Genomic DNA, 56,683 nt, shown 5'->3' with positions numbered 1-56,683 from the left:
ATTGGAGGCCACCTTGGGCTTTTTCGGCCTGGGCGCGCAGCCTCCCGTCCCAAGCTGGGGCGGCATGATGTCGGCGGGCTCGGCGCTGATCTTCAAGGCGCCCTGGATCATCATATTCCCCGGCCTGATGGTCGCCGTCACGGTGGTGGCGATCAACTTGGCCGGAGATGCCCTGGTGGCCAGCCTGGACATCAAGGCCAAGCTGAGGGGCCCCATATGAGCCTGTTGCAGCTTGCCGACGTCAGCGTCTCGATCGGCCAGGTGGCTTTGCTGGACCGGATTTCCCTGTCGGTCGGCAAGGGAGAGATCTTGGGCCTGGTGGGCGAAAGCGGCTCGGGCAAGTCGCTGACCGCGCTGGCCGCCATGGGGCTTTTGCCGCTGATCGGCGGGCGGATCACCGGGGGCGCGGTCGCTTTCGACGGTCAGGACATGGCCGCGATGACCGAGGTGCAGCGGCGGTCCCTGCGCGGGCGCCGCATCGGTTTCGTCTCGCAAAACCCGATGACGGCGCTGGACCCGGTGACACGGATCGGCGCGCAAATCGACGTGGTGTCCCGGTTGCATCTTGGCCTGACCCGGGCGCAGGCGCGGGCGCGGACCGTAGACCTGCTGACGCAACTGCGCATCCCCGAGGCCGCCACGGTGGCCGAGGCCTGGCCGCATCAGCTTTCGGGCGGCATGAAACAGCGCATCGTCATCGCCATGGCCTTGGCGGGCGACCCCGACCTGATCATCGCCGACGAGCCCACGACCGCGCTGGATGTGACGGTCCAGGCGCAGATCATCCAGATCCTTGGGGCGCTGGTGCGCGAACGCGGCCTGGCGCTTTTGCTGATCACGCATGACATGGGCGTCGTGGCGCAGCTGTGTGACCGGGTCGCGGTGCTTTACGCCGGTCGCCTGGCAGAGGAAGGCCCGACCGCGCCGATCTTCGCCGCCCCGGGCCATCCCTATACGCGGGCGCTGATCGGCTGCATCCCGACCGAGGGGATGGCAAAGGGCGCGCTGCAGGGCATCCCGGGCACCGTGCCCGGCGCGCTGGCCTTCCCGTCGGGGTGCCGGTTTCACCCGCGCTGCCCGCAGGCGCAGGCGCTTTGCAGGGCCGAGGCGCCGCAGGGCAACCCGGCCTGCCACTTTCCGGGGGGCGCCGATGTCTGACCTGTTGTCCGTCACCGGCCTGACCAAACGCTTTCAATCCGGCGGAGGCCTGTTCCAACGCCCCCGCGCCATGATGGCCGTCCGCGAGGTCTCTTTCACCCTGGCCCGGGGCGAGGTCCTGGGGGTGGTGGGCGAAAGCGGCTGCGGCAAGTCTACTCTGGCGCGGTTGGTCCTGCGGCTGATCGAGCCGACCGGCGGAGAGCTACGCTTCGACGGCACCGACCTGCGCGCCCTGTCGCCTGCCGCCCTGCGCAAGATGCGGCAGCGCATGGCCATGGTGTTTCAGGACCCCTATTCCAGCTTGGACCCGCGCTTTACCCTGGCGCAAATCCTGGCCGAGCCCTTTGCCGTCCAGGGCCAGACCCCGCCCGACCCCGGCGCCATGCTGGAGACGGTGGGCCTGCCTGCGACGATGGCGCAAAGCCACCCGCATCAGCTGTCAGGTGGGCAGCGGCAAAGGGTGGGCATCGCGCGGGCCCTGGCGCTGTCGCCGGACCTTGTGGTGCTGGACGAGCCCACGGCGTCCTTGGATGTGTCGATCCAGGCGCAGATCGTGGCGCTGTTGACCCGGTTGCGGCAGGACCGCGGGCTGACCTATCTGTTCATCAGTCACGACCTTGGCCTGGTGCGCTATTTCTGTGACCGGGTGCTGGTGATGTATCTGGGCGCGGTGGTCGAGGTTCTGCCCCGCGCCGATGCCCCGCCCCGCCATCCCTATACGGCGGCCCTGCAGGCCTCGGCCTTTGTGCCCGACCCTGCGCAGCGCCGCACGCTGGCAGCCCTGACCGGCGAAATCCCCAGCCCCTTTGACCTGCCGCCGGGCTGCGCCTTTGCCGGGCGTTGCCCGCGGGCCAGCGACCTTTGCCGCACAAGGCGCCCCGCGCTGGATCAAGGCCCCCACCCCGTCGCCTGTTTTCACCCCCTGAAGGATTGATCCGATGTTCCACGTCCTGACCGGCGTTTTCGTCCACGAAAGCAACACCTTCAAGAAGGGCGAGACGCGGTTGCAGGACTTTCGCGACGATGTCCTGGACCTGGGGCAAGTTGCCGTCGACCGCTTTCGCGGCGTGAACGAAGAGCTGGCGGGGTTTCTGGATGTGGCGGACCTGTCGGGGTGGCGGCTGACCCATACCGTCTCTGCCCATGCGACCCCCGGGGCCCGGGTGGCGCAAGAGGCTTTTGACCATATCGCCGGCCTGATCTGTGACGGCGCGCGGGCGCACAAGGCCACGCTGGACGGCGTGCTTTTGTCGCTGCACGGGTCGATGGTGCCAGTGTTCTGCGAGGATGGCGAGGGCGAGATGCTGCGCCGTCTGCGTGCCATCGTGGGGCCGGACCTGCCGATTGCGGTGACGCTGGACCTGCACGCCATGGTGACGGAGGCCATGGTGGAACAGGCGCAAATCCTTGTCAGCTACAAGACTTATCCCCATGTCGACATGCGCGAAACCGGGCGTCATGCGGCGCGGCTGCTGGATCGGACGATGAAGGGCGACATCGCGCCCCGGACCCTGCGCCGCCATATCCCCATGCTGGACGAGGCCAATGCAGGCCGCACCGATGTGCCCCAGACGGCCGCGCTTTACACCCGCGCCACCGCGCATGAGGCCGAGCCGGGCATCCTGGCGGTGTCGGTCAATGCGGGCTTCTCCGAGGCGGATATCGCGGAAATGGGGCCGACGGTTCTGGTGACACATGACCGCAACGCCGCTCGCGCCACAGAGATCGCCGAGGCGCTGGCGCAGACGATCTGGGATCAGCGCGGATCGGTGTCAAATGACTTTCTGACGCCTGAGGCCGCGGCGGCGCTGGCCTTGGCCCATCCCGCGGCCCCGCCCTTGGTCATCGCGGATTATGCCGACAACCCGGGCGCCGGGGCTTATGGCGATGCGACCGCATTGCTGGCGGCGCTGTTGCAAGTGGGCGTCACAGGGGGCGCCTTTGCCCCGATGATCGACCCCGAGGCGGCGGCTTTCCTGCACCGCCACAGGGTCGGCGACACCGTGACGCTGGACCTTGGCGGCAAATGTGACCCGGCGTTCGGCGGCGGGCCCCTGACCGTGACCGGCGAAATCCGGCACCTGTCAGAGGGCACCTATACCGGAGACGGTCCGATCCTGGGCGGCATCACCCATTCCTGGGGGAAGACGGCGGTCTTTCGGGTGCAGGGGATCGACGTGCTGGTCGTCACCCTGTCTGGCCAGATGCTTGACCTGCAGCAACTGCGCGCCTTTGACATCGCGCCCGAGGCCCTGCGCTTTCTGGTCGTCAAGTCGATGCAGCATTTCCGCGCGGCCTTTCAGCCCATCGCCGCAAGGGTCGTGGTCTGTGACACCGGCGCGCTGGCCACACCGCAAGCGCATCTGCGGCCCTATACCCGCGTGCGCCGCCCGGTCTGGCCTTTGGACCGCTAGGCCTGCACCAACACAAAGGGCGCGTTTTCCGGCACGCGGTTGACCGGGATGGCGCAGTCATAGACCCGGGTCAGCAGCGTATCGGTCAGCACCTGTGACGGCGCGCCGTCCGCCACGATCCGCCCCTCTTGCAGCACCAAAAGCCGGTCCACCCCGCGCACGGCCAGGTTCAGGTCATGCAGCACGACCAAAGCGCCGCCCCGCGCGGCATGGGCCCGCGCCCGGTCGATCACTGCGATCTGATGGGCCAGGTCCAGGCTGGAGACCGGCTCGTCCAGCATGAGCCACCCTGTGCCGCCCGCCGTTTCCGCCTGCAAAAGCGCGCGGGCCAGTTGCATCCGCTGGGCCTCGCCGCCCGACAGCGCCATGGCGTCGCGGGGACCGAAACCGGCCAAGCCCAGTTCGGCCAAAAGCGCCGGGATGCGGGCGCCGGGCGCGGTCAGGGCGCCCATCGCGACCACCTCGGCCACGGAGAAGGGCAGGCTTAGCGTCGTCTGTTGCGCCATCACGGCGCGCAGGCCCGCCAGCGTCGCGGGGCTGGCGGTTGCGACCTCGTGACCCGCGATCTGCACGGACCCGCGATAGGGCAGGGCGCCCGACAGCGCCGCCAGCAGCGTCGACTTGCCCGATCCATTGGGACCGATCAGCCCTGTGACCTCGCCTTGCCGCAGGGTCAGGGTCAGGTCGTGCAGGATGGTGCGCTTGGCCCGCATGACGGTCAGGCCCTGAGTGGTGATCATGCGACACCCCTTCGTTTCAACAGGATATGCAGGAAGACCGGCGCGCCGATCAGCGCGGTCAGGATGCCGATGGGCAGTTCGGCGGGCGCGGTCAGGCTGCGGGCAAAGACATCGGCCAGCACCAGAAGCGCCCCCCCCATCAGCGCGGACAGGGGCAGGATGGCGCGGTGATCGGGGCCCAAAGCCTGACGCAGCACATGGGGCACGACGATGCCGATGAATCCGATCCCTCCCGCCAGCGCCACCGCCCCCCCGGTGCCAAGCGCGGTCAAAAGGATGGCGTGACGCTTCAGCCGCTCGACCCGCAAGCCCATGTGAAAGGCCGCGACCTCTCCCAGCGCCAGGGCGTTCAGCCCCCGCGCCAGACGCGGCGCCAACAGCAGGACCGGCCCGATGACCAAGGCCCCCAGCGCGACCTTGTCCCGCGTGGCCCCCGCCAAAGAGCCCATCGACCAATAGGACAGGTCGCGCAATTGCGTGTCATCGGCCAGCGTCACAAGGATGCCCGTCACCGCCCCCGCCAGGGCCGAAAGCGCGATCCCCGCCAACAGCAGAAGGCTGATATCGGTCCGCCCCGCGCTTTGCGCCACCCGGGTCAGGACCATGACCGCCACCCAGCCGCCGCCAAAGGCCGCAAGCATCACCAGCACTGGGCCGCCTCCGCCCAGAACGATGGCCAGAACCGCGCCCAGGGCCGCCCCCGGACCGACGCCGACCACGCCCGGATCGGCCAGAGGGTTGCGAAACAGCGCCTGCATCAGCACGCCGGACACCGCCAGACCTGCGCCCACCAAAAGCCCCAACAGGAGCCTTGGCAGGCGGATATCCCAAAAGACCACGCTTTCCTGCAAGGACAGCCCGCCTTGCAGCAGCCGCAAGGGCGACAGCCCCGTGGCCCCGGTCCCCAAGGCGGCCAGCACAACGCCAGCCATCATCAGCGGCAAAGTGACCCGAAGCGCGGTCATCCCGCGTCTCCGTATAGCGCCTGATGCAGGGCCGCCGCAGCCTGGCCGGTGCGCGGGCCAAAGCCCAAAAGAAGCATCCCGTCCATGGCGACGATCCGCCCTTCCGTCGCCGCCGTGGTGCGCCCAAGTGCTGGATGGGCCGCGATCATCTCGGGCGTGATCGAGAGTTCCCCCTCGCGGTCCATGACCAGGATGGCTTGCGGATCGGCGGCGAGGACCGCTTCGTCGGTCATGGGTTTGAAGCCGTCAAAGCCAAGGCCGACATTGACCCCGCCGGCCATGTGGATGATGCCCTCGGCCGAAGAGCCCTCACCGCCCGCCATGACCGCGCCGCCCTGCAGCGACAGGACGAACAGCACGCGCAGGGGGGTCGGGGCGGGCAGGGCCTGGGCCGTCGCGATTTCGGCTGCGACTTGGGCTGCGAGTGCGGCGCCCTGTTCGGGCAGGCCAAGGGCTGCGGCGGTGGCCTCGATCTTGGCCACCACGCCGGCGGCTGTGGGCGCGCCGGGGATGGTGACGAACTGGGTGCCCGCCGCGCGCAGGACCTCGATCACCGGGGGCGGGCCTGCGTCGGGCTCTGCCAGGATCAGGTCGGGGGTCAGCGACAACACGCCTTCGGGCGACAGCGCGCGGACATAGCCGACGTCAGGCAGGGCCAGCAGGCTTGGCGGAAAGGTCGAGGTCGTGTCGCGGCCGACCAATTCGCCCTCGGCCCCCAGGGCCGCGACGATCTCGGCCAGCGAGCCACCGAGGACCACGATGCGGCGGTTTGCGGCGAAGGCGGGGGTGGCCAGCAAGGGCAGGGCCAGGAACAAGCGGCGGGTGATCATGCGAAGGCCTCTTCCAGATGCGGCAGGGCGTCCACCAGGGCGTTCCAGGCATCGCCGGGCCGGTCCTTGCGATAGGCAAAGATCTGCAGGATCAGTTCTCCCTCGGCATCAAAGGCCTCGATGGACACCGCAGGCCCGGTGGCGGTGGGCTTGACCACATGCCAGACCTCGGCAATCCGGTCGGCGCGCAGATGCAAGTTGAAACGCGGGTCCATGATGTTCAACCACGGCCCCATCATCACCGTCTTGCCCACCAGACCCGAGTGGATCTGGATGCAGCCGGCGTTGCCGACAAAGATCATGACCGGGATTTCGGAAAACGCCGCAAGCTCCAGTGCCGCCGCCACCGCACCCACAGCCAAAGGCCGCGCATGGGGCGCGCCCGCGATGCGGTTGGCGCCCAGGCGGTTCATGCCGTGATCCTTCACCAGGCCCAGGAATTGATGGCTATCGGTCATGGCGGACCAACCCTGACGCAGCGCCTCACGCTGGGAAGGATCGCCCTTGGCCGGTTCGACGACGGCGCGGGGGGCAAAGGTGGGCATCTGGGCCTCGATCGCCAGCGCCGTCACCAGCCGGTCAAAGGCCCCGACATCGGACGCCGCGGTCAGGTGGATCTTGTGGACCGCATCGCCCGCCGCATCAAAGACCTGGATCGACCTTTTGTCGCCCTCGACCACCGCATAGGCATGGACCCAGTGACGCGCAAACAGCCGCAAGTCGATGTCCGAGGACAGGATCATCTGAGCCCAAGACCCGGAATGATAGGTCTTGTAGACCCCCTTGCGCTCGTGGACGCAGTTGCGGTTGCGCGTCAGGGCCATGACATCGCCCAACTCTCCGGCCAGGGGCATCAGCTGATCGGGATGGGGCTGCAATGCGGTCACGCCGTGGCCCAGATGGGCGGCGACCAGGGCCGCTTCGGGCAGGTTGTGGGCCTCGGCCAGATCGCGGGCACGTGTCTTCGGGTTCTCGGCGCGCAGGGCGCGGATATCGGCGGGGGTCATTTGGACTCCAGAGCTTTGGGGGATGCGCGTCTGGCGAAAGCTGGTGCGCGAGAATACTTGACAGTTTCTGTCGGCTTCTTTAATCGCCGATTCCTGACAAATCAAGTCAGAATTTCTGCGTGCCAGCGACAGGCGTCACCGCCGGGCCAGCCCCCTGCAGACCACCAAGGGAAAGCCCATGAACCGCCTTTTGACCACCTCTGTCGCGCTTTTGGCTTTGTGCCAGCCCGCCCATGCCGATGGGTTTCAATACCTTGGCCGCCTGATCTTTGGCGCCGGCAGCGCAAAACCGGCCGTCGAAACCCCACAATCCGTGACTGCGCTGGAACAATCGGACTTCGACGCCCGCCAGCCTGTCACCCTGTCCGACCTGTTCCGCGGCGTGCCGGGGATCACGATTGCCGGCGCCTCGGCCCGGGTGCTGGGGCAAAGCTTCAACATCCGTGGTGTGGGCAATGCCGAACAGGCGGCCTCGGAGGAACGCATCAAGGTGTCGGTCGACGGCGCGCCGAAGTTCTTTGAACAATACCGGATGGGGTCGTTCTTTGGCGATCTGGACCTGTATAAGAGGGTCGAGGTCCTGCGCGGGCCTGCCGCCGCGACCTTGAACGGGTCGGGCGCGATTGGCGGGGCGGTGAATTTCACCACCAAGGACGCCGCCGACTTTCTGGCCGAAGGGCAGACGCGGGCCCTGCGCCCGACGCTGTCCTATGGGTCGAATGGCGACAGCCAGCGCGTTGGCGTCATCTGGGCCGAGCGGCGCGGCACTGTCGACTACCTGGGCGCGCTGAACCGCTCCAGCGGCGGGACCGTGGTTGATGGCCTGGGCAATACGATTGCCGGCACGGCGCATGACAGCACCTCGGCACTGATCAAGGCCAAGGTGAACCTGGAAAACGGCCAGAGCGTGACCCTGTCCTATGCGCAGACCGACACCGACCTGGACGATGCGCTGGTGGCGCAGACCGGGGGCGCCGCCGCCTCGGGCTTTGGCACCGCCGACATCGCCTCACGCGATACGACGGCCACGCTGACCTGGGCGCGCGGCGATACGACGGTGACGCTGTCGCATACCGATACCGATGTGACCAAGGACAACTTCTCGATGGGGGCGATGTGCGCCACGGGGACGCTGCAGGTTCTGTGCGCCGGGGAATTCGCCTATGCGACCACGGCTTTGAAGGCGGAACACAAGCTGTCCTTCGGGGGCGGCTCTTGGGCCAATACGGTGATCCTGGGCACGCAACTGTCGCGGCAAGAGCGTTCGGCGACCTCGTCTTTGGGCGCCATGGGCTTTCACCCCGAGGGCACCGATGACAAGGCCGGGCTCTATGCGCAGGGCGAGTTCGTTTACGCCGACCGCCTGACGCTGATCCCCGGGGTGCGCGTCGATTTCGGCACCCGCACGCCTTCGGATGCGGCGGCGTTGCGCGGCGCATCGGAGGACAGCGATCAGGCGGTTTCGGCCAAGCTGCAGGCGATGTATGCGGTCAACGACGCCTGGGGGGTTTTCGGCACCGTGGCGCAAACCGAGCGGATGCCGACGCTGGACGAGCTTTATTCCTATGGCACCTCGCGCGGGGGGGCTGTGCTGCTGCCATCGCTGGGGCTGGAGAAGGAGACCGCCGAAACGGTCGAACTGGGCTTCACCTTCCAGCGTGAGGGGCTTTTGTCCGAGGGTGACAGCCTGCAGGTCAAGACGACGCTGTTTCACAACGATTTCAACAACCTGATCGTGGCCAATTCCTCGGGCACCACGGGGTCGGCCAATTACGTCAACCTGAACAAGGCCGAGACCTGGGGCGCCGAGGTCGAGGCCGCCTATGACGCCGAAGGCTGGTTCGCCAACCTGGGCTATTCCAAGGTCGAAAGCCGCAACCGCACCGCGGGGACGGCCTATGACACGGTCCTGACCGATACGCCGGCCGAAACCGTCTCGCTGACGCTGGGGGCCAAGCTGTTGGATCAGGCGCTGAATGTTGGGTGGCGCGGGAATTGGGTGGACCAGATCACCACGGCTTCGGCCACGACCTCGGCTGACAGCTATACGACGCATGACCTGTTTGTGACCTATACCCCGCAAGCGGGCGTGCTGCAGGGGGTCGATATCTCTTTGGCCGTCGAGAATGTCTTTGACGTCCAGTATCGCAACAACCTGGCCCTGGACAATGCAGCGGGGCTGAACGCCAAGCTGACCCTGGGCAAGACCTTTACCTGGTAACGGAGCCCGCCATGCGCCTGACTGTCCTGTCGGTTCTTTTGTGTCTTGCCGCACCCTTGGCCGCACCCTTGGCCGCGCAAGAGGCGCCCGCTCTGGGCGGTCAGGCGCCCCTGGCCCTGCCATCTGCCCCCCTGGCCGCCGCGCCGGACCAGGGGGCGGTTGCTGCCCCGCCCCTGCCTCTTCCCTCGGCAGTTTCACCGCAAACCTTTGCGGCGGGCGGGGCAAGTGAAGGGGCGGATGCCCCAACGGATCTTTACAACATCCTGCGCCACGCCCATCCGGTCGTGCAATCGGTCATGGCGGCTCTGGCGGCCATGGCTTTCGCGGTGCTGACCGTGCTGGCCTACAAGACGGTGGAACTGACCCGCGCTTCGCATCGCCTGGCCCGCAGCTTTGCGCTTGTGGCGGGGGCCAATGGCCTGGGCACCCTGGGGCCGCGCCTGCCCGCGCCCGAGGCGGGGTCGGCCATGGTGCGGCTGATCGAACAGGAACTCGCCGCCCTGCCGCAAGCCCTGGGGGCCATCGAGGCCGAGGGCCTGCGCGAACGTGTCCGCATCGGCCTGTCACGGATCGACGCCGCCGCCCTGCAGTCGCTGCGCGCCGGTGTGGGGATGCTGGCGCAGATCGCCGCCACCGCGCCCTTCATCGGCCTGTTCGGCACGGTCTTTGGCATCATGAACGCCTTTCTGGCCATCGCCGAGACCAAGACCACCAGCCTGACCGTCGTGGCCCCCGGCATCGCCGAGGCGCTTTTGGCCACCGCCGTGGGCCTGGGCGCGGCCATCCCGGCGGTGATCGTCTATAACGCGCTGAACCGTCGCATCGCGGGGTTCCGCCACCGCCTTGCCGATGTGGCGGCCGTTTGCGAACGCCATCTTAGCCGCGAGATCGTCCGCCGGCGCTTGGGCGCGGAGGCCTGAATGACCCCCCTGAACGAGGACCCCGACGAGCTGGCCGATATCAACGTCACGCCCTTTATCGACGTGATGCTGGTGCTGCTGATCGTTTTCATGGTGGCGGCGCCTTTGTCCACCGTGGATGTTCCGGTGAACCTGCCTGCGTCGAAGGCCACGGCGACCCAGCGCCCGCAAGACCCGGTCTGGGTGACGCTGACCGAGACGGGCTATATGCTGAACGACACCGCTGTGACCGCTGAGGCCCTTGCCGCCGCGCTGGACACAAGCACCGGGGCCAAGCGCGACACGGCGCTTTACCTGCGCGCCGACCGCGACCTGACCTATGCGCGGCTGATGCAGGGCCTGGATGGGCTGCGCGCGGCCGGATACCTGAACGTCGCCCTTGTGGGGCTGGAGGCCGCGCCGTGAAAAACCTGCCAGCTGCGACCTGTCCCGTCATGGGCGCTACGGGGCCCTGTCCCTGGCTTGACCTGCAACAGCGCCGCCAACGGTTGCGCGGTTGGCTGGCTTCGGGGTTGGCGGTGGCGCTGACCCTGTCGGGCGCGACGCTTCTGGCCGTTCGCGCCGCCCCCGCGCCAGAGCCCTTTGTGCTGGCCTTGGCCCCCGCGCCGATGCCTGCGCTGATGGCCATGCCCTTGCCGGTGGCTGAACCCGTGATCCAGCCCGAGATGGTCGAAAGCCCGGATGTGCCGACCCCCAGCGATGCGCCCGACCTTGCGTCTCCTGACCTGACCCCGGACGTGACGCCCCCCGATCTTGCGCCGGAGCCTCCTGCGCCTGACCTTGCGGCTCCTACGCCCGAAGCCGCGCCCGAGGTTCTGGCCAAGGCCCCGCCGCCGCCCAAACCCAAACCCAAGCCCCAAAAGGTCGCCAAGGCCGAACCCAAACCGGAAAAGAAAGCCGTGAAGACATCCCAGCCTCAGGCGGCATCCCAGGCCAGCGCGCCGGCGGCTGCGGCCACGTCCAATGCCAGTCCAAAGGCCTGGGCGGCCTCGGTCGCCAAGCAGATCCGCAAGACGAAAAAGCAAAAGGCGGGTGGAAGCGGCACGGTGCAGGTGGGCTTTACCGTGGGCGCCGATGGCAGTTTGCAGGGCGTGCGGGTGCTGCAATCCTCGGGCGATGCGGCGGTCGATGCCTTGGGGTTGGACCATATCCGCCGCGCCGCGCCCTTTGCGCCGCCGCCCGAAGGCGCCGCGCGTCAGATGGCCTTTGCCTTCGAGGTGCGCTGATCAGAACCGGCGATTGACCGGCCGCGCCCCGACCGAGTCGCGCAAGATCAGGTCGGGCATCAACAGCGTCTCGGCCTGCTCTGGCGCCTCACCTTCGACCAGGCCCAACAGGATCGCCATGGCCGCCTGACCAATCGCCGTGCGCGGCTGGCGGGCGGTGGTCAGCGCCGGCGACAGGAACCCCGCCTGAGGGATGTCGTCGAACCCCGTGACCGAGAAATCCTCGGGGATGCGGTAGCCCCGCGCGGTCAGGGACAGGATCACCCCCGCCGCCGTCTGGTCGTTGACGCAGGCGAAAGCCGTGGGCAGATCGTCGCGCAGAAAGAGGCGCTCCACCGCCGCGCGGCCGCCCTCCAGCGTGCCGTCGGAGTCCAGCACCTGCTGGCCATCGCGCAGACCCGCCGCCGCCAGCCCTTCGTCAAAGCCGATGCGGCGGCGGTGATGCGAGAGCCTTTCGCGACTGTCACCGATGAAGGCGATGCGGCGGTGGCCCTGGGCAATCAGCAGCTCCACCATCTTGCGCGCCCCGCCCCGGTCATCGGTGCCGACAAAGGGGATGCCGCCTTGGGCCAAGGGCTCTCCCACCGCGACCATCGGTGGCAGGCGGGTTTGGCTGGCGGGGTCCAGGGGGACATAGCCGGTGAACAGGATCATCCCCGCCGCCTGATTGGAATTCAGGAATTTCAGGTATTCGACGCCGCGCAAAGGGTCGCCCTGGGTGTGCCCGATCAAAAGCCCATAGCCGCCCGCCCGCGCCTCGTTCTCTAGCCCGATCAGGATGGGCGCGAAGTTCGGATCACCGATATCGGGCGCAATCGCCAGGATCATGTTGGACCGCCCCAGCCGCAGACTGCGCGCCATGGCATTGGCGGTATAGCCCGTCACCGCAATCGCACGGTCAACCTTTTGCCTGGTCGAGACCGCGACCTTCTCGGGCATATGGATGGCGCGGCTGACGGTGGCAATCGAGACCTCGGCCAGGCGGGCGACGTCTTCGATAGTGGCGGGGGTGGGTTTTTTCATCCCCTGACGTTAGCGGTGGGGCCGCCGTCTGCCAAGGGGGGCGCGCTGCCCCGGATCGCTGCATCGCGGCGGATGTAAACCTTGACATGATCAATGTAAAGGTTTTCACTGGCCTCAAGTGGGGGGAGACCATGACCGAAATCGTTCTGGCGGCTGACCGGGTCAGCAAGGCCTTTGCTGGCGTGCAGGTGCTGTTCAGCGTGGATTTCCAGCTGCGGCGCGGCGAGGTCCATGCCTTGATGGGCGAAAACGGCGCGGGGAAATCCACGCTGGTCAAGATATTATCTGGCTTTGAACAGCCCTCTTCGGGGCAGGTGATGCTGGACGGCCAACCCGTGCGCCTGCCGCCCGATGGGCGGGCCGAGGCGCTTGGCATCGCCATCATCCACCAGGAATTCAACCTGGCCGAAGACCTGACCGTCACCGAAAGCATGTTTCTGGGCCGTGAGATCACGCGGCTGGGCATCTTGGACCGCCGCGCCATGCGGGCGGCGACCCGCGCCGCGCTGGACCAACTGGGCGCCCATATCGACGAGGACGCGACGATCCGCAGCCTGCCCGTGGCCGCCCGCCAGATGGTGGAAATCGCCAAGGCCATCAGCCGCCGCGCCCGTGTCGTCATCATGGACGAGCCCACCGCTGTCCTGACCCGGGCCGAAACCGATATCCTTTTCGCGCAAATCCGGCGACTGAAATCCGAGGGGACCTCTTTCGTCTTTGTCAGCCACAAGCTGGACGAGGTCATGGCGCTGTCGGACCGCATCACCATCCTGCGCGACGGCCAGTGGATCAAGACTGCGGACGCAAGCGACATGACCGGAGAGCGCATCGCTCAGGCCATGGTCGGGCGTGAGCTGTCGACCCTGTTCCCGCCCAAGCGCGAACCCGATGTCGACGAGGCCCTGGCGCTGGAGGTGCGCGGCCTGACCACCGGTTACGTGCAAAACGCCAGCTTCAAGCTGCGGCGGGGCGAGGTCATGGGCTTTGCCGGCCTGATCGGAAGCGGTCGGACGGAGCTGATGGAGGCCATTGTGGGCCTGCGTCCCCGCGAGGGTGTGGTGCTGGTGGATGGGGTGACGCTGACCGCGGACCTTGGCCGCGCGATGGAAGCGGGGCTGGCGTATCTGACCAAGGACCGCAAGGGGCGCGGCCTGCTGCTGGGGCAGGGGATGGGTGTCAATCTGACGCTGCAAAGCCTGGCCGCCCATGCTCGCTGGGGCTGGCTGAACCGGGGGTCAGAGGCCATGGCGCTGGAACGCGCCCGGCGCAGGTTTGACATCCGCGTGCGCGATCCGAAAGTGGTGGCGGGGCGCATGTCGGGCGGCAATCAGCAAAAGTTGCTGCTGGCCAAGGTGATGGAGCGCGCGCCCAAGGTCATCCTGATCGACGAGCCCACACGTGGCATCGACGTCGGCACCAAGCAACAGATCTACAACTTCATCGCAGGACTTGCGGCCGAAGGGGCGGCGATCATCGTCGTGTCCTCTGAAATGCCCGAGGTCATCGGGCTTTGCACCAAGGTGGCCGTCATGCGCGAGGGGCGGATCGTCGGCCAACTGGAGGGTGAGGCGATCAACGAAACGGAAATCATGCGCTATGCGGCGGGGTTGAAGGCAGCTTAATGGACAAGAAAATCGACCTGCGGCTGATGGCGCCCTTTGCGGCCTTGGGATTGCTGTTGATCCTGGGGGCCCTGGTGAACCCGAATTTCATCAGCCTGGCGAACCTGGAAAACGTGGCGACGCGCAGCGCCTTCATCGCCATCATCGCGATTGGCGCGACCTATGTGATCTCTGCCGGGGACCTTGACCTGTCGGTGGGGTCGATGGTGGCCTTTGTCGCCTCGATCATGATCATGGTCTTGAACGCCGCACCGATTGCCGACCCGCTGACGCTGTTGATCCTGGGCGCGCTGATGACCTTGGTGATCGGCATGGTCTGCGGCTTGGTCAATGGGTTGATCACCACGCTGGGCCGGATCGAGCCGTTTATCGCGACGCTGGGGACGATGGGGATTTACCGCGGGTTGACCACCTGGCTGGCCCAAGGTGGCGCCATCACGCTGGAAAGCCGCGAGCTGCAGGACCTGTATCACCCGGTCTATTTCGGGTCCGTTCTGGGCGTGCCGATGCCGATTCTGGCCATCGGGGTCGTGGCGGCGCTGGCGGCCTTTGTGCTGTATCGCACCTCATACGGACGCCATGTCGTCGCGGTGGGGTCAAACCGTGAGGTGGCGCGCTATTCGGGCCTGAAGGTCGACCGCATCCGCATCTGGGCCTTTGTTGTCCAGGGGCTTTGCGTGGCCATCGCGGTGCTTTTGTATGTGCCGCGGCTTGGGTCGACCTCGACCACGACCGGCACCCTGTGGGAGCTGCAGGCCATCACCGCCGTCGTCGTGGGCGGCACGGCGCTGAAGGGCGGATCGGGGCGCATCTGGGGCACGGTCTGCGGCGCGCTGATCCTGGAATTGGTGGGCAATATCATGCTTTTGTCCAATTTCATCTCGGAATACCTGATCTCGACCCTGCAGGGCGCGATCATCATCATTGCCATGCTGGTCCAAAGGTCTTTGGCCCGCAGGTAAGGGGGCGCGGGCCCCCGATCAGGCCCGCAACTTGGGAGGATACAATGCTGAAATCTTTGACAGCGGCGGCCGTTCTGGCCACCGCACTTGGAACGACTGCCTTTGCCGAGGGCAAGACCATCGGCGTTTCGATCCCGGCCGCCGACCATGGCTGGACGGGCGGCGTGGTCTATCACGCCGAACGCGTGGCGGCTGCGATCATGGCCGAACATCCGGACGCCAAGGTCATCGTCAAGACCTCGCCCGATGCCGCAAGCCAGGCCAATGCGATCCAGGATCTTGCGGTTCAGGGTCTGGATGCGCTGGTCATTCTGCCGACCGATCCCGACCCCCTGGTCAACGCCATCCGTCAGGTCAAAGAGGCGGGGACCTTTGTCGCCATCGTCGACCGCGCGCCTTCGGTCAACGATGACACCGTGCGCGACCTCTATGTCGCGGGCAACAACTTTGCCCTGGGTGAGGTCGCGGGCAAATACATCGCGGCGCAGTCGCCCGAAGCTCAGGTCGTCGTGATCCGCGGGATGCCGATTCCGATTGATGAAGAGCGTCAGGCGGGCTTTGACAAGGGGATCGAGGGCTCGAAAGTCACCGTGCTGGACCGTCAGTTCGGCAACTGGAACCGCGACGATGCCTTCAAGGTCATGCAGGATTACCTGACCAAGTTCCCAAAGATCGACGTGGTCTGGTGCCAGGATGACGACATGGCGGTCGGCGTGCTGCAGGCGATCGAGCAATCGGGCCGCACCGATATCCAGTTCGTTGTGGGCGGTGCGGGGTCCAAGGACATGATCAAGCGGGTCATGGATGGCGACAAGATGATCCCGGTCGATGTGCTTTATCCGCCTGCCATGGTCGGCACCGCGATGGAGCTGACGGCGGCGGCGATCTTTGACCAGGTTCCGGTGCGCGGCACCTATGTTCTGGACGCCACCCTGGTGACGCCCGAGAACGCAGCGCAGTTCTACTTCCCCGACAGCCCTTTCTAAACGGGGCCCTTCTAAATCGGGCCGTTCTAAACGGGGCCCTTCTAAATCGGGCCGTTCTAAATTGGGGCCTTTCTGAACGGGGCCTTCCAAGATCAAAGGCGGCCGGTCATCCCGGCCGCCTTTCGCTTACCAAAGCTGATGCACATGGGGTGCGATGCGGTGCGTATAGATCTCGCGCAGCGCCGCCATGGTCTCGGCAGGCAGGGCCGCCAGATCAGAGGCCGCCGCATTGCCCCGCGCCTGCTCCGCATTGCGCGCGCCCGGAATGACGACCGAAACCGCCGCCTCCATCAAGATCCAGCGCAGGGCGAATTGCGCCATGGGCGCATCACCCAGCAGGGCGCGAATCTCCTCGACCGCCTGTAGTGCCAGATCATAGGGCACGCCCGAAAAGGTCTCACCCTTGTCGAAGGCCTGACCCTCGCGGTTGAAGGCGCGGTGGTCGTCGGCGGCAAAGGTCGTCGCCGCCGACATCTTGCCGGTCAGCAGACCCGAGGCCAGCGGCACCCGCACGATCACCGCAACATGGCGCGCCTGTGCCTCGCGCAGGAAAAGCGCCGCCGGACGCTGGCGAAAGATGTTGTAGATGATCTGAACCGAGGTCAGGCCGGGATATTCCAGCGCCTTCAGCCCCTCTTCGACCTTTTCGACCGACACGCCCCAGGCCTTGATCCGGCCCAGATCGACCAGCTTTTGCAGGGCGTCAAAGGTTTGCGGGCGATAGAAAACCTCGGTCGGCGGACAGTGCAACTGCACCAGGTCCAGGCAATCCATGTCCAGATTGGCGCGTGAGCGGTCGACGAAAGCCGCAAGGTTATCAAAGTCATAGCCCGCGGCGACATGCGGGTTCAGCCGCCGCCCGGCCTTGGTCGCCACATAGGGGCGCGGGCCCTGATGGGTCTTCAGCACCTCGGCGATCAGTCGCTCAGACCGGCCATCGCCATAGACATCGGCCGTGTCGATAAAGCTGGTGCCCGCCGCCAAGGCCGCCTCAAGCGCCGCGCGGGCGTCCTGGTCGCTGACCTCGCCCCAAGAGCCGCCGATGGCCCAGGCGCCAAAGCCCACTTCAGAGACCGCAACGCCCGTCTTGCCGAAAACCCTGTTCTTCATGCCATTCTCCCTTGCGGCCTCTCAGCTAGGCCCCGCGGGTCCCGGCAAAAGGCCATTCCTAAAGTTTATTTCACTTTGCCCCTCGCTTTTGTGGCGAGAGGCGCTTATGTGACCATTGCGACGTTTCGTTCTCGACCCTGTTCCTTTCGGCTCAGCTTCGACACTCAGCTGCGCCGGGCCGTCACGCCTGTGTGGACGGCATATATACAAGGAATATCACGATGGCCAATGGCACCGTGAAATGGTTCAACTCCACCAAGGGCTTCGGCTTTATCGCTCCGGCTGGCGGCGCCAAGGACGTTTTCGTCCACGCCACCGCTCTGGAACGTGCCGGCATCCATGGCCTGAACGACGGCCAAGCCGTGACCTTTGACATCGAGCGCGACCGCACCGGCCGCGAATCGGCGATCAACCTGGCGCTGGCATAAGAATTCCGAAGGGGGGCGACACCGCCCCCTTTCCCCCTTCCGGGTCTGGCCGCCAATCTGGCGTGTTGCCGACCCTTCCTCCCTTGAAAATTGTCATGATTGAAATCAACTGGGGTGCGCCCCTGTCTCTTGTCGTTTCGCCCGAAGGCGATGTGCAGAACTTCACCACCATCGAACAGGCAGCCTGGTGGCTGCGCCGCAAATGGCCCGTCCGGGACGAGGCGCGCCACCGCGCCCAGGCCCAGGTTCAGGCCGCGATGGATTGCCTTGTGCCCGTGGGCGCCGCCCGCATCGCCTTTTTGCAGGCCGCGCAATCGGCGGGCTTTACCCCCCGGGTGGCCTAACCCGCCTGAGGGACCCCGCCTTAAGGACCCGGCGGTCGATCTGGTCCGGTGCCTTGGTTCCAAATGGCCCTTGGCGTGACCGTCGTCCTTTCCCTCAACGCGCGCAACCCGTTTCAGGTTACATAACTGCGCTTACCGGTGTTAACCTGCCCTTGCCCCGCGTGGCAGACCTGTCATCCTGCCCCCAAACCGGAGGCTTTCGTGACCTGGACCGCCTATCTTGACGCGCATCAGTCGCGCTTCATTGCCGAGCTGATGGACTTCATCGCCATCCCCTCGGTTTCGGCCGACCCTGCCCATGGCGCCGACATGGTGCGGGCGGCGGAGTGGGTGGCCGGGCGCCTGACCGCGGCCGGTCTGGACCACGCGCGGGTCATCGCGACCAAGGGCCATCCGGTCGTGGTCGCCGATTGGCTTCATGCCGGGCCGGACAGGCCCACGGTCCTGATCTATGGCCATTTCGACGTCCAGCCGCCCGAGCCGCTGGAGGCCTGGACCTCGCCGCCCTTCGTCCCTGAAATCCGCGACGGAAGGGTCTATGGCCGCGGTGCCTCGGATGACAAGGGCGGGCTGATGACGCCGATCCTGGCTTGCGAGGCCCTGCTTGCCCAGGGCGCATTGCCGGTCAACGTGAAATTCTTCGTCGAGGGCGAGGAAGAGATCGGCTCGCCTTCGATCCCGGATGCGGTGCGGGCCTTGGCGCATGAACTGGCCGCCGACATGGTCTTTTCCGCCGATGGGCTGCAATGGACCCCCGATCAACCGCAGATCCTTGAGGCGCTGAAGGGCATCGTCAAGCTGGAGCTGGTGGTAAAGGGGCCGCGGGCGGATCAACATTCTGGGCTTTACGGCGCGGGGATCGCCAATCCGGCCATGGCGCTGGCGCAGATCCTGGCCAGTTTGAAATCCACCGATGGCACGATCACCGTCGCGGGGTTTTACGACGATGTCATCGACCTGACCCCCGAGGACCGCGCGGCCATCGCAGCCATCCCCCATGACGAGACCGCCTGGCTGGCCGAGACTGGCGCCCCTGCGGCGGTCGGCGAGCCGTTCTATACGACCCGCGAAAGGCTTTGGGCGCGGCCCACGATCGACATCAACGGTCTGACCTCGGGTTGGCAGGGGGCGGGGTCAAAGACCGTGCTGCCCGCCGAGGCGCGGGCCAAGATCACCTGCCGGCTTGTCCCGGTCCAGACCCCAGAGGGCGTCCACCGCCGCATCGCCGACCATGTCGCAGCCCATTGCCCGCCCGGCGTGACGGTCGAAACCCGGTTGATCCCCGGCGGCGCCGACCCCCTGATCCTGCCGCGCGGCCACAATGCGGGGGCCGTGGCCGAATCCGTCCTGACCGAGGTCTATGGCCGCGCGCCCTATCGCGCCCGTGTCGGCGGCTCGATCCCGATCCTGTCGACCTTTCGCGATGTGCTGGGCCTGCATGCCGTGGTTCTGGGCTTCAGCCATGATGATGAAAACCTGCACGCCCCGGACGAGTTCTTTCGGCTAAAGGCCTTTCGCCGCGGGCAAGAGGTCTATGCCCGGCTGCTGGAACGACTGGGCGCCTGACGCTGCGAGATCAGCGAGCACAGGACCAGTTGCATCAGATGATAGATCATCAGCGGCAGGACGATCAGCGACAGGTCCCCATCGGCAAAGATCAGCCCGGCCATGGGCAGGCCGGTCGCAAGGCTCTTGGTTGATCCGCAATAGACCAGCGCCAGCACATCGCCGCGCGGCAGGCCCGCCGCGCGTCCACTCCAGACCGTCACCGCCAAAACGACGCCGAACAGCGCCAGGCACAGGGCCAGCGTGATCCCCAGGGCGCCCGGCGTCATCCGCTGCCAGATGCCGCCCACCATCCCGGCCGAAAAAGCGGAATAGACGATCATCAGGATGGACCCGCGATCCAGCACCATGACCGGCCCCTTGTGCCGCGCCAGCGTCGCGGACAACCAGGGCCGCGCCAGCTGCCCCGCCGCAAAGGGCAACAGAATCTGCTGGCTGATGGCCCAGACCGTTTGCAGATCGACCCCATGGCCCGAACTTTGCGGAATGGTCAGCGCCAAAAGCGCCGGCGTCAGCCCCACCGCCAGAAGGTTGGAAATCGAGGCCGCGCAGATCGCCCCGGCCACATTGCCCCCCGAAACCGAGGTGAAGGCGATCGAGCTTTGCACCGTCGAGGGCAGGCAGCCGATGTAAAGGAACCCCAGCCCCATGGCAGGTGGCAGCATCGTCGCGGCCAGCGGACCAAGCGCCAGGCCCAAGAGCGGGAACAGCCCGAAGGTGCAGGCCAATATCCCCAGTTGCAGCCGCCAATTGGTCAGGCCCTGCAGGATATCCCGCGTCGGCAGCTTGGCGCCATAAAGGAAAAACAGCAGCACGATGGCCCAGAAGATCACCCGCTTCAGTCCAAGGGCCGCATCTCCCGACACCGGCAGGACCAGGCCCGCCGTCACCGTCAGGATCAACAGCATCATATAGCGGTCAACGCCGATCCGGCGCAAAGCGGTCTCCAATCCGGTCAGCATCTGGCCCTCATCCTGCGGTTGGCCCCTTTTAGCCCGCAGCGCCGCCAAGAGCCACAGCCAAGCGGCGCCGCAACGGGATGCCACTTGCCGCCAGTGGCCGCGCGAACTAAGGTCTGAAAACTTGACGCCGGACCATCCCGGCCGCTTTCACCGGAGCCTCGTTTTGACCATTTCCCGCAACTACGATGCCGAACTTCAGGACACGGCGGATCACCGCTATGCCTATGATTTCGACTTCGACGTCATGCACAAATACATGGTGCGGGCCTTTCAGCCCCTTTTGCGGCCTGGCTCGATGCTGGAACTTGGCAGTTTCAAGGGCGCCTTCACCAAGCGGCTCTTGCCGCTGTTCGACGATATCTCTTGTGTCGAGGCCTCGGGCGAGGCGATTGCCGAGGCGAAACAGGCGCTTCCCGCCCGCGTGACCTTTCACGAAGGCATGTTCGAGACGATCCAGCTGCCGCGCCGTTATGACAATATCGTCCTGACCCATGTGCTAGAGCATCTGGACGACCCGGTCGGCGTGCTGACCCGCATCCGCCAAGAGTGGCTGACCGATACCGGGCGGCTGTTTCTGGTCTGCCCCAACGCCAATGCGCCCTCGCGCCAGATTGCGGTCAAGATGGGGCTGATCACCCATAACGCCGCCATCACCCCGGCAGAGGCCGCCCATGGCCACCGCATCACCTATAGCCTGGACACGCTGGAGCGCGACATCCGCGCCGCCGGGATGCCCATTGTCCACCGCTCGGGCATCTTCTTCAAGGCGCTGGCGAATTTCCAATGGGATCGGCTGATGCAGACCGACATCATCTCGGACGCCTATCTGGATGGCTGTTACATGCTGGGTCAGCACTACCCGGACCTGTGTTCCAGCATCTATTTCGTCTGCGAAAGCGGCAGGTAAGGGGCACCATGGTCGGGCAACCAGCGCCAGCGGAAAGCCGCTAGACCATGGCCCCGGCGCTTCGGGATCGCAGCTTTGCCGACGAGCCCGTCAAGGTCTCGATCTGCTGCATCGCCTATAATCACGGCGCCTATATCGCGCGGACGCTGCAGGGCTTTCTGGATCAGCGCTGCGATTTCCGGGTCGAAGTGGTGATCTATGACGATGCCTCGACCGATGACACGGCCGCGGTGATTGCGGATCATGCCGCCCGCCACCCGACGATCTTTCGCACCATGCTGCAGGGCGAGAACCTGTTTTCCAAGGGCGTGAACCCCTATTTCGCTCATGTCTTCCCGGCGGCGCGCGGCGACTTCATCGCGATTTGCGACGGGGATGATTATTGGGACGACCCCGACAAGCTGGCCCTGCAGGTCGCGGCGCTGGAATCCGATCCGGCCCTGGTGCTGACCTATGGCGCGGTGCAGGGTGTCGATGATGCGGGGGCGCCCCTGGCCTATGTCGGCGGCGTCGAACAGAACCTGACCGGGACCGAGCTGAAACGCGCGCCGTCAATCAACACGCTGACCGCCTGTTTTCGCAACATATTCCGCGGCAAACCGGTGCCCCTGTATATCCGCACCGCGACGATCGGCGACCTGATGGTCTGGGGGATGCTGGGTCATCACGGTGGCGGGCGCTTTCTGCGGTCGTTGAAACCCGCGCATTACCGGTTGCGGGCTGGGGGGCTGATCTCGATGCAGGGGCGCGAACAGCAGATCATGTTGACCGCCGTGGCGCAGATGCATCTTGCGGCCTGGCATGCCGATCAGGGCGACCGCGCCGCATCGCAAGATTGCCTGCGCGCCATGGCTTTCCTGTTCAACGCCACCGGGCGCGGGCGGCTGGACTATACCGGCCCCGATGGCGCCCCGCCTCCGCCGCGCCGCAAACGTGGCTATTGGGAGGTCCGCTGGCTGTCGCTGCGGCGCAAGCTCTTTGGCACCTGAACTGGCCAAAGCCCGCGAAGGGCGCTAGATAGGGCGAAATGCGAGGGCGACCGATGACCAAAGACATTTTCGTGACCAAACCTTCCTTGCCGCCCCTGTCGGACTTCATCCCCTATCTGGAGAAGATCTGGGCCAATGGCATCCTGACCAATGGCGGCCCCTTTCATACCGAGCTGGAACGGCGGCTGTGCGACTATCTGGGCGTGCCCTTCATCTCGTTGTTCAACAACGGCACGATTGCGCTTGTGACCGCCCTTCAGGCGCTTGCGGGCGACGGAGAGGTCATCACCACGCCGTTTTCCTTTGTCGCCACGGCGCATGCGGTGCTGTGGAACGGCCAGACCCCGGTTTTCGTCGATGTGGAACCCGACAGCCTGAACCTGGACCCCGCCAAGGTCGAGGCCGCCATCACCCCCCGCACCACCGCCATCCTGCCGGTGCATTGCTATGGCAACCCGGCCCGCGTGCAGGAGCTGGCCGCGATTGCGCGCCGTCACGGGCTGAAGCTGATCTATGACGCCAGCCATGCTTTCGGGGTGAATGACGCCACGGGCAGCGTGTTGAATCACGGCGATCTGTCGACGCTTAGCCTGCACGCGACCAAGGTGTTCAACACCTTCGAGGGCGGGGCGATCATCAGCCACTCGGCCGAGATGAAGGACCGCATCGACAAGCTGAAGAACTTTGGCCATGACGGCGAGGTCTCGGTGGTCGCCACCGGCATCAACGGCAAGATGAGCGAACTGAACTCGGCCGTGGGCCTGGCGCAGCTGGGCCATATTGACGGGTATCTGGCGCGGCGGGCCGAGATTGCGACGCTTTATCGTGCCGGGATCGACGGGATCGCGGGCCTGGATTACCTGTCGCCCGCTTTGGGGGGGACGCGGCCGAACCATGCCTATTTCCCGATCCTGGTGCAGCCCGACTATCCGATCAGCCGCGACGAGCTGTTTCGCAAGATGAAGGCGCAGGGCGTCCATCCGCGGCGCTATTTCTATCCGCTGATCACCGAATTCGAGATGTATCGCCGGCTGCCCTCGGCTTCGGCGGTCAATCTGCCGGTGGCGCGGGTCATGGCCGACCGGGTCCTGTGCCTGCCTATCTATCCCGACCTGACCGATGGCGATGTGGCCCGCGTGCTGGACCTTTTGCGGGCGGGCTGATGATGACGCCCCCGATGAAGATGGCGATCAAAACGGCGGTGATGCAGCCCTATTTCCTGCCTTATCTGGGGTATTTCCAGCTGATCGCGGCGGTGGATCGTTTCGTCATCTATGACCGGATCAAGTATACGAAAAAGGGCTGGATCAACCGCAACCAGATGCTGTTGAACGGGCGTGCGGCGATGTTCACCCTGCCGCTGGCCAAGGGGTCCGATGATCTGGACATCTGCGACCGCGCCTTGGCTGGCGATTTCGACCCGGCCAAGCTGGCGGCCCAAATCGCGGGCGCCTATCGCCGCGCGCCAGAGTTCGCGCCCACCATGGCGCTGATTGAAGCCATCTTGCACCGCCCCTCGGTGAACCTGTTCGACTTCATCGCCCATTCGATCCGTGCGGTTTGTGGGCATCTGGGGATCACGACGCCGATCCTGGTGGCCTCGGAGGTCGAGGGGGCAAGCAGCCTGACCCATGTCGACCGCGTCATCGACCTGTGCCTGAAGACCGGGGCCGAAGTTTACGTGAACCCTCCGGGCGGGCGGGTGCTTTACAACGCCGACCAGTTCCGCCCCCATGGCCTGACGCTGAAATTTCTGGACCCCCGCCTTGACCCCTATCCGCAATTCGGCGCGCCTTTTGTGCCTTATCTCTCGATCCTGGATATCTTGATGTTCAACCCGCAGGACCAAGTCCGCATGATGTTGGGGGCCTATGACCTTGCCGACTGACCCTTTCCGCTGGCAGAAACTGGGGCTGGTCTTCAACGCCCGGGCCTACCCTGACCGCCCCTGGCTGCGCGAGTTCGCCCAGGCGCCGGCCAGTTTGATCCTGAACGACGCGGTCCGCATCTATTTCTCCTGCCGCCCGCCCGCCGACGCCAATGGCCAATATGTCAGCCGTTCGGCCTGGGTGGATCTGGACCGCGGCGACCTGACACGCATCCTGCGGGTGGCCGATGAACCCATCCTGTCGCTGGGCGATCCCGGCTGTTTCGACGAATTCGGCACCTATCCGGTGTCCGTGATCCCGGTGGGCGACCGCCTGCGCGCCTATTTCGCCGGTTGGACGCGCTGCGTCTCGGTGCCCTTCAACGTCGCCATCGGCGTGGCCGAAAGCACCGATGGCGGGGCGACTTTCACCCGCCTCGGCCCCGGCCCCGTGATCCCCTATTCGCTGGACGAGCCCTTTGTGATGTCCGGCCCCAAGATCCGGTTTTTCAACGGGCTGTATCACCTGTTTTACATCGCCGGATCGAAGTGGAAGATGGTCGCAGGCCGCCCCGAGCCCGTCTACCGCATCCGCATGGCGAGTTCGGTCGATGGGCTGACTTGGGTGAAACACGGACGCAACCTGATCGACACCGCGGTCGAGGACGATGAGGCTCAGGCCTCGCCGGATGTGATCTATGCCGGTGGGCGCTACCACATGTTCTTTTGCTATCGTTACTCCGAGGGCTACCGGGGACATGCCAAGGGCTATCGCATCGGCTATGCCCATTCGACCGACCTGCAGACCTGGACCCGCGACGATGCCCGCGCGGGACTGCTGCCCTCGCCCGAGGGGTTCGATGCCGAGATGGTGGCCTATCCCCATGTCTTCACCGTCGATGGGGCGACCTATATGGCCTATCTGGGCAATGGCGTCGGCCGTGAGGGCTTTGGCCTTGCCCGGCTGGAAGGGAGCCTGTCATGATCGCGCAAAGATTAGGTCGCATCTTTGACCCCTTGGCCCATACCCTGCCCTGCGGCGCCAAGGAATTCGCCCAAAGCCCCCAGGCGCTGGAGTTTCCCGACTTTACCCGCGTCTATTTCTGCGCCCGATCGGTGGACGATCAAGGCTTCCGCGCCCAGGTGGCCTTTGCCGATATGACCAAGGATTTCGCGCGCGTGCTGCGGGTGTCATCCGCGCCGGTCTTGCCTTTGGGCGACCTTGGCACCTTTGACGAACACGGCATCTTTCCGTTCAGCCCGATCCGCAAGGACGGCCAGGTTTGGGCCTATACCTGCGGCTGGAACCGCCGCGCCTCGGTCTCGGTCGATACCGCCGTGGGTCTGGCTGTCAGCGACGACGGAGAGAGCTTCCGCCGCCTCGGCCCCGGCCCGATCCTGGGGCCGTCCTTGAAGGAGCCCTTCCTGGTCGGCGACGCCTTTGTCATCCAGGCGCAGGGCCGCTTCCACATGTGGTATATGTTCGGCCAACGCTGGAAGCGCGAAACGCCCGAGGCCGCGCCCGACCGCGTTTACAAGATCGGCCATGCGGTGTCGGATAACGGTGTGGACTGGGTCAAAGAGGACGGCATCCAGATCCTGCCCGACCGGCTTGGCCCCGATGAATGTCAGGCCCTGCCCAGCGTGCTGCACTATGGTGGGCGCTATCACATGGTGTTTTGCTTCCGTGAGGTCCATGGCTTTCGCACCGATCCGACCAAGGGCTATCGGATCGGCTATGCTTGGTCCGCCGACCTTGTCACCTGGACCCGCGACGATGCGGCCCTGGGGTTGACCGGGACCCCGGGCGATTGGGACAGCGACATGCAATGCTATCCCAACCTCTGCCTGTCGGACGGGGAGCCTTACCTGCTTTACAACGGCAATGCCTTTGGCCGCTTCGGCTTTGGCGCGGTGCGGTTGTCGTTGTGAGCCGGGCAGCGAAGATGGGGGCGGCGGATATCCTGCGCCACCTGCAGGCCTGCGACACAGGCTTTTCCCCGCGGCTTTCCACAAGGGTTGACCTGACCGCCTATGCCGAGAAACTGGCGGCCCAAGCCCTGTGCTTTGCCCATGGGGAGGGCGCTTTGGTGGGTCTGGTCGCCGTCTATGCCAACCAGCCCCCCCGCGCTTTCATCAGCAATGTCAGCGTCTTGCCCGCGTATCAGGGGCAAGGCATCGCCCAGGCGCTGATGACACAGGCGCTGGACCATCTGCGGGGCATGGGGTTCACCGACGTCGCACTAGAGGTCGCGGAAGACGCCCTGCCCGCCCGCAAGCTTTACACGCGGCTGGGGTTTCGCGGGTCAGATGTCATGGTCCTGAACCTGGGCCAGGATGCGCCCCTTGTAAGCGATCCCCGCCTCTAGGCAGCGCTCTTCGGCCATCGTGTCGGCGTTCTGGCCTGCGCCGGCGATCAGGCTCCAGATCTCGGCGGCGGGGGGCGCGATCCGGGGTTCGGACACCGCGCGGGCGGCATGCAGCCACAGCGTCAGCCCATCCGAGACCTCATAATCCCGCGCCTTGCGCAGCGCGGCAATCCTTGTCAGCGTCGTGGTGATGAAACGTTTCAGATCGACCGGCTTCCAGGTGGCCATCGTCGTCAGGTCGCGCCCCTCGGACAGGGAAAACGCCGCCCAATACCAACCCGCCGCGGCCTGAGCCTCCAGCTGATGCGGCTTGGCGCTGGACAGGCGGTCGGCCCAATCCTGCGCCTCGTCGACCAGGGCCTGCACCGTCTTTTCCGCTTTCCAATCGGCAAACATCCGGCGGTCTCCCTGATCTACAACCCTGCTTTACAAGGCGATCTCTACCGCGCCCAAGGGCCGTGAACAACAGGCGAGGATCTGCCCGGCCGCGATCTCGTCATCGGAAATCCCGCCGTTGTGGACCATCGTGACCTCTCCGGCCGTCTTTTGCACCTTGCAGGTGCCGCACAGGCCGAAGTTGCAAGAGGACGGGATGTTCAGCCCGGCCTTTTTCGCCAAGGCCAGCACGGTTTCGGTGCCGTCGCTGGCCATGACCTTGCCCGAGGGCGCGAATGTGACCTCTGCGGCGGCGGGGGCGGGCGCGGTGACGGGGACGGCCTCCAGCGTGGGGGCCTGAAAGCTTTCCTCGTGATAGCGCGCCATGTCATAGCCCAAGGAGGCCAGCATCTGCCGCACCGACCGCATGAAGGGCTCGGGTCCGCAGCAGAAAACCTCACGCTCCAGATAATCGGGCGCCATCAGGCCCAGCATGATCTGGCTAAGCCGCCCGCGAAAGCCCGACCAGACCTCGAAAGGATCGACCTCTTCGACGGTGAACCGCAGTTGCAGCCCGGGGGTGCGGGAGGCGAATTGCTCCAGGCGGCTTCGAAAGATGATGTCGGCGGGTTTCCTTGCCGCATGAACAAAGGCGATGTCGGGCTGTTCGCCCGAATCCCAGGCCCAGGTCGCCATCGACATCATCGGCGTGATCCCCGATCCGGCCGAGATGAACAGATACTTCGCCGCCCGGTGCCGGTGCAGGGTGAACAGCCCCGCCGGGCCATGGGCCTTCAGCCGCATCCCGGGTTTCAGGTCGGACACAAGCCAGCGTGACCCCACCGAATCCTTCTGCGCCTTGACCGTGATCGAAATCGACAAGGGCCGCGAGGGGCTGGAGGAGATCGTATAGGTCCGGCTGACCCCCACCGGCAGGTCAAAGGTCAGGAACTGCCCCGGTTGATAGTCGAACCAGGCCCCCGAGGGCGCGCGGAAGGCAATCGTCGCCGTATCCGCGGTCTCGGGAATGACCATGGTGCATTCCAGCTCTTCGCTGTCATTCCAGGGGGCGGCGGTCCAGTTCTGACGCTGTCCCATCGCTTACTCCGCTGCCAAGGTCAGGGGCGCGGTCGCCTTGCGCATCGTCGCCAGATACCAGTCGATGAACTGGATCACGCCGGACTCTTGGCGCGCCGAATAGGGGCCGGGCTCATAGGCCGGAGAGTTGATGCCGAACTGGTTTTCCTCGACCACGCGGCGGTCTTCGTCGTTGGTATTCTCCCAGACCTCTGTCAGGCGGGTCAGGTCATAGTCGCGGCCCTCGACGGCGTCTTTGTGGACGAGCCAGGTGGTCACGACCTCGGTTTCCGTCGGGCTGATCGGCAGAACACGGAAGTTCAGCACATGGTCGGACAGAAAATGGTTCCAGGTGTTCGGATAGTGGAAGAAGAGCAGCGATCCGGCATTGGCAAAGGGCATCCCCGGCAGTTTCGGCGCGGCCGCCTTGCCGTCCATCGTATAGCTGACCGCATCGCCGACAAAGGGGATGCGCACCAGACGCCATTGGTCGTCCGCATCGATCACATAGCGTGAGGGCAGGCCGGCCGCCTCGCAGCGGTTCACATGGGCGGCACCAGCGGGGGACGACAGGCTGTCATCGGCCCCGACCAGATCGGGGTTGTCGTCGAAGGTGCGGCACAAGGACGGGTGAGAGCCCGCACAGTGATAGCACTCGCGGTTGTTCTCCAGCACCAGCTTCCAATTGCCGTTCTCGACGATCTTGGACTGGAAGGCGACCTTCAAGTCTTTGATGCCATGGGGGGCGGTATAGCGGTTGGCCTCGGCCTTGACAGGGGTGAAATCGGGGGCCACCTCGGCCAGGCAGACAAAGACCATCCCGGCGGCGGTGTCGCAATGCAGCTGTTTCAGCCCGTGTTTGCTGGCGTCAAACTCCGGCCCCATGTCGCGGGCCCACAGTAGGCGGCCGTCGGTCTCATAGGTCCATTGGTGATAGGGGCAGACCAGCTTGACCGAGGTCCCCGAGGGCTTGGCGCACAGCCGCTGGCCGCGGTGGCGGCAGACGTTGTGGAAAGCGCGGATCGCCCCATCGGCGCCCTTTACGATGACCACCGGATAGGCGCCCAGCTGCAGCGTCACATAGGCGCCGGGCTTGGCGAACTCTGCCTCTGGGGCGGCAAAGATCCATTCCTGATACCAGATATGGGTCAGATCGGCGTCAAAGATCGCGCGGTCGGTGTAAAACGGACGCTCCAGCGCATAGCCGGAACGCTGGGCAGCAAGGAGGGGGGCAATCTGGGTCATGTCAGGTCCGCGGGTTGACGATTTGGCACCTATGCTGGGCCGCAAGGGGGCGGGGTTCAAGGGCAGAAAGACTCGACAAAAGGATTAGCTGGACTTATGTCTTGGGCAGTGTTCCCCGCCGGAGTCCGCCCATGACCTCGTTGCGCCGAAACCTGTCATCGCTGAACCTGCTGTCGACCTTTGAATCGGCGGCGCGCTTGGGCAGCTTTACCCTGGCCGCCGCCGAATTGCGGGTGACGCAAGCCGCCGTTAGCCAACAAATCAAGACGTTAGAGCGTGAGATGAACACCGCGCTGTTCCTGCGCGCCCATCGCAGGGTGACGCTGACCGCGGCGGGTCAGGCGCTTGCGGGGGTGGTCGGCGCCGCGTTCCAAGCCATGTCCGAGGTGATCGAGACCATCCGCCGCCCCGAAAGCCCCGATATGGTCGCCGTGGGCGTGACCCTGGCCTTCAATCAGTTCTGGCTTATGCCAAGACTGCCTGATTTCCGGGCAAGGCACCCAAAAATCAAGCTTCGGCTGGTCGCTGATGACACGGCGATGGATCTGCGCCCCGCCAGGCTTGACATCGCGATCCGCTATGGAAAGCCGCCGTTCGAGGACGCGATCTCTCACGCCTCACGGGGAGAGGAGGCCTTTCCGGTCTGCGCCCCCGCTTTGCTGACACGGCTGGGACTGGCGCCCGATACAAGCCTGGACCAATTGCCGCTGATCGCCTGCGACATGGTCAACCCGGCCTGGATGCCCTGGCGGTCCTGGGCGCGGGCCTTGTCGCTTGGGCCGGGGCTGGAACGCCGGGCCGAGGAAAGCCCGCTGCGGTTCAACCACTATTCCGACACGGTGCAGGCGGCCTTGAACGGCGAGGGGGTGACGATGGGCTGGGGGGTTCTGTTGTCCGAACATCTGGCGGCGGGGCGGCTGGTGCGGGTGGGCCGCGACCTTGTCACGCCCGAGGCGCGCTATCACCTGGTGACGCCGCGCGGGCAGGTGCTGTCGCCCGCGACCCAAGCCGTGCTGGACTGGCTAGTTCAGGGCTTGGCGGGGGGCGAAAAGCCGCTCGGCCTCGAAGTCGAAGAAGTGCTGGGCGGCCAGCGCCGCCGCCCCGCGTGACCAGGAATCCGCCTGCCAGTCAAAGATGACCGGCGGCCGGGCATCGTAGCACAGCGCATGGGCTGCGGCCTGGAGCCCTGCGCGGAAGCGTTCGCCAAAGCGGACGCCCTCGCCACCCAGGATCACGACATCGGGATCGGTGACGGCCAGGACCGGCGCAAGCAGACGGCCAAGCCCCGCGGCGGCCTCGTCGATCAGCGCCTCGGCCCCCGGGTCGCAAGCCGCCAGCGCCGCGGTCAGGTCGCCCGGGAAACGGGCGGTGATCGCGGGTTCGGACCAATAGACCTGCGCGCACCCCCGCCGCCCACATTCACACAAGGGGCCCATGGGGTCGATGGTGATATGCCCGATCTCTCCGGCCCCGCCCCGCGCACCGCGATGCACCGCGCCTTCGGTCAGAAAGGCCGCGCCCAATCCTGCCCCCACCGCCACGGCCAGAAGGTTGCCATGGCTTTGCCCCGCCCCGAACAGGTGTTGCGCCAGGGCAAAGGCATTGACGTCGTTGTCCACCCAGACCGGCACATCGACCGCCGCGGCCAGCATCTGACCCAGGGGCACGTCCTGCCAGCCAAACCGCGCCAGCCGCAGGCAATGGCCCCGCCCATGGTCGTAACTGCCCGGAAGCGCCAGGCCCACGCCGACCAACCGCGCGGCCCGGGTCGCGGCTTCGGGGACCAGCGCGCGCACCACCCGGGCCACATGGGCCACCACGGTTTCGGGCCGCGTGTCCGGGATCGGATGGAAGATCCGCTGCAAGGGCGCGGTCGACAGATCGGCCAAAACCGCCTCCAGCCCCCCCGCCGTCAGCTTCATCCCGATCGTCAGCCGCGCGGCGTAATTCACCGACACCGGGATCGGCCGCCTTCCACCAGTTCCCGGGCCACCCGCACCCCTGACCGCTTCGCCCTCTGTCACCAGACCCTCGGCCAAAAGGTCCGCCATGACAAACGTCACCGCCGCAGGCGACAGCCCCGAGCGCTGCGCCAGTTCCGCCCGACTAAGAGCCCCCGCCCGGCGCAGAAGGTTCAGCATCAACCGCCGGTTCATCGCCCGCGCCGTCTGTTGGTCGCCCTTGATCCGCATCGCGCCCTCATTCTTTACTAACTGAATTAACCCTTGACGCCCCGCCCGTGCAAGCCCTATCCCCTTGGGCCAAAGGAGAATCCCATGGCCCGCAATCCCCTGTCCGTCTGGCGCCCGCTGTCTTTGGACCGCTTTCTTCTGGGCGCGCCGCATTACCCCGAACATGTCGACGAAAGCTATTGGGTCCGCGACGCGGAACGCATGGCAAAGGCCGGGGTCAACACGGTGCGGATGGGGGAATTCGCCTGGCATCTCTGGGAGCCGCGCGAGGGCTTGTTTGATTTCGACCTGTTCGACCGCGCCATCGCGGTTCTGGCCGACCATGGGATCAACACGATCCTTTGCACGCCGACCGCGACCCCGCCGCGCTGGCTGTCCCAGAACTACCCCGAGATCCTGCGCGTCGATGCCAATGGCCGTGTGGCGGGCCATGGCTCGCGCCAGCATGGCGACACGACCAGCCCCACCTTACGCGCCCATTCCCGCCGCATCACCCGGGCCTTGGCCACGCATTACCGCGACAATCCGGCGGTGATCGGCTGGCAGACGGACAACGAGCTGAACACCTCGGCCTCGGAAAGCTATTCGCCCTCTTGTGCGCGGGAGTTCCGCAAGTGGTGCGCGGCGCGTTACGGCACGATCCAGACGCTGAACCGCGCCTGGGGCGGCGATTTCTGGGCGCTGGCCTATGACGACTTCGGCCAGATCGACTTGCCGCGCGACATGGCGCCGACCTTTCTGTCGCCGGGTCATGTGCAGGACTACCACCGCTTTTTGGCCGATGCGACGGCGGCCTTCCAGCATGACCAGGTCGTCATCTTGCGCGAGACCAACCCCGACTGGTTCGTCTTTCACAACCTGGGCAATCTGGGCGACATCGACTTTCGCGGCACCTTCGGCCAGGACCTCGATTTCATCGGCTTTGACATCTATCCGATGCTGTATGACGAATTCCGCCGCACCGGGGGCATTGCGGCCACCCAGGCGCTGCACCTGGACCAATGCCGCGCCTATTCCGGCAACTTCATCGTGCCCGAACAGGCTTCGGGCTTTGGCGCGCAGCCCGGGTTTTCGACCATGACCCCCGAACCCGGAGAGATGCGGCGCATGGCCATGACCTCGGTCGCGCGGGGGGCGGATGGGGTGATGTTCTTCCGCTGGCGGCCCGCGCATTACGGGGCCGAGATCTATTGGATGGGCGTCATCGACCATGACGACGTGCCCCGCCGTCGCTATGACGAGGCCAGCCAGTTCTTCCACGAGATGACCGCGCACAAGGGCGACATCCTGGGCACGCATGTGCGCATGGACCTGGGCATCGCGGGGGCCGATTTCGACAACCAGGAGGCCTACAAGACATATGCCATGGGCCTGCCCTCGCCTTTGGAGGACGCGACGATCCTGCACCGGGCGGCCTACCGCGCCCATGTCGCTTGCGGCTTCATCCATCCCGAGGACGACCTTTCGCGGCTGAAGGCGTTGTATGTGCCGCATTGGGTGATGTGGAAGCCGGAGTGGACGGCGCGGGTGACGGCCTTTGTCGAGGCGGGCGGCACGCTGATCCTGTCGGCCATGACCGGCACGCGCGACAGCGACAACCATATTCACCGGGTTCTGGCGCCGGGGGCGGGGTTGTCCGCCTTGGCGGGCGTGCAGGTCGAGGAATTCGGGCGGCTGGCGGGGCCGGGCGCCTCGGGGCTGTTCCCGCCATGGCCGGACCGGGTGAATGGCGGCTATCACCCGGCGGCGCGGTTGCCTGCGACCTCGGCGGACCGGGCCTATAGTTTCACCTTTGGCAACCGCGACTTCCGCGCGGCGCATCTGTATGAAAAGCTGATCCTGGCGCCGGGCACCGAGGCCATTGGCACCTGGTCGCATCGGTTCCTGACCGGAACGCCGGTGGCGACGCGGCGGCGGCAGGGGCTGGGTCAGGTGATCTACCTGGGCACCTATATGACCGAAGAGCTGGCGCAGCACCTTTTGGACAGCGACCTGATGGGCGTGGCGCCGCTGATCCCCGGCCTGCCCCAGGGCGTCGAAGTGTCGTGTCGCCAGACCGAGGGGCATCGGCTGTGGTTCATCCTGAACACGACCGAGATGCCGCAGACCCTGCCCGCCCTGCCCGCGGGAGAGCCGCTTTTGGGCGATATCCGGCCGCATGGCGCGGGCTTCACCCTGCCCGCCCATGGCTGCGAGATCCTGCGCGAGCGGCTGTGACAAAAGCCCCCCGGGCTGCGCGCCAGTCTTAGCGCAGCCCGTCCTTGCCCAGGGCCTCGGCATGGGTCAGGCCGCCGACGCGGGCCAGCGGTCGGCCCGTATCGGTGACGGCCACCGCCACCAGGATTTCATCGGCGCGCGGCGCATCGTTCAGCCGCACTTCGATGCCGTCGAAATGGCTGCGGACATAGGCCGCGTCCTTGTGACCCAGGGGCACGTCCAGGCTTTGCCCAGGCCCGCCGATCTTTTTGGCCGAGGGCACCAGCGCCGCCCCGCCCCCCACCGCCAGCCGCAAGGGCGCGCCAAGCCTGGGATGCAGGATGGCCGCGGCATGTTCCAGCTCTCCGGCCTCGCCCACCATGGCGGCTTTGCCATAGCTTTGCGCCTGTTCGGGCGCGATCCCCAAGGCCGCGACACAGCGCGCGCCCAGAAGCGCGCCGAGTTCCGCGCCAATGTCCATCAGCGGCGTCAGGTCCTGGACAAAGCGCCCGGCAAAGGGATTGGCGATGACCGCCACGGCCACCGCCTTGCGGGTCGGCGGCGCAATCGTCTGGCCGGCCTCGCGGTGGGTTTCCTCGACCCAGACGATGATCTTGCGAAGTTGCGCGCTCATCTTAGCCCGTCCTCGCCCGTGATATCGCTTGCCGCCAGCCCGCCCGACCGGGCATGGACCCGCGCCCCGGTCGTCATGACCAGCACCACCATCATCTCATCGGCGCGGGGGCTGTCGTTCATCCCGACCTCTATCGAGTCGAAATGGCTGCGGACATAAGAGGCGTCGACATGGGTGATCGGCACATCCAGCCGCGCCCCCAGCCCGCCGACCTTTTTCGACGAGGGGACAACGGCCTTGGCCCCGCCCAGAACCTCACGCATGGCATAGCCGCCGGGGGCGTGCCACAGCGCGCCATGTTCCAATTCGCCGCCCGCGCCGACAAGGCTGCCCTTGCCATAGCCCTCGATCCCCGCAGGATCACCCCCCAATTCCGCCAGAAGTCGGCGGGCCATCATCAGGCCCAGGGGCTTCAGATCCTCCATAAAGGGTTGGATATCCGCGACATGGCGCCCGGCATAGGGGTTGGCGATCACCGCCATGATGGCGCCCCGCCGCAAGGGCGTGGCCGGGGGCGGGCCGCCTTCGTGGAAGATATCCTCGATCACGGTGGCAAGTTTGCGAAGGGCGACCTCAGGCATGGGTGGGGCTCCGAAGGATAAGGGGATGGGTGTGGCCCACCAGGCGGTGTTGGCCATCAAGGAACAGGGCGGCCGAAAGGGCAAGGCCCCGCGCGATCAGGCTTTCGGCCAGCGCCGCGCCGCGGTCCAGCGCAAGCGCCGTATCAGAGGCCAAAAGGGCGCCGCGATGGGTGGTGACAAGGCGGGCGCCAAGGTCGCTGTCGGGCTGCAGGTCATGGGCCGGGGCGCGTCGGATGGCGGGATGGCCGGGCAGATCGACCGCATTGGCAATCAGCGTCGCCGCCACATCGGCCATGGCCGCAGTCGGCGCCAGCACCGTCACCGCATCCGCGATCCCCAGCGAAAAGCTGCGCCCCCCCAGGCCCGAGGTCGCAACCCCCCGCGCGCCATCGGCATGGGCGATCTCGACCAGACCCAGAGGTGCCCCATCCGGCGCGGCGATGGCCAGTTTGAACCGAGCGCCGGGGGACAGGAACAGCGCAATATCGCCGCCGTTGTTCACATAGGCGCGGGTCAGGGGGACCTTGCGCATCGCGGTCAGGATCTCGTCGGCGACGGCGCCCGCGACGGCGGCCATCGGCGTCACAAAGGCTGGGCGATGGGGCAGGCAGGCCGCCACCATGCGCCGGGCGGTGGGGCCATGGGGCGCCTCACCCACCGCGCGACGCAGCAACGGCAGTTCGGACACCAACTCTGTCAGGACGGTCTGGAACCGGTCCCAGGCCGCGGCAAAGGCCGCCTCACGCGCGCCATCGGCCCCGATGATCAGGTCAATGGGACCATGGCTCAGGTGCAAGCGGTCATCCAGCCTTTGCGCGCGGGGGGCCTCCATCCGCTAGCGCCCCCCAAAGAGCTGGCGGCCCCAGGCGAAGTGGCGGGCGTCCAGCGCCGCATCCGGGCCGGGCAGAAGGCGGATGTCCTCGGTCAGGACCTCTGCCACCGGGCGGATGTGATCGACATGGCCGCCCAGGGCCGCGTAATCCGACAGGCGCAGGGTGAATTCGATGGGCGCCACCAGCGCGGGCGTCGGCACATAACCGAACGCGTTCACCGGCATGTCAAGCACATCCACCATGACCGTGATCCCGCCACCCGGCCAGATATGGACCGGCGCCCCCCCGCATGTCACCCGCGTCAGCGCCGCCTTGACCGATTGCGTCAGCCGCACCGGATTGGTCGTCACCCCAGCCCGCAAAGACCCCCCTGCCCCCGCCATGAAGACGACCGAACAAAGCGAGGGCTCGCAATTCTCGCCGATCAGCGCGGCACTGGCGGCCAGAGCCGCAGAGGCATCGGCGGGGCGCGGTGTCAGGCTGTCGTCCAGTTCGTAATAGGCCCATTGCTCTCCGGTGGTCGAGATCATCAGCAGCCGCAGCCCCGGCCAGGCGTGTTTGGCCTCAAAGGGCTTCAGGATGGTCAGCGGGTCTTCGACATCGGTTCCGCCCCAGCCGCGCCCGGGATGAGCGACCTGGAAATACCGCCCGGGGGTCGAACGCCGCCCCTTCATCCGGATGCCGGTGGGTGGGATGTCCAACAGCTTGCCCGCCTGATGTTCGGACAGGACGCCGGTGATGTGGTCGTCGACCACCACGACCTCGTCCACAAGGCCGCGCCATTGCTGGGCGAACATGCCGATGGTGGCCGACCCGCAGCCGACCCGCATCAGCCGTTCGGTGACGCCGTTGATGATCGGCGCCTGGCCCGCCTGAATGACCACCGTGGCGCCCGCGTCCACCGTGACCTCGACCGCCTCGCGGTTGCACAGCCGCAACAGCGCGTCGCAGGTCACGCGGCCCTCGGCCTTGGTCCCGCCGGTCAGGTGCAGGACCCCGCCCAAAGACAGCATGGCCGAGCCGTATTCGCCGGTCATGACATGGCCGATGGGCTCTCCGTTCACCCGGACAAGCGCGCGTTCGGCGCCGATATGGCGGTCGGTGTCGATCTTCACCTTGACGCCGCAATAACTGAAGATGCCCTCGGTCACGACCGTGACCATATCGACGCCCTCGACCTGTTGGCTGACGATGAAGGGCGCGGGTTTGTAATCGGGATAGGTGGTGCCGGCGCCGACCGCCGTGACAAAGGGCCGCCCGCCCTGGATCAAATCGCCGTCCCAGTCTGCCATCAAGGCCACCGCGGGCGCCCCCGATTGCAGCACGGTCAGCGGGTCCAGCCGCACCAGCGCGCCGCCGTGGTTGGCATAGCGGTCGCAGGCCCCGGCGCGGCCTTCGGCGATATAGCACATGACCGGGCAGGCATCGCAGCGGATCTTGTCGGGCGTGGGGGCGGGAGTGTCAGTCATGGCGGGGCTCCGTCAGGGCCGCGCGCAGGCGGGCGGGGGTCACGGGCAGGCGGTGCAGCGCGACCCCGGTCGCATCGCGGATCGCGTTCACAATCGCGGGCGCCGTGGGGATCAGCACATGTTCCCCCAGGCCCTTGGCGCCAAGGGGGCCATGGGCGTCGGGCTCTTCGATGATCAGCGTCTCGATGGGGGGCAGGTCGCCGATGGTGGGTATCAGGTAGTCGTGCAGGTTTTCGGTCCTTCCGGGGATGTATTCCTCCATCAACGCCATCCCAAGGCCCTGGGCAATCCCGCCCTGCACTTGACCCTCGACCAGCAGCGGGTTGATGGCGCGGCCGACATCATGGGCGGCGGTAAAGCGCAGGGGGCGCACCAGGCCAAGCGCGGTATCGACCTCGACCACGGCCAGATGGGCGGCGTAACCGAACTGCGCATAGGGCGCGCCCTGACCGTCGGCATCCAGAGGCCGGGTCGGCGGGTCATAGCTTTGCTCGGTCGACAGCGCATAGCCGAAGCGGTCGGGGGGCAGGGCGGCCAGCGACAGGCTTTGCCCGCCCGCGCGGACCTGACCGGGCAGAAAGGTCAGCGCCGCATCAGGGGCCACGTTCAGCCGCGTGGTAAGCGCCGCGCGCAGCGCCAGCCCCGCCCGCAGCGCCGCGTTGCCGGTGACAAAGGTCTGACGCGAGGCCGAGGTTTTGCCCGCGTCCGGCGTCAGGTCGGTGTCCGGCCCGATCAGCACCAGACAGTCCACCGGCGCCCCCAGCGCGGTGGCAAAGATCTGCGCGATGACGGTGTTCGCCCCCTGCCCGATGTCCATCGCGCCCTGATGCAGGACAAGCGCCCCATCCGGCCTGATCCCCGCCCGGATCGTCGAGGGGTTGGGCAGCGAGGTATTGCCGCAGCCATACCAGCCCGAGGCCACGCCCACCCCGCGCCGGAACCGGCCGCCAGCGCCAAGGGCCGCGATTTCGACCCGGGCCAGGTCATAGGCCGGACGCAGCGCCCGCAAACAGGCGCCGATCCCGACGCCCTGGTCAAAGACCTGACCACAGACCGTGGCGTCGCCATTGCGCAGCGCATTGCGCAAGCGCAGCTCCAGCGGGTCGATGCCAAGGCGCGCGGCCAGGTCCTCCAGCAGGCTTTCCAGCGCAAAGGCCGATTGCGGCACGCCAAAGCCGCGAAAGGCGCCCGAGGGCGGGCCGTTGGTGTGGATGGCCCGCGTCTCGGCCAGGTAATGCGGCACCAGATAGGGGCCCGAGGCATGGACCGGCACCCGGTTGGCCACGGTCGGCCCCCAGGAGGCATAGGCGCCGGTGTCGAAATCGCCGTCAAAGCGCATCGCGGTCAGCTGGCCATCCCGGGTCGCGCCGATCTGCATGTGGATCGCCGAGGGGTGGCGCTTGGTCGTCGACTGCATGGAACAGCTGCGGGAATAGGTGATGCGACAGGGCCGCCCGGTCTTCAGCGCGGCCAATGCCACATAGGGTTGCACCGACAGGTCCAGCTTGGTGCCGAAACCGCCGCCCACCGCGGTCGGCACGATGCGGATATCGGCGCGGTCCATCCCCAGGATCTCGGCCATCGACTCCAAGTCCATCCCGGGGGCCTGGGTGCAGGCGTGGATCTCCAGCCGTCCGCCGACCTGCTGCGCGAAACCGGCCTCGGGCTCGATCGCGGCATGTTCGACAAAGCCGGTCTGAAAGCGACCCTCGACCACGATATCGGCGGTTTCCAGTGCCGCCGCCACATCGCCGCGCCGCACGCGACCCCGGCACATCACATTGCCCGCGCGGTCGGGATGGACCAGGGGCGCGCCCGGCGCCAAAGCCTCGGCCGGAGAGGTCAGGGCGGGCAAGGGCGTCCAGTCCACCGGGAAATCTTCGGGGTCAAAGGCCGCGACCACGGCGGCCTCACCGACGATGGCGGCCACGGCCTCGCCGCGAAAGCGGGTCTGACGTTGGGCAAAGATCGGTTGGTCGACATAGGCCGGGATGACGCCAAAGGCGTTGCGGCCGGGCACATCGGCGGCGGTCAGGACGGTCAGGCCCAGAGCCGCCACCGCCTGCAGGTCGCCAAAGGCAAAGTCCGCCCGCGCATGGGGCGACCGGATGACCTTGACGACCCAGGCGCCCAAGGGGGCCACGTCGTCGCCATAGGCCTCGGCGCCGGTGATCTTGGCCAGCCCGTCCAGCCGCGCCATGGCGGTGCCGACACCACCCGGCGCGATGGCCGCGGGCGTGGCATCCATCACCGCGTCGATGATCTTGCGATACCCGGTGCAGCGGCACAGCACCCCGCCCAAAGCGTCCTGCACCTGAACCACAGAGGGCGCGGGCACGGCACGCAGCAGCGCCACCGCCGCCACCATCATCCCCGGCGTGCAGATGCCGCATTGCGCCGCCTGATGCGCCTGAAAGCTGGCCACCAGCCTTTGCCCCTCGGGCGTTTGCAGCAGGCCCTTGACCGTGTCGACCCGCTTGCCCCGCGCCTGATGGGCCGGGGTGATGCAGGCGCAAACCGGCAGGCCATCGACCAGCACCGTGCAGGCGCCGCAATCGCCCGCATTGCAGCCCACCTTGACCTCTGACGCCGACAGCCGGTCGCGCAGAGTCTGCGACAGACGCTCGCCCGGGGTGGGATCGGCAGAGACCGGGGCGCCGTTCAGGATGAAGTCCATCAGCTTGCGCCTTTCGCGATCAGGTCGGTCACAAGGTCGGTCAACAGCGTCGCCACCGCGGCACGCCGATACGCGGCCGTGGCGCGCACATCGGTCAACGGGGCAAGGGTCTGCAGGTCAGGCACCGGCAGGGGCTGCGACAGGGGATGCCCCTCCAAGGCCGCCTCCCAGGCGGGCAACCGCATGGCCACCGGCGCACAGGCGCCGACCGCGATGCGCGCCGCGGTGATGCGGCCCTGATGCAGCGTCAGGTTCGCCGCCACCATGGCAATCGAGATCACCAGATAGCGCCGCGCCCCCAGCTTGGCGAAACCCGAAACCGCAGCCCCCGGATCGGGCAGGATCAGCGCCGTCACCAGCTCGTCCGGGGCGCGGGCCGTGCGGCGCGGGCCCAGCAGAAAATCGGCCAGGGCCAGATGCCTTGTGCCGCGGACCGAGGCCAGTTCGACCCGCGCCAAAAGCGCCAAAAGCGGCGGCACCCCATCGGCGGCGGGCGAGGCGTTGCAGATATTGCCCGCGATGGTCCCGGCGTTTTGCACCTGCACGGACCCCACCTGCCGCGCCGCAGCACGCAGCCCGTCGAACCCCGGCGGAAGGTTGGCCGCGGCAAGCGCGCTCCAGGTCGTCGTGGCGCCGATCCGCCACTCCGTCCCCTGACGCGAGATGCCCGACAGCGCCCCTAACCCCGTGATGTCCAGCAGGCCGCCCCGGATCGGACGGTCGCCCTGCGCCGGGAACCAATCCGTGCCGCCCGCGATGACGGTGACACCGCCCCCCGCCAGCGCCTGTAGCGCGTCTTGCAGTTTGGTCACTTGCAGACAGGTCATCGCCGCATCCCGCAATTTGTTCGTATGCAAATAGAAACCCAGCGGGGGATTCTGTCAAATGCTATCCACGACAGGCCGGGAATTTGCCCCAAACCCGGCCCAAAAATCGGGCGCAGGAAAAACTTGATCCCTTGCAACAAGATGTTAGCCTACTAATGAACCACCCCCCATTAACACCGCCGGAGAGCCCCAATGTCACAGCCCGCAAAACTGGTGATCCGCAACGTGGGCCTGATGCTTTCGGGGCGGATGGAGGCGCCGATCCTGGACGCCGATTGCCTGATCGCGATGGATGGCAAGATCACCGCCTGGGGCCGTGCCGCCGATCTGGACACCGAGGGCGCCACGACCGAGATCGACGCCATGGGCGCCACGCTGGCGCCAGGGCTGATCGACAGCCATATCCATCCGGTCGTGGGCGATTACACCCCGCGGCAAAACCAGCTGAACTGGATCGACTCGACGCTGCATGGCGGTGTCACCACGCTGATTTCCGCCGGAGAGGTCCACATGCCCGGCCGTCCGCGCGATATTGTCGGCCTCAAGGCCATGGCGATTGCGGCGCAGCGTTGGTATGAGAATTTCCGCCCCTCCGGCGTCAAGGTCATGGCGGGCGCGCCGATCATCGAACATGGCATGGTCGAAGAGGATTTCCGCGACCTGGCCGCCGCCGGGGTCAAACTGCTGGGAGAGGTCGGCCTCGGCACCGTCAAGGACGGCAAGACCGCGCGGCAGATGGTGGATTGGGCGCGCAAATACGGCATCCAAAGCACGATCCACACCGGGGGGCCGTCGATCCCCGGGTCTGGCCTGATCGACGCCGCCATGGTGCTGGAGACGGGGGCGGATATCATCGGCCATGTGAACGGCGGCCATTCGGCGCTTCCGGATGACCAGATCATCTGCCTGTGCGAAAGCTGCAAGATGGGGCTGGAAATTGTCCACAACGGCAACGAACGCGCGGCGCTCTTGACGCTGAACACCGCGCGCGAGTTGGGAGAGTTGGACCGCATCCTTTTGGGCACCGATGGGCCTGCGGGGTCGGGCGTGCAGCCGCTGGGCATCTTGCGGATGATCGCCATGCTGTCCAGTCTGGGCAATGTGCCCGCCGAGATCGCCTTTTGCTTTGGCACCGGCAACACGGCGCGACAACGCGGCCTTGACACGGGGATGATCGAGAAGGGCTATTGCGCCGACTTCGTGCTGATGGATCAGGCGCAGCACACGCCGGGCAAGACGATCCTGGACTCGGTGCAATTCGGCAACCTGCCCGGCGTCGGCATGACGGTGATCGACGGCGTGATCCGCAGCCACCGCAGCCGCAACACCCCGCCCGCCTGGCGCATCCCCAAGGTCCTGCGCCAACCCGCCCCCTCTGAGGGTGGCGGTCACTGAGCCTCTGTGCTTTGCTGGCCCCAGGAGGACCCATGCTGAAACATCTGACGATCCCGCAAGAGCGCGCCTGGAATTCGTGGTCGGACCTGCCGGGCGAGATGGTCTTTCTGCCCCTGGGCCTGCGGGTGACGCCGGTTCTGTATTCCTCGCGGACGCGCAACTGTGCGCTGATGGCGCCGCGGTCGGACAAGATGCGGCTGGGGCGTCATGCGCTGGACGGGTCGCTGATCGAATGGCAGGCCGAACACGGCGGCACGCTTGTGGATTTCCGCACGACCAAGCCGGGGCCTTTTGCGGTGCGGGGATCGTGGGAGGGTCAGCCGCTGGAATGGGGGCTGCGGTTCTGGGTGACGCTGGCCTTGCATACCGAAGAGCGCCACGAGGTCACATGGCAGGACGGCGCGGCCCTGGTGCGCTTTGGCGACCGCTGGGTGGCTTTGGTGACGGATCAGGCGCCGGTGCAGGTGACGGGCCATGCCGACCTGAACGCCTTGTGTCAGGACTACGCCGCGCATGGCTATTTCCACCGCGACAGCCGGGCCGAGGCCGCGCCGCTTCTGGCGCTGCGTTTCAACCTGGAGATGTCGCGCGCCGGGGCCTGGGCTGCGGCGGTGGCCGACAGCCGTGACTTGGCGCTTGCGGGCGCCCGCGCGGCTTTGGTGCCGGGGCCTCCGGCGGCTGCGGGCGATGTCTCTTATGACGCCATCCGCGACATTGTCGGCTGGAACACGATCTGGGACGGGGTCAACGCCCGCCCCTTTACTGCGGTGACGCGGATCTGGAACCTGGGGACCTGGGCGGTCTGGCACAATGACCAGACCTATGCCGCACTTCTGGCCGGGGTGCTGGACCTGGGCCTTGCGCGCGAAAACCTGGCCGTGGCGCTGTCTCATGCCACGCCGCAGGGCAACTTTGCCTGTATCGCGACCTCGCGTGACACCTGGGTCGACCGCAGCCAGCCGCCCCTGGGCAGCCTGATCGCCTGGAACCTGTTCCAGCGCAGCCACGAGATTTCTGTGCTAAAGCAATGCTTTGACACGATGGCCCGCAATCAGCGCTGGTGGCGGGCGATGCGCGGCCATGACGGTCTGATCTCTTGCGGGACATCGGACGTCGGCGAGGCGCTTTACAAGGGCACCGCCTTTGGTGCGCGAAACGAGACGGGGATGGACAATTCCGCCACCCATGACGAGGCGGTCTATGACGCCGACACCCGCAGCCTGTCGACCTGGGACCTGGGGCTGAATTGCGCCGTCTGCCTGGATGCCGAGATGCTGGCGCTGATGGCCGGCGCCCTGGGGCGCGCGGCCGAGGCCGCAGAGTTCGCAGCCCTTGCCGCAAGCCACCGCGCCCTGATCCGCGACAGGCTGTGGGATGCCGACCGCCAGATCTTTGCCAACCGGCAAAGGCAGGGCGGCTTTGTGCGGTCGCTGTCGCCCACCAGCTTTTATCCGCTGCTGTGTGGGGCCGCCGATGCCGCGCAAACCGCCCATCTAATGCGGCATCTGGCCGATCCCGCGACCTTTGGCGGCGACTGGGGGCTTCCCAATGCCACGCGCGACGATCCGGCCTTTGCCGAGAATGTCTATTGGCGCGGCCGCATCTGGCCCAATGTGAATTACCTCGTCTGGCTGGGCCTGCGCCGGGCGGGCCAGGACACCGCCCCCCTTGCCACCATGTCGCGGGCGCTGTTCCTGAAGAACTGGCAGGGCGACCGGATCGCAGCCGAAAACTACAGCGCCACGACCGGCGCGGCGATGGATCAGGGCGACACCGATCCGTTCTATATCTGGGCCGGGCTTTTGCCCTTGATCGACCTGGGCGAGACGGTGGACTTCGACCCCTGGCGCGGGCTGATCCTGCGGCCGGGTGCGGAGCGGCGGATCGGGCCCCTGGTCTCGCCCTGGGGGCGGATGGGGGTCGATTGCGACGCGCTGACTTTGACCGTGACGCTGAACGACCAGCCGATCCTTGCGACCTCGGCCCGGCTGGAGCAGGTGATCTTGCGCCCCGACCGCATCTCGGCCCGGGCGATGACCTTGGGTCAGGTGACGCTTTGGCGCGACGATATGCCGGTTCTGGCGCTTTGGAACGGAGAGGTGATTCGGACTCGGCCCATTCCGGGCGGGCTGATCTTTGACCTGACCGGCGCAGAAGGCGGCCAATTCGACCTTTGGTTTTCCTGATTTTTCGCCTTGGACCAGAAAGCCCGGCCCCGGGAAAGAAACAGTTTGACAGGGCGGGTCGGGAAAATAATAGTATGTATACCAACAAATATCGCTGAACTGAAATCGGCGCTGACAGGGTGACGAAACCGCTTTGACTTGGGCTTTTGCGGGGGTTCCGCGGGGGTCTTGCGCCTTGGCGCCGTCCGAACAATCGCATCACCGGCCCGGGGTTCGCGCCTGGGGCCGAGGCCTGGTCCCGCGCTCAACCGACAGTTGCCATGTGGCATCTTCGGACCCGGGAAGCTATGCCGTCTGCCAAGATGGCCCACCCTTCACTCATGGTTAACGGAGGAAAAGATGACGAGGATTTCACGGCGCGACACGATGCGGGTTCTGGCGGCGGCCATGGCTGCGGGGGCTGCGGGGGCTGCTGGCCTGCCCGCACGGGCTGCGGGTGGCAAGATCACCGTGCTGAACTGGCAAGGCTATGGCACCGACGAGGCCTGGTCGCTGGAGGCCTTTGCCACAGCCACCGGGATCGAGGTCGTCCACGACTACTTCTCTTCCGAGGCCGAGACGCTGACCAAGCTGCGCACCAATCCGGGCGCCTATGACGTGGTGCTTTTGAATTCGGCGCGGGTGTCCACCGCGGCCATGGAAGGGCTGATCGTGCCGGCCGATCTGGCGACGATCCCCAATGCGGCCAATATCTCGGCCGACCTGTTGACCAACCCGAATTTCGCCATCGACGGCAAGGGCTTTGCGGTGCCATGGGTTTGGGGCATGACCTCGATTGCGGTGCGCGAGGGGGTGGCGAAACCGGCCTCCTACAAGGACCTGGCCGCACCGGCCTATGCGGGCCGCTTTGCGATGAACGACGACGCGATGATCGCGGTCGCCCTGGGCGCGCTGACCACGGGGCAGGACCTGAACGATCCCGCCGACATGGAGGCGGTCAAAGAGGCGCTCAAGGCGCTGAAGCCGAATATCAAACTGCTGTGGTCCTCGGAGGATCAGTGGAACAAGAGCTTTGCCGCCGGTGAGTTCGACGTGTCGATGTTCTGGTCGGGCGGTTCGGTCCGGTCGCGGCGCAATGCCGGGCTGCCGGTGGATTTCGTCGTGCCCGCCGAGGGCGCGGTGGTCTGGGTCGACGGGCTGGCGGTGGCGGCGGGTGCGCCCAACCCCGAGGGCGCTGCGGCCTTCATCAACTGGATGATCGACCCGAAGTTCTATGTGGAATGGGCCACCAAGGTCGGCGCGCCGGCTTCGGCCAATGCGCAGGCCCTGGCCGCCCTGCCCGCCGATGACCTGTCGGCCCAGGTGCACAAGCCGGACTACATGGTCTCCAAGAACGTCATGTCCGCCATGCCCGACGAACGCCGCGAGGCCTTCAACGCCGCCTGGGAAGAGGTCAAGGCCTTCTATGCCGAATGAGGCAAGCCCCTTGCCCGGGCCGCAAAGCCCGGGCACCGGACTGCACGACCTGCGCGGGCCCCACAGCCCGCGCAAGATCCCGGGATGGGCTGCGACCACCGCGCTGCTGCTTCCGGCCTATGCCTGGCTGACGCTGGCGGTCTTTCTGCCCCTGGCGACGATGTTCGTCTTTTCCTTCTTGAACAAAACGCCGATGGGCCAAGCGCCGGTGGAGTTCACCCTGCGCCATTACCGCGCCTTTATCGACCAGGGCTATCTGGTCCGCATCGCCTGGAACACCCTGGTCATGGGGTTCTGGACCACGCTGATCTGTGCGGTCCTGGGTTTCTTTGCGGCCCTGGCCCTGGTGCGCTGCACGGCAGGCCGCCAGCGCGAGACGCTGCTTGTCCTGATCCTGCTGCCCTTTTGGACCAATGGTCTGGTGCGGGTGTTTTCCTGGACCATGGTCCTGCGCGAGAACGGCTTTCTGGACAGTCTGTGGCATCTGGTGGGCGATGGGTCGATCAGCTTTCTGTACTCTCGCCCCGCCATCGTGCTGGGCCTGGTGCATGGCTATCTGCCCTATATGATCCTGACCTGTTACATCGCGCTGATCACCATTGACGACGCCGTGATCGAGGCCGCGCAAAGCCTGGGCGCGCGGTGGGGGACGGTGCTGACCCGCATCCTGATCCCGCTGGCGGCCCCCGGGCTGATCTCTGGCGCGGTGCTGACCTTTGTCCCGGTGATCGGGTCCTTCATGGAGCCGCGCATCCTGGGCGGCAAGGTCGGCATGACGCTGGGCACGGTGATCGAGGACCAGTTCACCCAAGCCTTCAACTGGCCCTTGGGGGCGTCCTTGTCCTTCACCCTGCTGGCCGTCGTGCTGGCGATCTTCGCCACCTTTTCCGGCGTATTGAAACGGGGGGCCGCGGCATGAGGCTGGGTCACATCTTCCTCGGCGCGGTTCTGGTCTTTCTTTACACGCCGATCCTGGTGCTGATGGCGATGGGCTTCAATGCCTCGCCCTTGTATCAGCTGCCGTTTCAGTTCTCGACGCGCTGGTATGGCGATCTGATGGGCAATGAAGGGCTGTTGACGGCCGGGTTCAACTCCATTGTGCTGGGCGTGATCACGGCCCTGGTGGCGACGACTTTGGGCACGCTGGCGGCCTTGGCGCTGAACCGCCACAGCTTTCGCGGGCGCAGCCTGTTGCAACTGCTGCTGTTGCCGCCCATCGCGATCCCCTGGCTGATCACCGGGACGGCGATGCTGATCTTTTTCTTTTGGACCGGGATCGGGCGGGGGATGCACGCCTTGGTGATCGGCCATGTCGCGCTGGCGGTGCCTTACGTCGTTCTGGTCGTCGGCACCGGGTTGAAAACCATCCGCACCGACCTGGAAGAGGCCGCGATGTCGCTGGGCTCAACCCCTGTCCATGCGTTTTTCGCCGTGACGCTGCCGCTGTTGTTCCCCTCGATCCTGGGGGCGGCGCTCTTTGCCTTTGCCGTGTCGCTGGATCAGTTCGTCGTGTCTTACTTCCTGTCCTCGCCCGGCTATGTCACCCTGCCGGTGCAGATCTATTCCGCGATCCGCAAGGGCTTTACCCCCGAGATCAACGCCATCTCGACCCTGTTGCTGCTGGGCTCGATGAGCGTCATCCTGATCTTTGCCCGCTTTGCCCGCCCCCAGTCCCCCGGAGCGTCCAAGTGACCGAAGTCCATATCCGATCCATCGCGAAATCCTTCGGCCCGGTGCCGGTGCTGCATGACATCACCACCCAGTTCGCGCCGGGCAGTTTCACCAGTCTGCTGGGGCCTTCGGGGTCGGGCAAGACCACGCTGTTGCGCATCGTGGCGGGGTTTGTGACGCCGGATCGGGGCGCGGTGACGATCGGCACGCGGGATGTGACCGCGGTCCCGGTCTGGGGCCGCAACATCGGGATGATGTTTCAAAGCTACGCGCTGTTTCCGCATATGTCGGTGGCGCGCAACATCGCCTTCGGGCTGGAGCGGCGCGGCATCCGGGGCGCCGAGGCCCGCGCCCTGGTCGATCAGGCGCTGGAGATGGTGCGGCTGACGGGCTTTGGCGCCCGAAGCCCCAAGGAGCTGTCGGGCGGCCAGCAACAGCGGGTGGCCCTGGCCCGCGCCTTGGTCATCAAGCCCTCGGTCCTGCTGCTGGATGAGCCCCTCTCTGCGCTGGACCGCCGCCTGCGTCAGGACATGCAGGTCGAGCTTTTGCGCATCCAGAGGGAGACCGGCCTGACCACGATCTTTGTCACCCATGACCAGGAAGAGGCGCTGACGCTGTCGGACCGCATCGCCATCCTGGACCGCGGGCGGATCGTGCAATCGGGCAAGCCGGCCGAGATCTACGAACGCCCCCAGACCCGCTTTGCCGCCGAATTCCTGGGCGATTCCAACTTTCTGACCGGGACGGTGGAACAGGGCGGTGTCAGGCTGGCCGATGGGACATTGGTGCAAAGCGCCCATCCCCTGCCCGCCCCGGGGGCCAAGGCAACGCTGGCCATCCGTCCCGAAAAGCTACAGGTCAGCACGACCGCCCCCAACCGCCTGACCGCCCGCATCGTGACGGTGATCTATGCCGGCCCCGTGCTGTCCTATTTGCTGGAGACCCTGGACGGCACAAGGCTGAAGCTGTTCCAGGCCAACCGCGACGGGACGATCCTGGCGCAGGGCGCAACCATAACGCTTGGATGGTCGCCCGAACATGCCATCCCGGTGGCGGAATGACGGGGGGCCTTGATGGTGTGGGGCCCTGATGACGGTAAAGGCATGAAAAAGCGCACACGCCACCTGGCCATCGACCTGCAAAGGCTTTTCGCCGAGGATCACGGTTGGCATGTCCCGGGCATCGCCTCCATCCTGCCCAATGTCCTGCGGCTGACCCAAGCGCATCAGACGATCTTTACCCGCTTTGTGACCCCCGCAACGCCGGATGCCGCGCGGGGCCAGTGGCAGGCGCTTTATGCCGCCTGGCCGCAGGTCACGGGGCTGGACCTGGATATCCTGAACCTGGTTCCCGCGCTGCGCGGTCTGGGGGCGGTGGTGGACAAGACGACCTATTCCGCCTTTCCCGCCCTGATCCTGCCGCCCGAGGTCGACACCCTGATCCTGTCGGGCGCCGAAACCGATGCCTGCGTCCTGGCCACCCTGTTGGGCGCGGTCGACCTTGGCTTGCGGGTCGTGGTGGCGGTGGATGCGGTGACATCTTCCGACATGGCCGCCCATCACGCCATCCTGGACCTGCTGGCGCGCCGCCTGCCCCAACAGGTGACTTTGGCCCCGACGTCAGAGATCTTGCGGACATGGGCCTGACGCCCGACCCCTCGCTGGAGGACAAGGTTGCCTTCCTGAACGGGCTGGGCCTGTGGCGCAGTCGGGCGCTTGGCGACCTGCCGGGCCTTGTGATGACGGACGGCGCCTATGGGGTCCGCTATTCGACCAATCAGATACAGGGCGGCAATTCCCTGGCCGCTTTCCTGGACATCACCCGCGGCGAGGGGATGTTCGGCGACACCGCCCCCGCGACCTGCTTTCCCAATGCCAACCTGTCGGCCTGTTCCTGGGACCGCGACCTGGCCCGCCGCATGGGAGAGGCCCTGGGCCGTGAGGCGCGAGCGCTGGGGGTGCATCTGCTTTTGGGCCCCGGCATCAACATCCGCCGCACGCCCTTGGCCGGGCGGGCCTTTGAATACCCTTCCGAAGATCCCGTCCTCGCCGGAGAGCTTGCCGCCGCCATGATCACCGGGCTGCAAGATCAGGGCGTCGGCGCCAGCCTGAAACATTTCGCTTGCAACAATTCAGAGATTGCGCGGACAACGACAAGCTCTGATGTCGACATGCGGGCCTTGCGGGAGATCTATCTGGCGGGGTTCGAACGGGCGGTAAAGGCCGATCCCTGGACGGTGATGGCGGCCTATAACCCGCTGAACGGGGTGCATTGCACCCAGAACCCCTGGCTTTTGACGCAGGTTCTGCGGGGGGAATGGGGCTATCAGGGGCTGGTGATCTCGGATTGGCACGCGGTGCAGGACCGCGCGGCGGCGCTGGTGGCGGGGACCGATCTGGACATGCCCGAAAGCGCGCCGCGTCAGGCCCGGCTGGTCACGGCGCTGCGGGATGGCACGGTCCCCCAGGCGGCGCTGGATCAGGCCGTCGCCCGCATGGCGCGGCTTGTGACCCGCGCCACCACACAAGGCCCGGCCCAGCCGCCCGACCTAAAGGCCCATCACGCCCTGGCCCGTGAAATCGCGGCCCAGTCGCTGGTCCTGCTGAAGAACGACGGCACGCTTCCTCTGGCGCCCTGCCGGCTTTTGGTGGTGGGCGCGGCGGTGCCAGTGATCCAGGGCTCGGGCTCTGCCTCGACCCGGCCCAGCCGCCTTGACCTGCCGCTGGATCATTTGGCCAGGGTCTACCGTGTCACCCATCTGCCCTTTGGTCCCGAGGCCCTGCCAGCAGCCCTGACGGCGGCCACCACCCATGACGCCGTCCTGATCCTGGCCAGCCATGCCCCCGCCACCGCAGATAAGGGCGCCGGAGAGGGCACAGACCGCGCCAACCTGGATCTTGCCCCAGGTCAGGCCGCGCTGATCCAGGCCCTTGCCGATGCGGGCCACAAGGTCATCGTCGCCCTGACCTGCCCCGATGCAGTCGAACTGCCCTTTGCCGAAGATGTCGCGGCGATCCTGTGCGGCTTTTATGCGGGCCAGGGCTTTGGTCATGCCCTGACCGCGGTGCTGTGTGGCGCGGTCAATCCCTCGGGCAAGCTGACGACGACCTTTCCGCTGGCGATGGGCGATATCCCCGGCATCCTGTCCTATCCGCCGCAAAACGGGCACCACGCCTATTCCGAGGGGATTTTCGTCGGCTACCGCGGTTATGACCGGCGCGGCATGGCGGTGCGCTATCCTTTTGGCCATGGGCTCAGCTATACGCAGTTCCGCTATGACGCGCTGCATCTGTCGGCGCCGTCGATTGCGCCGGGGGGGACGCTGACCGCCACTGTCACCGTGACCAACACCGGCCCCCGCCCCGGCGCCGAGGTCGTGCAGATCTATATCCGCCCGCTTGCCCCCGCCCTGCCCCGCCCGCTCCGCGAGCTGAAGGCCTTTGCCAAGGTCCACCTTGCGCCCGGCGCAAGCGCCACCCTGTCCTTTGCCCTGACCGCCCGCGACTTCAGCCATTTCGACCCCACTGAGGACCGCTTTGTCCTGCGCGACCGGGGCTTTGTGGTCGAGGCCGCGGCCTCGTCGCGCGACATCCGCCAGACCGCCCCGCTGGACTGCCAGCCCATGCCCGCGCCCCTGCCGCCGCTGGCAACCACGACGCCCGCCGATGTGCTTTTGGCCCATCCCGTGCGCGCGGCTCAGGTGCAAGCGGCCCTGATGGCCTGCCTGAACCTGACCGAGGCGCAGGCCCAGGCCCTGACCACAAGGGCCGCGGGCTCTTTCCTGGGGCTTTATGACACGCTGACCTGGTATGTTGGTGGCGACCTCTCGGAACCCGCCTTGCAGGCCACCCTTATGGACCTTCCGCCCATTCCGTGACAGGTGTTCGCAAACCGCCGGAGACCCCCATGTCGCAAGAGCCTGACGCCTATGTTCTGGAAGACCAGATCGGCTTTCGCCTGCGCCTGGCCAACCAGCGCCACCTGGAGATCTTTGCGGCCACGATCCCCGATGTGACGCCGACGCAACTGGCCACTCTGGTCAAGCTGCACGAGTTGGGGATGGTCAGCCAGAACCACCTGGGCCGCCTTGTGGCGATGGATGCGGCGACGACGAACGGGGTCGTGACGCGGTTGCGCAAGCGCGGGTTGGTGCAGACCCAGGCGTCCACCAATGACCTGCGGCGGCTTGAGGTCTCGTTGACGCCCGAGGGCGCGGACTTCGTCGCGGCCAAGATGGCGGCGGCGGCAGAGGTGACGGCCCAGACGCTGCGGGGCCTGAGCGCGAAAGAGCGGGATCAACTGATGACGCTTTTGGCGCGGATCGCCGAACAGCCGCCGGGCTAGGCGTCGGGTTGGGCGTCGGGCCAACCGTCGGGCGAACCGTCGGCGGATATCGGCCAGCGTGATCCGCCAAGCCTTTGGCGCGACAGGGCGATGCTGCTAGGCTGGCTCTGCAACCGGAGGTCGACTGATGCCCACCCGCCGCGCCTTTTTGATCCAGGCTCTTGCCGCAGCCTTGGCGCCCTCTGTCCTGCGCGCCTCGGCCCCCGCGCCCGCGATATCGGACCTTTGGCTGAACCGCCTGACCTTTGGCGCCACCCCCGAAGCCCGCGCGCGGTTCTCCGACCTGGGCCCGCAAGCCTGGCTGGAGGAACAGATCGCCCTTCCCGACGCGATGGCAGCGCGGCTGACCGCGGCCCGGCTGCATATGGTCTATGAGGCCGGCGAGGATGGCGAGGGCGGCACCTGGCCCGCGATGGACGAGCTGCGGCCGCTGACCTGGCTGAGTGCCCCGCCCGAGGCCGTGTTGCCGCTGATCGACTGGACCAAGCCGATGGAATTCGCCGAACGCGTGCGCCCGGCGGATGAGGTCATAGCCGCCGCCCTGATCCGCGCCGTCCATTCTCCGGCGCAACTGCGCGAGGTGATGACCCAGTTCTGGCACGACCATTTCAACGTTCATGCGCAAAAGGACGAGTTCACGGCGGTCTATTTCCCCGCCCATGATGCCGCCCTGCGCGCGCGCGCCTTGGGCAACTTCCGCGACCTGTTGGGGGCGGTGGCGCGGTCGGGGTCGATGCTGTGTTACCTGAACAATGCCGACAGCCGCGCCAGCCCCGCCAATGAAAACTTCGCCCGCGAGCTGCTGGAGCTGCATACTTTGGGCGCCGGCAACTACCTGAACGACCGTTACGCCCGCTGGCACGAGGTGCCGCAGGAAAATGGCGTCGCGGTGGGCTATATCGACGAAGATGTCTATGAGGTCGCCCGCGCCTTCACCGGCTGGACCATGGGCGATGGCCGCTATATCGCCGAAGGGGTCGAGGCGCCCCGGACCGGCGCCTTCCACTATGCCGCCGCCTGGCACGACCCCTATCAAAAGCGCATCCTTGGCGTCGAATTCCCGCCCAACCGCGCCGATATGGCCGATGCCGAAGATGTGCTGGACCTGTTGGCCCGCCATCCCGGCACGGCGCGCTTCATCTGCACCAAACTCGCCCGCAGGCTTTTGGCGGATGATCCCGAGGCGGGGTTGATCGACCGGCTGGCGGGCGTGTTCCTGGCCGCCGTCGATGCGCCCGACCAGATGGCTCAGGTGATCCGCGCACTGGTGGCGGACCCGGCCTTTGCGGCGCCGGCGACCAAACTGCGCCGCCCGTTCGAGTTCATGGCGGCGCTGTATCGCGCGACCGGGGCCGAGGTGACGGGCGTCGAAAACGACTATCACTGGCAATTGGCACGCGCCGGTTGGCAACAGCACAGCTTTCCGCCCCCCACCGGCCATCCGGATCGGGCCGAGGACTGGCAAAGCTCGACCACCCTGTTGCGGCTGGTTGATTATGCGCTGACCGGGCATGACGACTGGTTTGGCGTGACCCAGACGCGGCTGACGGTGCCGGAGGTTGCGACGTTGGGCGCGTTGGCCGCACATTGGGCGGCGGCCTTTGGCGTGCCCGACGACTTCGGCGCGCTGTTTGCGGCCATCGGGGCCAGCCCCGGCGATCCGATGCCCGAGGACGCAACCGCGCGCCACGATGCCTCTGCCCTGGCCGTGGCCTTTGCGGCCCTGACGCCCGCGTTTCTGTTCCGGTAAAGGTAAGCCATGGCCGATCCCATCCTTGTCGTCATCTTTCTGCGCGGTGGGGCCGATAGCCTCTCGTTGGTCGCCCCCACGGCCGATGCCGATTACATCACCGCCCGGCCTGAATTCCTGCGCGTGTTGCGCAAGGGCGAGGATGCGGGCCACAAGCTGACCGATGCCCTGGCCGATGTGGATTTCCGCCTGCATCCGGCCGCCGGAGAGCTGGCGGACCTGTTTCACGCGGGCGATCTGTCGATCCTGCACGCCACCGGCCTGACCGAGGCGACCCGCAGCCATTTCGACGCCGAAGCGCGGATCGAGCGGGCGGCGGGGGATGGCGGCTGGCTGGGGCGGTCGTTGGCCGCACTGAAGGCCGGGGGGCCCTTGCCGGCGCTGGCCGTGGGCACCCAGGCGCCCGAAAGCCTGCGCGGCGCCCATACCGCCGTCGCCCCCGACCTGTCCGAACTGATGCTGGCGCCGGGTCACTGGCTGGCCCCGGCGCTGCGGGCCCGGCTGGCCGAGGGCTTTGGCGACCACGGACCCCTGTCGGCGCCGATCACCCAGCTTTTGACGCTTAGCCAGGCGCTGCAGGACCGGTTCTGGCAAGACGGCAGCGGGATGCGGCCCTATGTGCCGGGCGTTGACTGGCCCGAGACCGCCTTGACCCAGCCGCTGCAGACCGTGGCCCAGGCGATCAAGGCGGATATGGGGCTGCGGATTGCCACGCTGGATTTCGGCGGCTGGGACACGCATGTGAACCAGGCGGGCGCCTTCCGCGAGTTGCTTTCGACGCTGAGCCGCACGCTGATGGCCTTTTGGCGCGATCTGGGGCCGCGGCAACAGGATGTGGCGGTCGTGGTGCAATCCGAATTCGGGCGGCGGCTGCGGGCCAATGCCTCGGGCGGGACGGATCACGGGCGGGCGGGGGCGATGATGGTGCTGGGGCCGCAAGCCCGCGGCGGGCGCCTTTTGGGCCGCTGGCCGGGCCTGGCCAATGACGCGCTGGAAGAGGGCGCGGACCTGGCCGTGACCACCGATTACCGCGATGTCCTGGCCGAGATCCTGTCGGCCCATATGGGTGTAAGCGCGGGGATATTCCCCGGCCTGACCCCGCGACCCTTGGGGCTTTACGCCTAGCGCTGTGCGGGGAAAAGCAAAACGGCCGCCCCGAAGGACGGCCGTTTTGTCATGTCATCGCGATCACTTCAGGTCGAAGCGGTCCAGCTCCATCACCTTGACCCAGGCCTTGACGAAATCGGCCGCAAAGCGCGAGTCGGTCTGGGCATAGACTTCGGCCACGGCCCGCAGGATCGAATTCGACCCGAAGACCAGGTCGACACGCGTGCCGGTCCAGACCTTTGCGCCGGTCTTGCGGTCATGGGCGGCATAGGCCGCGCCCTCGGGCTTCCACGCGGTCTCCATCGACAAAAGGTTGACGAAAACGTCGTTCGTCAGCTTGCCCGGGGTCCGGGTCAGAACGCCGGCATCACCTTCGGACACGCCAAGGGCGCGCAGGCCGCCGACCAGAACCGTCATCTCGGGGGCCGAAAGCTTCAACAGCTGAGCGCGGTCAACCAGCATGGTTTCGGCAGGCGCCGCAAGGCCCGGCTTGATCCAGTTGCGGAAGCCGTCGGCCTCGGGCTCCATCGGGGCAAAGCTGTCGGCGTCGGTCTGCGCCTCGGTCGCATCGCCACGACCGGGGGTGAAGGGCACGGCCAGACCCGAGGCCTGTTCGACCGCCGCCGACCCCGCCAGCACGATCAGATCGGCCATCGAGACGCGGTGGCCGAAGCCCGCCTTGATCTCTTCCAGCTTGGCCAGAACGCGCGCCAGTTCCGCCGGACGGTTGACCGCCCAATCCTTTTGCGGCGCCAGACGGATGCGGGCGCCATTCGCCCCGCCCCGCTTGTCCGAACCCCGGAAGGTCGAGGCCGAAGCCCAGGCCGTCCGCACCAGCTCTGCCACGGTCAGACCGGACCCAAGGACCTGTGCCTTCAGCGTCGCAATATCGGCCTCGGACAGGGGGCCCGGCGCGGGGGAAATCGGGTCCTGCCAGATCAGCGTTTCGGCCGGAACCTCGGGCCCCAGATACAGCGCCTTGGGCCCCATGTCGCGGTGGGTCAACTTGAACCAGGCGCGGGCAAAGGCATCGGCGAACTTCGCCGGATCGGCGGCATAGGCCTGCGAGATCGGCCCATAGATCGGGTCGAAGCGCATCGCCATATCCGCCGTCGTCATCATCGGACGGTGCTTGATCGACGGATCATGCGCATCGGGGATCATGTCGGCTTCGGCCACATCCTTGGCCAGCCAGATTTGCGCACCGGCGGGGGAATGGGTCAGCTCCCATTCGTATTGGAACAGGACGCGCAGATAGCCCATGTCCCAAGTCGTCGGATTGGGCTTCCAGGCGCCTTCGATGCCCGAGGTCGTGGTGTGGATGCCTTTGCCGGTGCCAAAGGCGTTCTTCCAGCCAAGGCCTTGTTCTTCCAGATCGGCGGCTTCGGGCTCTGCGCCCACCAGCGTCGGATCACCGGCGCCATGCGCCTTGCCAAAGGTGTGGCCGCCCGCAACCAGCGCCACGGTCTCTTCGTCGTTCATCGCCATCCGGGCAAAGGTCTCGCGGATGTCGCGGCCCGAGGCGACGGGGTCGGCACGGCCGTCCGGACCTTCGGGGTTCACATAGATCAAGCCCATCTGGACGGCGGCCAGGGGGTTCGCAAGCTCACGGTCGCCCTTGTAGCGGCTGTTGGCCTTGTCCGAGGTGGCAAGCCACTCGGTTTCCGAACCCCAATAGATGTCCTCTTCTGGCGCCCAGACGTCCGCACGCCCGCCGCCAAAGCCAAAGGTCTTGAAGCCCATCGACTCCAGCGCGACATTGCCCGCCAGGATCATCAGATCGGCCCAGGAAATCGCATTGCCGTATTTCTGCTTGATCGGCCACAAAAGGCGGCGCGCCTTGTCCAGGTTGCCGTTGTCGGGCCAAGAGTTCAGCGGCGCAAAGCGCTGCGTCCCATTGCCCGCACCGCCGCGACCATCGGCGGTCCGGTAGGTCCCGGCCGAGTGCCAGGCCATGCGGATCATCAAGCCGCCGTAATGGCCCCAATCCGCCGGCCACCAGTCCTGCGAGTCCGTCATCAGCGCGGTCAGGTCAGCCTTCAGCCCGGCATAATCCAGCTTGCCGAAAGCCTCGGCATAGTCGAAATCGCCC

At 66.6% G+C, this 56,683-nt stretch carries 52 protein-coding genes (1 of these 52 cut by a window edge); 34 read left to right on the top strand and 18 right to left on the bottom strand.

All coding sequences use genetic code 11. The features are described from left to right. The 4 genes in view from NX862_RS16335 to NX862_RS16320 are tightly spaced (at most 4 nt apart) and all read left to right on the top strand, a layout consistent with a single transcriptional unit that may run on beyond the window. Window positions 1-220 carry the 3' end of an ABC transporter permease gene (locus NX862_RS16335; RefSeq protein ID WP_264495008.1) on the top strand. 620 nt of this gene lie to the left of the window's left edge, so 220 of the gene's 840 nt are visible here — the last part of the coding sequence; the start codon falls outside the window, past its left edge; it ends in the stop codon at window positions 218-220. After that, window positions 217-1,158 carry an ABC transporter ATP-binding protein gene (locus NX862_RS16330; protein WP_264495007.1) on the top strand — a complete coding sequence of 314 codons (942 nt, stop codon included), beginning with the start codon at window positions 217-219 and terminating at the stop codon, window positions 1,156-1,158. The genes NX862_RS16335 and NX862_RS16330 overlap by 4 nt, the downstream gene beginning before the upstream one ends. Next, window positions 1,151-2,092 carry an ABC transporter ATP-binding protein gene (locus NX862_RS16325; RefSeq protein ID WP_264495006.1) on the top strand — a complete coding sequence of 314 codons (942 nt, stop codon included), beginning with the start codon at window positions 1,151-1,153 and terminating at the stop codon, window positions 2,090-2,092. The genes NX862_RS16330 and NX862_RS16325 overlap by 8 nt, the downstream gene beginning before the upstream one ends. Window positions 2,093-2,096: 4 nt before the next feature. Continuing rightward, window positions 2,097-3,572, top strand: coding sequence for a M81 family metallopeptidase (locus NX862_RS16320; protein WP_264495005.1), 1,476 nt, complete (start codon window positions 2,097-2,099; stop codon window positions 3,570-3,572). Here the strand turns inward: NX862_RS16320 and NX862_RS16315 are convergent. The 4 genes from NX862_RS16315 to NX862_RS16300 are packed head-to-tail and all read right to left on the bottom strand — an operon-like array spanning window position 3,569 to window position 7,114. After that, window positions 3,569-4,312 (bottom strand): heme ABC transporter ATP-binding protein, encoded by a 744-nt coding sequence (locus NX862_RS16315; RefSeq protein ID WP_264495004.1) that lies wholly within the window; start codon window positions 4,310-4,312, stop codon window positions 3,569-3,571. The two genes, NX862_RS16320 and NX862_RS16315, sit on opposite strands and share 4 nt — an antisense overlap. Continuing rightward, a complete protein-coding gene (locus NX862_RS16310; protein ID WP_264495003.1) occupies window positions 4,309-5,277 on the bottom strand; it encodes a FecCD family ABC transporter permease in 969 nt (322 codons plus the stop codon). The genes NX862_RS16315 and NX862_RS16310 overlap by 4 nt, the downstream gene beginning before the upstream one ends. After that, window positions 5,274-6,107 carry a heme/hemin ABC transporter substrate-binding protein gene (locus NX862_RS16305; RefSeq protein ID WP_264495002.1) on the bottom strand — a complete coding sequence of 278 codons (834 nt, stop codon included), beginning with the start codon at window positions 6,105-6,107 and terminating at the stop codon, window positions 5,274-5,276. Before NX862_RS16305 ends, NX862_RS16310 begins: the two co-directional genes overlap by 4 nt. Further along, window positions 6,104-7,114 (bottom strand): hemin-degrading factor, encoded by a 1,011-nt coding sequence (locus NX862_RS16300; protein ID WP_264495001.1) that lies wholly within the window; start codon window positions 7,112-7,114, stop codon window positions 6,104-6,106. The genes NX862_RS16305 and NX862_RS16300 overlap by 4 nt, the downstream gene beginning before the upstream one ends. Window positions 7,115-7,292: 178 nt before the next feature. Here NX862_RS16300 and NX862_RS16295 point away from each other — a divergent pair, with 178 nt between their 5' ends. Genes NX862_RS16295 through NX862_RS16280 form a run of 4 tightly spaced genes read left to right on the top strand, consistent with a single transcriptional unit; the run spans window position 7,293 to window position 11,481 of the window. Further along, the gene (locus tag NX862_RS16295; protein ID WP_264495000.1) at window positions 7,293-9,335 is read left to right on the top strand and encodes a TonB-dependent receptor domain-containing protein; all 2,043 of its coding nucleotides are present in this window, start codon (window positions 7,293-7,295) and stop codon (window positions 9,333-9,335) included. An 11-nt stretch (window positions 9,336-9,346) separates the two neighbouring features. After that, window positions 9,347-10,255: a MotA/TolQ/ExbB proton channel family protein gene (locus NX862_RS16290; protein ID WP_264494999.1), complete on the top strand. Its 909-nt coding sequence runs from the start codon at window positions 9,347-9,349 to the stop codon at window positions 10,253-10,255. Further along, window positions 10,256-10,660, top strand: coding sequence for a biopolymer transporter ExbD (locus NX862_RS16285; protein ID WP_264494998.1), 405 nt, complete (start codon window positions 10,256-10,258; stop codon window positions 10,658-10,660). Next, complete coding sequence (locus tag NX862_RS16280; protein WP_264494997.1) at window positions 10,657-11,481, top strand: energy transducer TonB family protein; 825 nt, start codon at window positions 10,657-10,659, stop codon at window positions 11,479-11,481. Before NX862_RS16285 ends, NX862_RS16280 begins: the two co-directional genes overlap by 4 nt. Here NX862_RS16280 and NX862_RS16275 read toward each other — a convergent pair whose 3' ends face one another. Next, the gene (locus NX862_RS16275) at window positions 11,482-12,504 is read right to left on the bottom strand and encodes a LacI family DNA-binding transcriptional regulator (RefSeq protein WP_264494996.1); all 1,023 of its coding nucleotides are present in this window, start codon (window positions 12,502-12,504) and stop codon (window positions 11,482-11,484) included. It abuts the gene before it with no gap. Window positions 12,505-12,635: 131 nt separating this feature from the next. Here NX862_RS16275 and NX862_RS16270 point away from each other — a divergent pair, with 131 nt between their 5' ends. The 3 genes from NX862_RS16270 to NX862_RS16260 are packed head-to-tail and all read left to right on the top strand — an operon-like array spanning window position 12,636 to window position 16,074. Further along, entirely contained in the window at window positions 12,636-14,126 is a 1,491-nt protein-coding gene (locus tag NX862_RS16270) for a sugar ABC transporter ATP-binding protein (RefSeq protein WP_264494995.1), read from the top strand. After that, window positions 14,126-15,088 (top strand): ABC transporter permease, encoded by a 963-nt coding sequence (locus NX862_RS16265; protein WP_264494994.1) that lies wholly within the window; start codon window positions 14,126-14,128, stop codon window positions 15,086-15,088. Before NX862_RS16270 ends, NX862_RS16265 begins: the two co-directional genes overlap by 1 nt. A 44-nt stretch (window positions 15,089-15,132) precedes the next feature. Further along, window positions 15,133-16,074, top strand: coding sequence for a substrate-binding domain-containing protein (locus tag NX862_RS16260; RefSeq protein WP_264494993.1), 942 nt, complete (start codon window positions 15,133-15,135; stop codon window positions 16,072-16,074). A gap of 126 nt (window positions 16,075-16,200) precedes the next feature. Here the strand turns inward: NX862_RS16260 and NX862_RS16255 are convergent, their stop codons facing one another. Continuing rightward, window positions 16,201-17,184, bottom strand: coding sequence for an aldo/keto reductase (locus tag NX862_RS16255; RefSeq protein ID WP_264494992.1), 984 nt, complete (start codon window positions 17,182-17,184; stop codon window positions 16,201-16,203). Between the two features lie 221 nt (window positions 17,185-17,405). Here NX862_RS16255 and NX862_RS16250 point away from each other — a divergent pair, with 221 nt between their 5' ends. The 3 genes from NX862_RS16250 to NX862_RS16240 all read left to right on the top strand — a co-directional run bounded on the left by NX862_RS16250 (window position 17,406) and on the right by NX862_RS16240 (window position 19,522). Beyond that, a complete protein-coding gene (locus tag NX862_RS16250; RefSeq protein ID WP_264494991.1) occupies window positions 17,406-17,612 on the top strand; it encodes a cold-shock protein in 207 nt (68 codons plus the stop codon). A gap of 95 nt (window positions 17,613-17,707) precedes the next feature. Next, complete coding sequence (locus NX862_RS16245; protein ID WP_264494990.1) at window positions 17,708-17,956, top strand: DUF982 domain-containing protein; 249 nt, start codon at window positions 17,708-17,710, stop codon at window positions 17,954-17,956. Window positions 17,957-18,157: 201 nt separating this feature from the next. Then, a complete protein-coding gene (locus NX862_RS16240; protein WP_264494989.1) occupies window positions 18,158-19,522 on the top strand; it encodes a dipeptidase in 1,365 nt (454 codons plus the stop codon). On the opposite strand, the gene NX862_RS16235 is transcribed toward NX862_RS16240, so the two are convergent. Beyond that, a complete protein-coding gene (locus NX862_RS16235; protein ID WP_264494988.1) occupies window positions 19,489-20,484 on the bottom strand; it encodes a bile acid:sodium symporter family protein in 996 nt (331 codons plus the stop codon). The two genes, NX862_RS16240 and NX862_RS16235, sit on opposite strands and share 34 nt — an antisense overlap. A gap of 163 nt (window positions 20,485-20,647) precedes the next feature. Between NX862_RS16235 and NX862_RS16230 the strand changes: the two genes are divergently transcribed. Genes NX862_RS16230 through NX862_RS16200 form a run of 7 tightly spaced genes read left to right on the top strand, consistent with a single transcriptional unit; the run spans window position 20,648 to window position 26,616 of the window. Then, window positions 20,648-21,391 carry a class I SAM-dependent methyltransferase gene (locus NX862_RS16230; protein WP_264494987.1) on the top strand — a complete coding sequence of 248 codons (744 nt, stop codon included), beginning with the start codon at window positions 20,648-20,650 and terminating at the stop codon, window positions 21,389-21,391. Between the two features lie 47 nt (window positions 21,392-21,438). Continuing rightward, window positions 21,439-22,380, top strand: coding sequence for a glycosyltransferase family 2 protein (locus tag NX862_RS16225; RefSeq protein ID WP_264494986.1), 942 nt, complete (start codon window positions 21,439-21,441; stop codon window positions 22,378-22,380). Between the two features lie 53 nt (window positions 22,381-22,433). Next, entirely contained in the window at window positions 22,434-23,543 is a 1,110-nt protein-coding gene (locus NX862_RS16220) for a DegT/DnrJ/EryC1/StrS family aminotransferase (RefSeq protein WP_264494985.1), read from the top strand. A gap of 20 nt (window positions 23,544-23,563) precedes the next feature. Next, window positions 23,564-24,268: a WbqC family protein gene (locus tag NX862_RS16215; protein WP_264494984.1), complete on the top strand. Its 705-nt coding sequence runs from the start codon at window positions 23,564-23,566 to the stop codon at window positions 24,266-24,268. After that, window positions 24,252-25,232: a glycoside hydrolase family protein gene (locus tag NX862_RS16210; protein WP_264494983.1), complete on the top strand. Its 981-nt coding sequence runs from the start codon at window positions 24,252-24,254 to the stop codon at window positions 25,230-25,232. Before NX862_RS16215 ends, NX862_RS16210 begins: the two co-directional genes overlap by 17 nt. Further along, window positions 25,229-26,179: a glycoside hydrolase family protein gene (locus NX862_RS16205; RefSeq protein ID WP_264494982.1), complete on the top strand. Its 951-nt coding sequence runs from the start codon at window positions 25,229-25,231 to the stop codon at window positions 26,177-26,179. Before NX862_RS16210 ends, NX862_RS16205 begins: the two co-directional genes overlap by 4 nt. Further along, window positions 26,176-26,616 (top strand): GNAT family N-acetyltransferase, encoded by a 441-nt coding sequence (locus NX862_RS16200; RefSeq protein WP_264494981.1) that lies wholly within the window; start codon window positions 26,176-26,178, stop codon window positions 26,614-26,616. The genes NX862_RS16205 and NX862_RS16200 overlap by 4 nt, the downstream gene beginning before the upstream one ends. On the opposite strand, the gene NX862_RS16195 is transcribed toward NX862_RS16200, so the two are convergent. Genes NX862_RS16195 through NX862_RS16185 form a run of 3 tightly spaced genes read right to left on the bottom strand, consistent with a single transcriptional unit; the run spans window position 26,554 to window position 29,313 of the window. Next, on the bottom strand, window positions 26,554-27,012 hold the full coding sequence (locus NX862_RS16195; RefSeq protein ID WP_264494980.1) for a hypothetical protein: 459 nt from the start codon (window positions 27,010-27,012) through the stop codon (window positions 26,554-26,556). The genes NX862_RS16200 and NX862_RS16195 overlap by 63 nt on opposite strands. Window positions 27,013-27,042: 30 nt before the next feature. Beyond that, the gene (locus tag NX862_RS16190; RefSeq protein ID WP_264494979.1) at window positions 27,043-28,089 is read right to left on the bottom strand and encodes an FAD-binding oxidoreductase; all 1,047 of its coding nucleotides are present in this window, start codon (window positions 28,087-28,089) and stop codon (window positions 27,043-27,045) included. A gap of 3 nt (window positions 28,090-28,092) precedes the next feature. After that, entirely contained in the window at window positions 28,093-29,313 is a 1,221-nt protein-coding gene (locus NX862_RS16185; protein WP_264494978.1) for an aromatic ring-hydroxylating oxygenase subunit alpha, read from the bottom strand. Between the two features lie 131 nt (window positions 29,314-29,444). Here NX862_RS16185 and NX862_RS16180 point away from each other — a divergent pair, with 131 nt between their 5' ends. Beyond that, complete coding sequence (locus tag NX862_RS16180) at window positions 29,445-30,422, top strand: LysR substrate-binding domain-containing protein (protein WP_264494977.1); 978 nt, start codon at window positions 29,445-29,447, stop codon at window positions 30,420-30,422. Here NX862_RS16180 and NX862_RS16175 read toward each other — a convergent pair. After that, on the bottom strand, window positions 30,336-31,505 hold the full coding sequence (locus tag NX862_RS16175; RefSeq protein ID WP_264494976.1) for an ROK family protein: 1,170 nt from the start codon (window positions 31,503-31,505) through the stop codon (window positions 30,336-30,338). The two genes, NX862_RS16180 and NX862_RS16175, sit on opposite strands and share 87 nt — an antisense overlap. Window positions 31,506-31,589: 84 nt before the next feature. On the opposite strand from NX862_RS16175, the gene NX862_RS16170 reads away from it, so the two are divergent. Continuing rightward, a complete protein-coding gene (locus NX862_RS16170) occupies window positions 31,590-33,722 on the top strand; it encodes a beta-galactosidase (RefSeq protein WP_264494975.1) in 2,133 nt (710 codons plus the stop codon). A gap of 28 nt (window positions 33,723-33,750) precedes the next feature. Here the strand turns inward: NX862_RS16170 and NX862_RS16165 are convergent, their stop codons facing one another. The 6 genes from NX862_RS16165 to NX862_RS16140 are packed head-to-tail and all read right to left on the bottom strand — an operon-like array spanning window position 33,751 to window position 40,722. Beyond that, window positions 33,751-34,335 carry an amino acid synthesis family protein gene (locus NX862_RS16165; protein WP_264494974.1) on the bottom strand — a complete coding sequence of 195 codons (585 nt, stop codon included), beginning with the start codon at window positions 34,333-34,335 and terminating at the stop codon, window positions 33,751-33,753. Further along, the gene (locus NX862_RS16160) at window positions 34,332-34,916 is read right to left on the bottom strand and encodes an amino acid synthesis family protein (protein WP_264494973.1); all 585 of its coding nucleotides are present in this window, start codon (window positions 34,914-34,916) and stop codon (window positions 34,332-34,334) included. Before NX862_RS16160 ends, NX862_RS16165 begins: the two co-directional genes overlap by 4 nt. Then, window positions 34,909-35,748 carry a UPF0280 family protein gene (locus tag NX862_RS16155; RefSeq protein WP_264494972.1) on the bottom strand — a complete coding sequence of 280 codons (840 nt, stop codon included), beginning with the start codon at window positions 35,746-35,748 and terminating at the stop codon, window positions 34,909-34,911. The genes NX862_RS16160 and NX862_RS16155 overlap by 8 nt, the downstream gene beginning before the upstream one ends. A 3-nt stretch (window positions 35,749-35,751) precedes the next feature. Then, complete coding sequence (locus tag NX862_RS16150) at window positions 35,752-37,218, bottom strand: 6-hydroxynicotinate reductase (protein WP_264494971.1); 1,467 nt, start codon at window positions 37,216-37,218, stop codon at window positions 35,752-35,754. Continuing rightward, on the bottom strand, window positions 37,211-39,895 hold the full coding sequence (locus NX862_RS16145) for a molybdopterin-dependent oxidoreductase (protein WP_264494970.1): 2,685 nt from the start codon (window positions 39,893-39,895) through the stop codon (window positions 37,211-37,213). The genes NX862_RS16150 and NX862_RS16145 overlap by 8 nt, the downstream gene beginning before the upstream one ends. Then, window positions 39,895-40,722, bottom strand: a complete 828-nt coding sequence (locus tag NX862_RS16140) for an FAD binding domain-containing protein (RefSeq protein WP_264494969.1) — start codon at window positions 40,720-40,722, stop codon at window positions 39,895-39,897. The genes NX862_RS16145 and NX862_RS16140 overlap by 1 nt, the downstream gene beginning before the upstream one ends. Before the next feature lie 192 nt (window positions 40,723-40,914). Here NX862_RS16140 and NX862_RS16135 point away from each other — a divergent pair, with 192 nt between their 5' ends. The 11 genes from NX862_RS16135 (at window position 40,915) to NX862_RS16085 (ending at window position 54,609) form a co-directional block, all read left to right on the top strand. Then, window positions 40,915-42,117 (top strand): amidohydrolase family protein, encoded by a 1,203-nt coding sequence (locus tag NX862_RS16135; protein WP_264494968.1) that lies wholly within the window; start codon window positions 40,915-40,917, stop codon window positions 42,115-42,117. A gap of 32 nt (window positions 42,118-42,149) precedes the next feature. Further along, window positions 42,150-44,303, top strand: a complete 2,154-nt coding sequence (locus NX862_RS16130; protein ID WP_264494967.1) for an MGH1-like glycoside hydrolase domain-containing protein — start codon at window positions 42,150-42,152, stop codon at window positions 44,301-44,303. Window positions 44,304-44,642: 339 nt separating this feature from the next. Continuing rightward, window positions 44,643-45,719, top strand: coding sequence for an ABC transporter substrate-binding protein (locus NX862_RS16125; RefSeq protein ID WP_264494966.1), 1,077 nt, complete (start codon window positions 44,643-44,645; stop codon window positions 45,717-45,719). Next, the gene (locus tag NX862_RS16120; RefSeq protein ID WP_264494965.1) at window positions 45,709-46,638 is read left to right on the top strand and encodes an ABC transporter permease; all 930 of its coding nucleotides are present in this window, start codon (window positions 45,709-45,711) and stop codon (window positions 46,636-46,638) included. The genes NX862_RS16125 and NX862_RS16120 overlap by 11 nt, the downstream gene beginning before the upstream one ends. Then, complete coding sequence (locus tag NX862_RS16115; RefSeq protein ID WP_264494964.1) at window positions 46,635-47,411, top strand: ABC transporter permease; 777 nt, start codon at window positions 46,635-46,637, stop codon at window positions 47,409-47,411. The genes NX862_RS16120 and NX862_RS16115 overlap by 4 nt, the downstream gene beginning before the upstream one ends. Beyond that, a complete protein-coding gene (locus tag NX862_RS16110) occupies window positions 47,408-48,451 on the top strand; it encodes an ABC transporter ATP-binding protein (RefSeq protein ID WP_264494963.1) in 1,044 nt (347 codons plus the stop codon). The genes NX862_RS16115 and NX862_RS16110 overlap by 4 nt, the downstream gene beginning before the upstream one ends. A gap of 42 nt (window positions 48,452-48,493) precedes the next feature. After that, entirely contained in the window at window positions 48,494-49,036 is a 543-nt protein-coding gene (locus NX862_RS16105) for a cysteine hydrolase family protein (RefSeq protein ID WP_264494962.1), read from the top strand. Further along, the gene (locus tag NX862_RS16100; RefSeq protein WP_264494961.1) at window positions 49,027-51,267 is read left to right on the top strand and encodes a beta-glucosidase; all 2,241 of its coding nucleotides are present in this window, start codon (window positions 49,027-49,029) and stop codon (window positions 51,265-51,267) included. The genes NX862_RS16105 and NX862_RS16100 overlap by 10 nt, the downstream gene beginning before the upstream one ends. A 29-nt stretch (window positions 51,268-51,296) precedes the next feature. After that, window positions 51,297-51,734, top strand: coding sequence for a MarR family winged helix-turn-helix transcriptional regulator (locus NX862_RS16095; RefSeq protein WP_264494960.1), 438 nt, complete (start codon window positions 51,297-51,299; stop codon window positions 51,732-51,734). A gap of 127 nt (window positions 51,735-51,861) precedes the next feature. Further along, complete coding sequence (locus NX862_RS16090; protein WP_264494959.1) at window positions 51,862-53,484, top strand: DUF1800 domain-containing protein; 1,623 nt, start codon at window positions 51,862-51,864, stop codon at window positions 53,482-53,484. A gap of 9 nt (window positions 53,485-53,493) precedes the next feature. Next, the gene (locus tag NX862_RS16085) at window positions 53,494-54,609 is read left to right on the top strand and encodes a DUF1501 domain-containing protein (RefSeq protein ID WP_264494958.1); all 1,116 of its coding nucleotides are present in this window, start codon (window positions 53,494-53,496) and stop codon (window positions 54,607-54,609) included. 63 nt (window positions 54,610-54,672) lie between these two features. On the opposite strand, the gene katG is transcribed toward NX862_RS16085, so the two are convergent. Further along, window positions 54,673-56,683 (bottom strand): catalase/peroxidase HPI (gene katG, locus NX862_RS16080; protein WP_264494957.1); only part of this gene is annotated, 2,011 nt, incomplete at its 5' end.

It is taken from the genome of Stagnihabitans lacustris (assembly GCF_025950525.1).
In the GTDB taxonomy this organism is placed as follows: Bacteria; Pseudomonadota; Alphaproteobacteria; order Rhodobacterales; family Rhodobacteraceae; genus Stagnihabitans.
This window is presented reverse-complemented; position numbering and strand designations above follow the sequence as displayed.

Bases quoted from the DNA above. Each gene is read 5' to 3' on its own strand.
- NX862_RS16330 (WP_264495007.1), top strand. From the start codon at position 217: ATGAGCCTGTTGCAGCTTGCCGACGTCAGCGTCTCGATCGGCCAGGTG.
- NX862_RS16325 (WP_264495006.1), top strand. From the start codon at position 1,151: ATGTCTGACCTGTTGTCCGTCACCGGCCTGACCAAACGCTTTCAATCC.
- NX862_RS16320 (WP_264495005.1), top strand. From the start codon at position 2,097: ATGTTCCACGTCCTGACCGGCGTTTTCGTCCACGAAAGCAACACCTTC.
- NX862_RS16315 (WP_264495004.1), bottom strand. From the start codon at position 4,312: ATGATCACCACTCAGGGCCTGACCGTCATGCGGGCCAAGCGCACCATC.
- NX862_RS16310 (WP_264495003.1), bottom strand. From the start codon at position 5,277: ATGACCGCGCTTCGGGTCACTTTGCCGCTGATGATGGCTGGCGTTGTG.
- NX862_RS16305 (WP_264495002.1), bottom strand. From the start codon at position 6,107: ATGATCACCCGCCGCTTGTTCCTGGCCCTGCCCTTGCTGGCCACCCCC.
- NX862_RS16300 (WP_264495001.1), bottom strand. From the start codon at position 7,114: ATGACCCCCGCCGATATCCGCGCCCTGCGCGCCGAGAACCCGAAGACA.
- NX862_RS16295 (WP_264495000.1), top strand. From the start codon at position 7,293: ATGAACCGCCTTTTGACCACCTCTGTCGCGCTTTTGGCTTTGTGCCAG.
- NX862_RS16290 (WP_264494999.1), top strand. From the start codon at position 9,347: ATGCGCCTGACTGTCCTGTCGGTTCTTTTGTGTCTTGCCGCACCCTTG.
- NX862_RS16285 (WP_264494998.1), top strand. From the start codon at position 10,256: ATGACCCCCCTGAACGAGGACCCCGACGAGCTGGCCGATATCAACGTC.
- NX862_RS16275 (WP_264494996.1), bottom strand. From the start codon at position 12,504: ATGAAAAAACCCACCCCCGCCACTATCGAAGACGTCGCCCGCCTGGCC.
- NX862_RS16270 (WP_264494995.1), top strand. From the start codon at position 12,636: ATGACCGAAATCGTTCTGGCGGCTGACCGGGTCAGCAAGGCCTTTGCT.
- NX862_RS16265 (WP_264494994.1), top strand. From the start codon at position 14,126: ATGGACAAGAAAATCGACCTGCGGCTGATGGCGCCCTTTGCGGCCTTG.
- NX862_RS16260 (WP_264494993.1), top strand. From the start codon at position 15,133: ATGCTGAAATCTTTGACAGCGGCGGCCGTTCTGGCCACCGCACTTGGA.
- NX862_RS16255 (WP_264494992.1), bottom strand. From the start codon at position 17,184: ATGAAGAACAGGGTTTTCGGCAAGACGGGCGTTGCGGTCTCTGAAGTG.
- NX862_RS16250 (WP_264494991.1), top strand. From the start codon at position 17,406: ATGGCCAATGGCACCGTGAAATGGTTCAACTCCACCAAGGGCTTCGGC.
- NX862_RS16245 (WP_264494990.1), top strand. From the start codon at position 17,708: ATGATTGAAATCAACTGGGGTGCGCCCCTGTCTCTTGTCGTTTCGCCC.
- NX862_RS16235 (WP_264494988.1), bottom strand. From the start codon at position 20,484: ATGCTGACCGGATTGGAGACCGCTTTGCGCCGGATCGGCGTTGACCGC.
- NX862_RS16225 (WP_264494986.1), top strand. From the start codon at position 21,439: ATGGCCCCGGCGCTTCGGGATCGCAGCTTTGCCGACGAGCCCGTCAAG.
- NX862_RS16220 (WP_264494985.1), top strand. From the start codon at position 22,434: ATGACCAAAGACATTTTCGTGACCAAACCTTCCTTGCCGCCCCTGTCG.
- NX862_RS16215 (WP_264494984.1), top strand. From the start codon at position 23,564: ATGGCGATCAAAACGGCGGTGATGCAGCCCTATTTCCTGCCTTATCTG.
- NX862_RS16210 (WP_264494983.1), top strand. From the start codon at position 24,252: ATGACCTTGCCGACTGACCCTTTCCGCTGGCAGAAACTGGGGCTGGTC.
- NX862_RS16205 (WP_264494982.1), top strand. From the start codon at position 25,229: ATGATCGCGCAAAGATTAGGTCGCATCTTTGACCCCTTGGCCCATACC.
- NX862_RS16195 (WP_264494980.1), bottom strand. From the start codon at position 27,012: ATGTTTGCCGATTGGAAAGCGGAAAAGACGGTGCAGGCCCTGGTCGAC.
- NX862_RS16190 (WP_264494979.1), bottom strand. From the start codon at position 28,089: ATGGGACAGCGTCAGAACTGGACCGCCGCCCCCTGGAATGACAGCGAA.
- NX862_RS16185 (WP_264494978.1), bottom strand. From the start codon at position 29,313: ATGACCCAGATTGCCCCCCTCCTTGCTGCCCAGCGTTCCGGCTATGCG.
- NX862_RS16180 (WP_264494977.1), top strand. From the start codon at position 29,445: ATGACCTCGTTGCGCCGAAACCTGTCATCGCTGAACCTGCTGTCGACC.
- NX862_RS16175 (WP_264494976.1), bottom strand. From the start codon at position 31,505: ATGCGGATCAAGGGCGACCAACAGACGGCGCGGGCGATGAACCGGCGG.
- NX862_RS16170 (WP_264494975.1), top strand. From the start codon at position 31,590: ATGGCCCGCAATCCCCTGTCCGTCTGGCGCCCGCTGTCTTTGGACCGC.
- NX862_RS16165 (WP_264494974.1), bottom strand. From the start codon at position 34,335: ATGAGCGCGCAACTTCGCAAGATCATCGTCTGGGTCGAGGAAACCCAC.
- NX862_RS16160 (WP_264494973.1), bottom strand. From the start codon at position 34,916: ATGCCTGAGGTCGCCCTTCGCAAACTTGCCACCGTGATCGAGGATATC.
- NX862_RS16155 (WP_264494972.1), bottom strand. From the start codon at position 35,748: ATGGAGGCCCCCCGCGCGCAAAGGCTGGATGACCGCTTGCACCTGAGC.
- NX862_RS16150 (WP_264494971.1), bottom strand. From the start codon at position 37,218: ATGACTGACACTCCCGCCCCCACGCCCGACAAGATCCGCTGCGATGCC.
- NX862_RS16145 (WP_264494970.1), bottom strand. From the start codon at position 39,895: ATGGACTTCATCCTGAACGGCGCCCCGGTCTCTGCCGATCCCACCCCG.
- NX862_RS16140 (WP_264494969.1), bottom strand. From the start codon at position 40,722: ATGACCTGTCTGCAAGTGACCAAACTGCAAGACGCGCTACAGGCGCTG.
- NX862_RS16135 (WP_264494968.1), top strand. From the start codon at position 40,915: ATGTCACAGCCCGCAAAACTGGTGATCCGCAACGTGGGCCTGATGCTT.
- NX862_RS16130 (WP_264494967.1), top strand. From the start codon at position 42,150: ATGCTGAAACATCTGACGATCCCGCAAGAGCGCGCCTGGAATTCGTGG.
- NX862_RS16125 (WP_264494966.1), top strand. From the start codon at position 44,643: ATGACGAGGATTTCACGGCGCGACACGATGCGGGTTCTGGCGGCGGCC.
- NX862_RS16120 (WP_264494965.1), top strand. From the start codon at position 45,709: ATGCCGAATGAGGCAAGCCCCTTGCCCGGGCCGCAAAGCCCGGGCACC.
- NX862_RS16115 (WP_264494964.1), top strand. From the start codon at position 46,635: ATGAGGCTGGGTCACATCTTCCTCGGCGCGGTTCTGGTCTTTCTTTAC.
- NX862_RS16105 (WP_264494962.1), top strand. From the start codon at position 48,494: ATGAAAAAGCGCACACGCCACCTGGCCATCGACCTGCAAAGGCTTTTC.
- NX862_RS16100 (WP_264494961.1), top strand. From the start codon at position 49,027: ATGGGCCTGACGCCCGACCCCTCGCTGGAGGACAAGGTTGCCTTCCTG.
- NX862_RS16095 (WP_264494960.1), top strand. From the start codon at position 51,297: ATGTCGCAAGAGCCTGACGCCTATGTTCTGGAAGACCAGATCGGCTTT.
- NX862_RS16090 (WP_264494959.1), top strand. From the start codon at position 51,862: ATGCCCACCCGCCGCGCCTTTTTGATCCAGGCTCTTGCCGCAGCCTTG.
- NX862_RS16085 (WP_264494958.1), top strand. From the start codon at position 53,494: ATGGCCGATCCCATCCTTGTCGTCATCTTTCTGCGCGGTGGGGCCGAT.